We start from the raw sequence: 55,578 nt of genomic DNA on the forward strand, positions 1-55,578 counted from the left end.
CGACCCGCTGAATTTCGCCCCCCGTCCGCGCTGGCCGCTGGACCCCACCGCCGCGCCGGTGATCGGGCGCGCAGGCGTGGGTGCGGGGGTGAAGGCGTGAGACGCATCCTTATGTCCCCTCTCCCGCCCGCGAGATCCCCTCTCCCCCCCGGGGAGAGGGTTAGGGTGAGGGGGACGCGCGGCGAGGATCTGCTCGACGTGCGACGCCTATCATCGTTCCATAAATCCACCTTGTGCATCCCCCTCACCCCGACCCTCTCCCCGGGGGGGAGAGGGGGAGTGGGGCGTGATCGCTTTCGTGATCGTTTCGTAAGCGTGAGAGACCTGCCATGAGTGCCGTGCCCCCCTCCCCCCTCAACCGCATCGGGGTCGTCGGCGGCGGCGCCTGGGGAACGGCGCTGGCTTTGGCGGCGTTGCGGGCCGGGCGCGAGACGCTGCTGTGGGCGCGCGAGCCGGCGGTGGTGGAGGCGATGAGCCTCCGTCGCGAGAACCGCGATTACCTGCCCGGCGTGCCGTTGCCCGACGCGCTGCGGGTCACCGGCGATCTGGCCGATCTCGGCGATTGCGACGCGGTGCTGCTGGTTTCGCCGGCCCAGCATGCGCGCAGCGTCACGGCGCGGATGGCGCCGCTGCTGAAGCCGGGGGCGCCGGTCGTCGTCTGCGCCAAGGGGATCGAGCTGGACAGCCACGCGCTGATGAGCGAGGCGGTCGGCGCCGCGCTGCCGGCCGGCAACCCGGTGGCGATCCTGTCCGGCCCGACCTTCGCGGCGGAGGTGGCGCGCGGGCTGCCGACGGCGGTGACGCTGGCCTGTGCGGACGAGGCGCTGGGCAGGGCGCTGGTCACGGCGCTGGGCAGCCACACCTTCCGGCCCTACCGCTCGGACGACGTCATCGGTTCGCAGATCGGCGGGGCGGTCAAGAATGTGCTGGCCATCGCCTGCGGCGTGGTCGAGGGGCGGCGGCTGGGCGACAACGCGCGGGCGGCCCTGATCACCCGCGGTCTGGCCGAGATCACCCGGCTGGCGCTGGCGCTCGGCGGCCGGGTGGAGACGCTGATGGGACTGTCCGGGCTGGGCGACCTGACGCTGACCTGCTCCAGCCTGCAGTCGCGCAACATGTCGCTGGGGGCGGCACTGGGCGCCGGCAAGGCGCTGTCCGAGATCCTGGCCGCGCGGCGGTCGGTGGCGGAGGGCGTCTATACCACCGCCGCGGTGGTCGGGCTGGCGGCGAAGCTGGGCGTCGACATGCCGATCTGCACGGCGGTCGATGCCATCCTGAACCGCGGCGCTGGGCTGGACGAAACCATCGAGGGGCTGCTGTCCCGTCCCTTCCGCGGTGAGGGCGTTTAAGAGCGTTTAGGAGACGGCTTTCTCGGTCCAGCCGGCGGCGCGGACCGAGGGCGCGTGGGTCCGGCTGACCGGAACCAGCAGGCCATTGGTCAGGCGCAGCGACAGCTTGCCGTCCGGCTTGCGCTCCACCGCCGCGACTGCCGATGCTGCGACCCAATAGGAGCGGTGGACCTGCCGGCCGTCGATGCCTGCCAGCTCCGCCACCGCGTCGCGCATCCGCATCAGGATCAGGTCGCTGCCAAGGGCGGTGTGGACGCGGACGTAATGATCCTCCATCTCAAGCGCCAGCAGGTCGCGCCCCAGTCTCGCCGGAATGCGGTCTAGGAAAGGGACGGGACGGTTGGGGGTCGGTTCGCCGCCGGGGATGGAAGCTTGCGGCGGGGCGGGGGGCTGGTGGCCGACGACGCCATGGTCGCGCAGTTCCAGCCACACCGGCAGGGCCGACACCAGCGTGGTGATGACCAGCACATAGCCGTACATCTCGGCCAGCCCGGCGGGGGTGAGGAAATCCTGGGCGCGCAGCCGGCTTTCCAGCAGGGCGACCACCAGCGTCTGCAGGATGCTGACGGTCAGATAGGCCGCAGCCAGCATCAGCGGCCATGTGCGTTCCAGGTTCGGCAGCACGCGGCGGGCGACCAGAATGACCAGTTCGAACATCGACCAGCCGCTGACGATCTGCCCGCCCCAGTAGGCAAGCCGGACGGCGAAACCCATTTCACGGAAGGTGCCGAACGGTCCCAGCAGAGCCAATGCTAGGATGGAGGCCGCGAGCAACGGCAGGCGGCGGCGCAGCACGCGCCGGCCATAGGGAACGGGCGGCGACTGCCAGGGGAGGGCGGGGGATGAGGTTTCGGCGTTGGGTTGCGCGTTGGTCTGCAAGGATGGTCGCCCCAGGAACGGTGACAGTGACGCTGCTGGCGCTGGTCGCCGCTGGTCCGGCCGCCGCGGGGGAGCTTCGCGCAACCGTCCGCAACGTCAAGCCCAATCAGGGCAAGGTGATGGTCGCGCTGTTCGACAGCGCCGAGGCGCAGGCGGCGAAGAGGCCGCGCGCCGGCTATTTCGTCGCGGCGCTGGGGCCGGAGCTGCAGGTGGTCTTCCCCGACCTGCCGGCCGGCCGCTATGGGTTGATCGCCTTCCAGGATTTGGACAACAACGGCGAGCTTGCCACCGGCCTGTTCGGCATCCCCGCCGAACCGCACGGCTTCAGCCGCTCCGCCCGCGGCAGCTTCGGCCCGCCGGGCTTCGACGATTACGCGGTGGCGGTCGGGGCGTCGGGCGTGGCGACGACGGAGATCAGGCTGGTGGAGTGATGTCCGGCCTCACCCGCGCGGGCAACCCTCCTGGCGCCAGCGGGCGAGATAGTCATCCAGGCCGCGGCCGGGGATCTCGTCGAACCGGCGGTCGAGCGCCAGCAGGGTTTCCATACGGTCGATGCGGAAGCTGCGGAACTCCTCGCGCAGCTCGCACCATGCGCCCAGCGTCCAGACGCGGCCCCAGAAGAACAGGCCCAGCGGCTGGACCGCGCGGGCGGAATGGGTGCCGTCCTGCCGCCGGTAGTCGAACAGCACGACCCGCTTGGCGTTGATGGCGCAGCGCAGAACGTCCATCCGCTCGCGCAAGGGGGCGGGGAAGGAGAAGTCGGGGACGAAGACGCGGCTGTCGGCCAGCTCGCGCCGCCGCGCCTCCGGCACCACCGCCTCGACCTTGTCGAGCGCGCGGGCGGCGGCATCGGCCAGACCGCCGCCGACCCAGGCGCGGGCGAGGCGGGCGCCGACCACCAGCGCCTCCACCTCGTCCTGGGTGAACATCAGCGGCGGCAGGTCGTAGCCGTCGCGCAGCAGGTAGCCGACGCCGGCCTCGCCCTCCACCGGCACGCCGGAGGAGGCGAGGTCGCGCATGTCGCGGTAGACGGTGCGCTCCGACACCTCCAGGCAGCGCGCCAACTCGGCAGCCGTCACCAGCCGCCCCTTGCGGAGATGCTGGACGATCTGGAACAGGCGGTCGGCGCGGCGCATGGCGGCGGCTCCGGTCAGACGTGTCAGTGCATCGAATAGAGGCCGACGCGGTTGCCCTCGCTGTCGATGAACTGGGCGAAATAGCCGATCTCGGGGGTGATCAGCGTCTTCGGCACGACGATGGTGGCGCCGGCCTGCTCGGCACGGGCCAGCGGGGCGGACAGGTCTTCGCCGCCGTTCAGGTAGACGGTGGTGCCGTCGGCGCTGGGCTTGCAGGCCTCGTGCTTGATCAGGCAGCCCTTGACGGCGGTGCCCTCGGCCGGGAAGACGGCCATGGTCATGCCGCTGGGGCAGGGTTCCTGGACCATCTTGGCGGCGAAGACGGTCTCGTAGAAGCCGACGGCGCGGGCGAGGTCGGTGACGGGAATCTCGAACCAGGTGACGACGTGCGGGATGTTCATCGGATTGGCTCCTGACAGAAGGGAGTGGGATGTTCGTGGTTCGTGCCGGCACGTCCCCTTGATAGCACACCCCCTCCTGACAGCGTGATGTCAGGAGCAATCAGCTCCTTCAATGAAAATTGCGGCCCTTGGGAAATGGTCTTTCGGTATGGCGGTCCTCGCCGGTCAGTTCGGCCAGCCGGTGGGTCAGGTCGATCAGCGATTCCACCCGCAGATGGACGACGCCCTCCTGGTTCTGCACCCGGCCGGTGGCGGCCATCAGCCGGGCGGTCATGATCGGGCGGCGGAAGGTTTCGAAGGCATCCGGCATGACGACGAGGTTGGCGACCCCGGTCTCGTCCTCCAGCGTGATGAAGACGACGCCCTCGGCGCTGCCCGGCCGCTGGCGCACCAGGACGAGGCCGGCGGTGGTCAGGCGCCGGCCGTCGCGGGCCTGGGCAAGCCGCTCCGCCGGGGTGATGCCGGGCAGGCCGTCGCGCAGCAGCGACAGAGGGTGGGCCTTCAGCGACAGGGACAGGCTGGTGTAATCCATCACCACATGTTCGCCGAGCGCCATGGCGGGCAGGGGGGCTTCGGGTTCCTCCGCCATCGGGCCGTCGAGGCGGGCGAAGAGCGGCAGCGGCTGGTCGCCCAGCGCCCGCACCGCCCACAGCGCCGCCCGGCGGTCGAGCCCGACGGAGCGGAAGGCGTCTGCCTTGGCGAGCTTTTCCAACGCCGCGACCGGCAGACGCGCACGGCGCCACAGGTCGTAGGGGTCGCGGTAGCCGCCGGCGCGGGAGAGGACGATGGCGTCGGCGTGCGACTCGGTGAAGCCCTTGATGAGGCGGAGGCCGAGGCGGAGGTGGGAAGTGCCCTCTCCGAGATTCCCCCTCTCCCCCCTGGGGAGAGGGTCGGGGTGAGGGGGATGCGTGGTGTGGATCTCTTCGGCTGCGCCGAACCCCCTCATCCTAACCTTCTCCCCGGGGGGGAGAAGGGACTGGTGTAGGGCGGGAGAGGGCGCATATTCCACCGCACAATCCCAGCCCGACAGGTTCACATCCGGCGGCAGCACCGTCACGCCGTGCTCCTTTGCATCGCGGACGATCTGCGCCGGGGCGTAGAAGCCCATGGGCTGGCTGTTCAGCAGGGCGGCGGCGAAGATGGCGGGGTGGTGGCGCTTGATCCAGGCGGAGACATAGACCAGCAGGGCGAAGCTGGCGGCGTGGCTTTCCGGGAAGCCGTACTCGCCGAACCCCTCGATCTGCTGGAAACAGCGCTCGGCGAAGGTGGGGTCACAGCCGTTGGCGATCATGCCGGCGATGAACTTGTCGTGGAACAGCTGGACCTTTCCGGTCTTGCGGAAGGCGGCCATGGCGCGGCGCAGCTGGTCGGCCTCCTCGGCGGTGAAGCCGGCGCCGACCATGGCGACCTTCATCGCCTGCTCCTGGAACAGCGGCACGCCCAACGTCTTGTAGAGGACCGGCTCCAGCTTCGGCATCGGGTAAGTGATGTCCTCTGCCCCGCTGCGGCGGCGCAGGTAGGGATGGACCATGCCGCCCTGGATCGGGCCGGGGCGGACGATGGCGACCTCGATCACCAGATCGTAAAATTTCTTGGGCTTCAGCCGGGGCAGCATGCTCATCTGCGCCCGGCTTTCGACCTGGAAGACACCCAAGCTGTCGGCCCGCCCCAGCATCTCGTAGACCGCCGGATCCTCCTTGGGCAGGCTGTCCAGCGTCCAGCGTTGCCCGTGCACCTGCTCGATCAGGTCGAAGGCGCGATGGATGCAGGTCAGCATGCCCAGCGCCAGCACGTCGACCTTCAGGATGCCCAGCGCGTCGATGTCGTCCTTGTCCCATTCGATGGTGCTGCGATCCTCCATCGCCGCATTGGCGACGGGGCAGAGATCCGACAGCGGGCCACGGGTGATGACGAAGCCGCCGACATGCTGCGACAGATGGCGGGGAAAGCCGATCAGCTCCTGAGCCAGTTCCAGCGTGCGCTTGAGCCTTGGATCATCGGGATCGACGCCGAGCGAGCGGGCGCGCTCCTCGTCGACGCCGTCGCGGCTCCAGCCCCAGATGGAGCCGGTCAGCCGCGCCACCAGATCGGCCGACAACCCCATCGCCTTGCCGACCTCGCGCAGGGCGCTGCGGGCGCGGTAGCGGATGACGGTGGCGGTCAGGCCGGCGCGGGCGCGGCCGTACTTCCTGTAGATGTACTGGATCACCTCCTCGCGCCGCTCATGTTCGAAATCGACGTCGATGTCGGGGGGCTCGCCGCGGGCGGTGGAGATGAAGCGCTCGAACAGCAGATCGACCTCGGTCGGATCGACCGACGTGATGCCCAGGCAGTAGCAGACGGCGGAGTTGGCCGCACTGCCGCGCCCCTGGCAGAGGATGCCCTGGCTCCGCGCGAATCGGACGATGTCGTGGACGGTCAGGAAATAGGGGGCGTAGCGCAGCTCCCCGATCAAGGCCAACTCATGCTTGACGGCGGCGCGGACCTTGTCGGGGATGCCGCCGGGATACAGTCTTGCGCCCCCCTCCCAGGTCAGCGTCACCAGCGTGTCCTGCGGATCGCGGCCCTCCGCCACTTCGTCGGGATATTCATAGCGCAACTCGTCCAGCGAGAAGCGGCAGGCCTCGGCGATCTCCAGAGTGCGGGCGACGGCGTCGGGGTGGTCGCGGAACAGGCGCACCATCTCGACGGCCGGTTTCAGGTGGCGCTCGGCATTGGCGGACAGCCGCCAGCCGGCCTCGTCGATGGTGGTGTGGTGGCGGATGCAGGTCATCACGTCGGCCAGCGCCCGCCGGCCGGCGCCATGATAGAGCACGTCGTTGGTGGCGACCAGCGGCACTCCCTCCGCCTCCGCCAGCCCGGTCAGCCAGCGCAGCCGCCGGGAATCGTCGCCCTGGTAGCGGTGGCTCGCCGCCAGATAGAGCTGCCCGCGCGCCAGCCCGCCGCGCCAGGCGCGCAGTTCGCGCAGGAACGACTCGGCAGACTGGCCGGCGCGCTGGTGGGGGCCGAGCAGCAGGAACAGCATGCCCTCGGCATGGGCCAGCACGTCGGCGCGGGCGATGAAGCACTCGCCCTTCGGCGCCCGCATCTTGCCCAGGGTCAGCAGCCGCGACAGCCGGGCATAGGCGGCGCGGTCGGTCGGGTAGGCCAGCAGGCTGTCGGCGTCGGTCAGGTCCAGCCGGCAGCCGATCAGCGCCCGGATGCCCGCCTTCTTCGCCGCCGCATGCATCTGCACCACGCCGGCCAGCGAATTGCGGTCCGTCACCCCCACCGCCGCCAGCCCGAGCGCCGCCGCGGTCATCGCCAGCTCGTCAGCGTGCGAAGCCCCCTCCAGAAAGCTGAAGTTGGTGGCGACCTGCAACTCGGCGTAACGGATCATGGCAAGGCTCCCCGGCGCGCGTGGATGGGTGCGCGCGGGGATGATAGTCCGAAAATGGGATTGGTGTCATTATTGTGGCGGAGAAGTGTTGGCTTCGATTGCCCCCACCTAACCTCCCCCGCTGGGCGGGGGAGGGACTGCCGCTGCCTTTTCAAACAAGCGCTTAATCCCCTCCCCCGCCCAGCTCTCGCACAAAGCTTCGCTTTGTGCTGACGCGACAGGCGGACCGTAGGTCCGCTGAGAGCGGGGGAGGGTCAGGGTGGGGGCGATCGAAGCCGAAACTCACCCCAAGTAGGACTCCACGCCCATGACCGCGAAGCCCTTGTTCTCCGGGAAGCGGGCGTTGACCTTTTCGCGGGCCTTCTTCTCGTCCAGTGCCCAGACCAGAAAGCGCCGGCCGCGCTTCCAGCTGTCCAGCGCGGTGGGGGTGAGGCTGGCGTTGACGCGGGAGGCGTATTCGATGTTGACCACCCGCAGAAGCCAGCCCTGGTCCTTCTGGGTGCGGCGGTCGTCCAGCACATAGATGCGGCGGTCGGCGGCGCCGGCGGCCTTCAGGCGCTGTTCGAGATCCTCGCAGCCCAGCTCGGCCATCGCCTTGCGGCGGCGGGCGTCGCGCAGGTCGCGGGCCTGCTGCAGCGTGACTCGGGCGATCTTCTTGATCCGCTCCACCTGCGCCTGCTTGCGCGAGACGGCGGTGGCGATCCGCTCCTCCGACGTCTTCAGGCGGCGCAGAGCCAACAGCAGCGACACCGCCAGCGAGGCGAGGCCGACCAGGCCGGCGAAGATGTAGGGGATGCTGTCCATGGCGCGTCCTCTGTCTCAGCTCGCTTTGGCGACCGGCGTGTCGGCGGACAGGAACTCCTGCATCCGCGTCACCGCATAGCCGAAGGCGGGCGGATAGCGCCGCTCGATCTCGGTCCGCGCTTCCGCCATCGAGCGCGCCCACACCTCGATCATCTGCGGCTGCGCCCAGCTCGGGTCGACCAATGCGTGCTGGCTCTGCTGGACGGCGCCGGTGCCGACATATTTGTTCACGACCATGGCGACGTAGCAGGGACTGCCCTGGACCTCCTCGCCGACCAGGCGGACCAGCCGTTCGCCGGATTGGCGCGCATCCTCGATCTGGCGTTCCATCACCTTGCGGCGGCGCAGCACATCCTCGACTGCGCCGTCCAGTTCCTTCAACTCGCGGATGCGGTCACCGCGGCGGGCTTCGAACTTCGTCTCCATCTTGGCGCGGCGGGCGATGACGTCGCGCACCCCCTCCGACCCGTGGCGGCGTTCGATCGCGCGTTCGCCGAGCACGATGACGAGCTTGCCGATGCCGAACCCCAGCCCCGACAACCCGAAGGCGGTGATCAGCGCGTTGGTATAGTCCTGCCACATGTGCGAGTCCCCGATCGGGAATGCAATCCGGGTGGATGCTTCCGACCCTAAGGAGTACCCCCTCGCTTGCCGTGGTTCAATCGCGGCGCTGTAACGATATTTCACATGAAACATGCCGGTAGGGGACGCATGCCTTATCCCTCCGCCCGTTCCACCCGGTTGCGACCAGCCTGTTTGGCGGCGTGCAGCGCATGTTCGGCGCGGTGCAGGGTCTGTTCGACGCCGGGTTCACTGGGCAGCCAGTCGGCCACGCCGATGCTGGCGGTGACGGGGATCGCCCGCTCCTCCAGCAGGATGGGGCTGTCGGCCAGGGCTGCGCGCACCCGTTCCGCCACCACGGCGGTGCCGGCCCCGTCGGTTTCCGGCAGAAGCACCACGAACTCCGCCCCGCCGGAGCGGGCGATGTGGTCGGAGATGCGCAGCGCCGCCCGCACCCGCTTCACCACCGCGCGCAGGACCGCATCGCCGGCGGCGTCGCCATGGGTGTCGTTGACCGCCTTGAAGCCGTCGAGGTCGAGCAGGAAGACGCCGAGATGCCGGCCATAGCGGCGCGCCCGCGCCAGCTCCGCCGCCGCCAGCTCCAGGAAGCGGCGGCGGTTCCACACGCCGGTCAGCGGGTCCAGCGTCGCCATGCGGTTCAGGCGGACGGTCGCCTCCTCCAGCGCGCGGCTGCGCTCGGCGAGGCGGCGTTCGAGATCCGCCAGCTCGGCATAGGCGCGGAGTGCCGTGACCACGCTGGTGAACAGGCGGCGCGCCGTCAGTTCCGTCTTCGCGGTATAGCCGTCGATCTCATAGGCGAGGACCAGATCCTCCTCCGGCACGCGGGCCGGCTGGCCGGTGCGCAGGACGATGCGGACGGCACGGTTGCCCAGATCCTGGCGGATGCGGCGGACCAGCTGCAGGCCGGCATCCTCGGTCTCCATCACCACGTCGAGCAGGATGACGGCGATGTCCGGGGTGTCGCGCAGGATGCGCTCCGCCTCCGCCGCGCTGGCGCAGTCGAGCAGGCGGACGGGACGGTCGCGGAAGCGCAGCCGGGCGAGCGCCAGCCGGGTGACGGCATGCACCTCCGGCTCGTCGTCGGCGACCAGCACCAGCCAGGGAGGAGCGCCGGGATCGGCGGCATCCGCTGCGGCGGAGGAATTCCGCGGGTCGGGAGACTCGTCCGAGGCGAACAGGAGATCATTGGACATGGCTGCCGGCTCGGAACTGTCCACGGTACACGTAAGGATAGAACCACGCCGCCGCCGTCGATGCAACGGTGCCGAGTGCCGCGCCCGGCCTACATCGTTTCGAATCATGTGCGGCATATTTGGCCCTAGATCCGGCGGCGCATTTGTTGGCGGATCGGTCGGGCCGGTGGCGCGTTTCGCCATTCAGGGCTTGCGTGGCGACGCCAAGCCACCTTAGGCATGGCCGTGTGTACGAAACGATCGGAGCGGACCGGGTATGGAAGCAAGCATGGACGGGCGGGAGCATGCGGCGAAGCTGCGCGCGCTCGCGCTGGGGGCGCTGGGTGTCGTCTATGGCGACATCGGCACCAGCCCGCTCTACACGCTGCGCGAATGCCTGACCGAGGGCGGCGGCTTCCCACTGACGCCCGAGGTCATCCTGGGTGTGCTGTCTCTGATCTTCTGGGCGCTGATCATCACGGTGACGGTGAAATACGTCGTCTTCATCATGCGCGCCGACAACCAGGGCGAGGGCGGCATCCTGGCGCTGACCGCGCTGGCTCTGCGCGGCATGCGGCCGGGCCACCGGCGGACCGGGATGGTCATGGCGATCGGCGTGATGGGCGCCTCGCTGTTCTACGGCGACAGCCTCATCACCCCCGCCATCTCGGTGCTGAGCGCGGTGGAGGGGCTGCATGTCGTCGCCCCCGCCCTGGACAGCTACGTCATTCCGATCACGCTGACCATCCTGGTCGGTCTGTTCGTCCTGCAGCGGTTCGGGACGGAGAAGGTCGGCAAGCTGTTCGGCCCGGTGATGATGGTCTGGTTCCTGACGCTGGCGGCGCTGGGCATCGGGCAGATCATCCGCTATCCGGGTGTGCTGGGAGCGGTGTGGCCCGGCCATGCGGTGGAGATGCTGTTCAACCACGGCTGGCACGGCTTCCTGCTGCTGGGTGCGGTGGTGCTGGCGGTGACCGGGGCGGAGGCGCTCTATGCCGACATGGGCCATTTCGGCCGCAAGCCGATCCGCGGCGCCTGGTACGTCATCGTGCTGCCGTCGCTGCTGCTGTGCTATTTCGGCCAGGGCGCCCTGCTGCTGCACGAACCGGAGGCGATCGAGAACCCCTTCTTCCATCTGGCGCCGGACTGGGCGCAGGTGCCGCTTCTGCTGCTGGCGACCGCCGCCACCATCATCGCCGGGCAGGCGGTGATCTCCGGCGCCTATTCGGTGACGCTGCAGGCGATGCATCTGCGCTACCTGCCGCGGATGGAGGTGATGCATACCTCGGAGCATGAGAAGGGGCAGATCTACATGCCGCAGCTGACATGGCTGCTGCTGGCCGGGGTCATCGTGCTGGTGCTGAGCTTCCAGACCTCCAGCAACCTCGCCGCCGCCTATGGCATCGCGGTGACCGGCACGATGGTGGCGACCACGCTGCTGGCCTACAAGGTGGCGCGCTCGCTCGGCCGCTGGAAGCTGTGGCAGGCGGTGCTGGCGCTGGTGGTGTTCCTGTCGGTCGATCTCGCCTTCTTCCTGTCCAATCTGATCAAGGTGGAGGAGGGCGGCTGGTTCCCGCTTGTGGTCGGCGCGATGGTCTTCCTGCTGATGGCCACGTGGCGGCGCGGGCGCGAGGTTGTGCGCAAGCGGCTGGCCGAGGACGCGCTGCCCTTCGACATGCTGCTGGAGCGGCTGAAGGGCGGGTCGGTGCAGCGGGTGCCGGGCACCGCCGTCTTCCTGACCGGCAACCCGCGCGGCCTGCCGCCGGGGCTGCTGCACAGCCTGAAGCACTACAAGGTGCTGCACCAACGGGTCGTGCTGTTGACCGTCGACATCGAGGACGTGCCCCATGTGCCGGACGACCAGCGTTTCGAGTTGAAGGCGCTGTCCGCCGGCTTCTTCCGGCTGATCGTCCATTTCGGCTTCAAGGACGAGCCCGACATTCCGCAGGCGCTGGAGATCCGGCGCATCCCGGGACTGCCGTTCGAGCCGATGGAAACCACCTATTTCGTCAGCCGCGAGACGCTGATCCGCACCCACGGCAAATCCGGCCTGCCGCGCTGGCAGGAACCGCTGTTCATTTTCCTGTCGAAGCTGTCGTCCAGCGCGTCGGAATATTTCTGCATCCCGCCCAACCGGGTGGTCGAGCTGGGCATGCAGCTGGAGATTTAGGGCGAATCAGGACGGGCAGAGTTTGCCGGCCGGAAATTTCCTGCGGGCGGCGGGCGGGGGCAGTTTGTGCCGCCCCCGCCCGAAAGCCGACCGCCTCATGCCGCTATCGGCCGGTCTTCACCACACGATGGAAACCGGCGGCTTGTAGGCGGAGGCGGCGAACATCTGCCGCACCGCCAGTTCCAGCTTGATCTGCGCCTCCGACTTCTTGACGAAGGACAGATCGATGTCGCCCAAGGACTTCACCACGCAGCCGGAGCGGCTGAGGTTGCGGAGCGCCGCCTGGGACGCCCGCTGTTTTTCCTCGGGGATGGCGGTGATTGTGGCCGATCCCTCCGGCGGCCTGACGACGTAGAGGTCGAATTTCGGCATGGGCACTCTCCGTTCTGACGAAAGGTCGAGTGCCCATCGCAAGGGCCGGGCCAACTGCCGCAATGGGCTCAGCGCCGGACCATCGGCGCCAGATCCTTGCGGATGCCGGCGTCGAGGCGGGCGTTCAGGTCCTCCATCATCCGGCGGGTGATGTCGAGGAAAGTCGCCTCGCGATCGGCCAGCGAGATGTTCTCCGCCACGGTGGTGGAGTGGGTGACGGTGGAGCGGGTCACGCCGCGGAAGCCGCCGCTGCCGGTGTCCGGCACCTCGCCGGCGATCTCCACCTCGATCCGGCCGTCATAGCGCTGGGCCTGGTCGTTGGTGAAATAGCCGGTGAGACCCTTCTTGGTGGGCAGGGGCACCTCGACGATGCTGGCGTCGCGGATGGTGACGCGCACGCGCCCCGGCCCGCCGGCCGCCTGCAGCCGCTCCGCCGCCCAGCGCCGCACCGCCTCGACCGGCGGAACGGCGGAGCGGTTCTCCACATGCTTGCCGCCAACCGGGCGGTAGGCGTCGACCACGTCGATGGTGCCGGCATTCAGCACGATCGGCCCGAAATTGGAGAAATCGACCGGCCGCGGCGCCGGCCGCGGCGGCGCGCTCTGGCAGGCGGCAAGCAGGAGGGTGGCCATTCCGGCGGCGAGGGCAAAGCGGCGCGACAGCATGGGGGCTCCGGTTCTTGGGCTGCGTTCGGCAACCTGGGTTACTGGAAAAGGAAAGGGGCGCGGCGCGGCCGCCGCGCCCCCATGAACGCGCTGGTGTCTGACCCTATTCCCCGTCAGGAGGCGGGTCCATACACGCGGTCGAGGTCCGCGTCGGTGAAGTGGTAGTCGGTCGAGCAGAACTGGCAGGTCACCTCGACCCGGCCGTCGTCGATCTTCAACTCCTGCACCTCTTCGCGGGGCAGGCTGCGCAGCATGGTCTCCACCCGCTCGCGCGAGCAGCGGCAGCCGAAGCGCAGCGCATGGCCCTCATAGATCCGCACGCCGTCCTCGTGGAACAGGCGGTAGAGCAGGTCGGACGCGGCGAGATCGGTCGACAGCAGCTCGTCGCCGGTGACGCTGGCCATCAGCACCATGGCGCGGCGCCAGTCGTCTTCCTTGTCGGACGCGACCAGACCCTGTTCCTGCGGTAGGCGCTGGATCATGATGCCGCCGGTGCGCCACTGGCCGGGCGTGCCGTCCGGCTTCACCTCGCGGTCGACCGAGACGGTCAGGCCGGTGTCGATCTGCTCGGACTGGCGGAAGTAGTGCTGGACGCAGTCGGTCAGCGTCTTGCCGTACAGCTCGACGATGCCCTGGTAGCGGTCGGTGTCCTGACCCTGGTCCACCGTGAAGGCGATGTAGCCCTTGCCGAGCAGCGCCGCGGCCGGAGCGATGTCGACGTCCCGCTCGGCCTTGGCCAGGGCTTCCGGATCGAACTGGGCATAGGCGCGCACGTCGCCGACCGAGGTGACGTCGGCCACCATCAGGCGGATCGGCCCGTCGCCCTTGGTCTGCAGCGTGAAGATGCCCTCGTACTTCAGCATGCTGGCGAGCAGCACGGCCAGCGTCGCCGTCTCCGCCAGGAAGCGGGCGACGGTGGGCGGATAGTCGTGGCGGGTCAGGATCTCGTCGATCGCCGGCCCCAGCTTGACGACGCGGCCGCGCAGGCGCGACGCCTCGATCTGGAACGGCAGGACGAAATCATCGGTGAGCGGGCGGACGGACGGATCGTCCATAGGGCGGATTCCTTAAGACAGAGACCGGTTATGCAGGCGTAGGGCCGAAGATCGGGGCGGCGAGCGGCCGAATCAAGATCGGCAGGGCACCCATGCATGGGGGTGGCCTGTGGGTGTGGGGAGGTTAGGCCCCCACCCTGACCCTCCCCCGCCCAGCGGGGGAGGTTAGGTGGGGGTCTAACCTACGCTCAATCCAGAACGCCCATGCACCAGCCGAGGATGGCCTTCTGGGCGTGCAGGCGGTTTTCCGCCTCGTCCCAGACCACCGAATGGCGGCCGTCGATCACGCCGTCGGTCACTTCCTCGTTCCGGTGGGCCGGCAGGCAATGCATGAACAGCGCATCCGGATGGGCGTGCGCCATCAGCGCCTCGTTCACCTGATAGGGAGTGAGGATCGCCGCGCGCTCGTCCACGTCGGTGTTGTGCATCGAGGCCCAGGCGTCGGTGATGACGCACTCCACCCCGCGCACCGCCTCTTCCGGCGACTCGGTGACGACCAGACGGCCGGTGCCCTCGCGCTCCGCCCAGGCCAGCAGCTCCGGCGACGGGCCGTAGACGGTCGGGCAGGCCAGACGCAGTTCGAAGCCGAAGCGGACGGCGGCGTGCGCCCAGCTGACCGCGACGTTGTTGCAGTCGCCGATCCAGGCGACCGTCCGGCCGTTGATCGGACCGCGATGCTCCTCGAAGGTCATCAGGTCGGCCATGATCTGGCAGGGGTGGGTCTGGTCGGTCAGGCCGTTGATGATCGGGATGCTGGCATGGGCCGCCAACTCATGCACCCGCTCCTCGCCGGTGGTGCGGACCATCACGGCGTCGACGAATCGGGACAGCACGCGGGCGGTGTCGCCGATGGTCTCGCCGCGGCCCAACTGCATGTCGTCGGGCTTCAGCACCACGACGCTGCCGCCGAACTGCTGCATGCCGACCTCGAACGACACGCGGGTGCGGGTCGAGGGCTTCTCGAAGATCAGGGCCAGCGAACGGCCGGCCAGCAGGGTGGAATGGGCCAGCCGGTCCTTCTTCAGGTCGGCCTTGATGCGGACGGCATGGTCGAGCAGACGGCGCAGGGTGGCGCCGTCCAGCCGGTCGATGTCGAGAAAATGCCGGACCGTGTTGTTGTTATTGTCGCCGCTCATCCCACGCACTCCTGCGCCGTCCGGTCGAGAATCGCGACGGCTTCGTTCACTTCGGCTTCGCCGATGTTCAGGGGCGGCAGCAGCCGCACCACATTGTCGCCGGCCGGGACCGACAGCAGGCCGTTGGCGCGCAGCTTCGTCACCACCTCGCCGACCGGCTGGCCCAGCTTCAGGCCCAGCATCAGGCCCTGGCCACGCATTTCCAGGAACAGCGACGGATACTTGGCGACCAGCTCTTCCAGACGGCCGCGCAGAGAGGCCGAGGTCTGCTGGACGGTGTCCAGGAAGCCCGGCGCCAGCATGACGTCCAGCACGGCGTTGCCGACGGCGGTCGCCAGCGGGTTGCCGCCATAGGTCGAGCCGTGGGTGCCGGCGGTCATGCCCGACGCCGCACGCTCCGTCGCAAGGCAGGCGCCGAGCGGGAAGCCGCCGCCGATGCCCTTGGCGACGCACATGACGTCCGGGGTGATGCCGGCCCATTCATGCGCGAACAGCTTGCCGGTGCGGCCCATGCCGCACTGGATCTCGTCCAGGAACAGCAGCAGGCCATGCTCGTCGCACAGCGCACGCAGGCCGCGCAGGAACTCCACGGAGCCGGCGCGGATGCCGCCCTCGCCCTGGATCGGCTCGACGCAGATTCCGCCGGTCTGCGGCGTGATCGCGGCGCGCACGGCGTCGAGGTCTCCGAACGGCACCTGATCGAAGCCGTCCAGCAGCGGGTCGAAGCCGTGCACCAGCTTCTCCTGCTTGGCGGCCGAGATGGCGCCCAGCGTGCGGCCGTGGAAGGCCTGCTCGAAGGTGATGATGCGGTTCTTCTGCGGGTTGCCGGAGTCATAGTGGTACTTGCGGACGGCCTTGGCACCGCATTCCCACGCTTCCGCACCGGAGTTCGTGAAGAACACGGTGTCGGCGAAGGTCACCTCGGTCAGGCGCTTGCCCAGGCTCTCCTGTCCGGCGACCCGGAACAGGTTGGAGGTGTGCCACAGCTTCTTCGCCTGCTCGGTCAGCTTTTCGACCAGATAGGGGTGCGCGTGACCCAGCGCGTTCACCGCGACGCCGGCGGCGAAGTCGAGGAATCGTCGCCCGTCGGTCGCGTAGAGATACGGACCTTCACCGCGCTCGAACACGACGTCGGCGCGGGCGTATGTGGGCATAACGACGGGGATCACGGCTTTGGACTCCAAAAATGGAAAATCCGGCGGCCATGCCTGACCGCCGGGAACGGCAAATATCCGGGGATTGATGGGTTCTGTCAACGGATAGGGGTGGGAAAGCGCGGCGATTGCCGCGTCTTTACGCCTTGAGCTTGTATCCGGTCTTGAACATGCGCCAGGCGAGCCACCAAAGGCCGGCATTCACGCCCAGCATCACCGCGACGCCAAGCCAGCGCGCCCCGTCGGACACCCCGATGAAGCCGTAGCGGAAGCCGTCGATCATGTAGAAGAACGGGTCGAAATGGGCGACCCACCAGAAGACAGGCGGCAGCGTGTCGACCGAATAGAAGGTGCCGGACAGGAAGGACAGCGGCGTCACCACGAAGTTGGTGACCGCGGCGATGTTGTCGAACTTCTCCGACCAGACACCGCCGACCAGACCCAGCAGCGACAGCAGCATCGACGCCATCACCGCGTGGAACAGCACGAAGCCGGGATGCGGCATGTGCATCGGGATCACCGCCCAGATGGCGAGCCCCGTCACCAGACCGACCACGACGCCGCGGGTGATGCCGCCGAAGACGAAGCCGCTGACCAGTTCCATCGGCGACAGCGGCGGCATCAGGATGTCGACGATGTTGCCCTGGACCTTGGCGATGACGACGGAGGAGGAGGTGTTGGCGAAGGCGTTCTGCACCATCGCCATCATGATCAGGCCGGGCGCCAGGAATTGCAGATAGGGCGTCTCGCCCACCATCCGCACCGCCGACCCGAGCGACAGGGCGAACACCGCGTAATAGAGCAGCGTCGTCACCACCGGCGCCCAGACGGTCTGCTGGTGCACCTTGATGAAGCGCCGTACCTCGCGTGCGTAGAGCGTCCACAGGCCGATCCAGTTGACGGTACCGACATTGCGCGGCATGGGAGGAAGGGGAAGGGTCATCGCGTCACGATCTGCCTTTTGGGAACCGGCCGGTGTAAGGCCACGGACTGTACGTGCCCCCCGTCCATCCGGCAACCGCCGCCTCCGAAGGGACTGCCATGAACACCGACGACAAGCGTTCCGCTTCCCCGGCCAGAAAGCCGCCGAAGCGCGTCACGCCGCAATATCTGGAGAATGCGGCGCTGCACTACCTGGAGCGCTTCGCCAGTTCGACGGCCAACCTGCGCCGGGTGCTGATGCGCAAGGTCGACCTGTCGGCCAAGGCGCACGGCACCGACCGCGAGGAGGGTGCCCGCTGGATCGACGAACTGCTGGCCCGCTATGTCCGCAGCGGCCTGCTGAACGACGAGACCTATGCTCGCATGCGGACGGAGAGCCTCCATCGCCGCGGCGCCTCCACCCGGCTGATCGCCCAGAAGCTGGCCGGCAAGGGCATCGGCCGCGACGAGGCCGACAAGGCGCTGGACAGCCTGCGCGAGGATGTCGGGCCCGATCTGGACCTGACGGCGGCGCTGGCTTTGGCGAAGCGGCGGCGGCTGGGGCCGTACCGCCGGCCGGAGCAGCGCGAGGCGCTCCGCGACAAGGACATGGCGGCGCTGGGGCGGGCAGGCTTCGGGTACGAGATCGCCCGGCGGGTGGTGGATGCGGAGGATCCGGACGAGGTGTTGGGGGAGTGAAAGTTAGACCCCCACCCTAACCCTCCCCCGCTCTCAGCGGACCTCCGGTCCGCCTGCCGCGTCAGCACAAAGCAAAGCTTTGTGCGAGAGCTGGGCGGGGGAAGGGATTGGTGCTGATGCGGGAGAGCGGCGGCAGTCCCTCCCCCGCCCAGCGGGGGAGGTTAGGTGGGGGTCTAACGCCGCGAAGCCGAAGCACCCCCCCCAGAAACGACGAAACGCGCGGCACCCTTTCGGATGTCGCGCGCCGCTCTCTTACCGGGAGTCGGAATCGTCCTGTACGCGTCCTAATTCTTGTCGGCGGAGCGGCAAGCGCCCCGCCTCAGCACACCAAACGCGCCCCAGATGCCGGGGAAGCTATCAGGCCGCGACCTGCTGCTTCTCCTGGGCCTTGGCGATCCGGCGCTTGATGCGACGGGCGTCGAGGCTCAGGACGGCGTCCTTCGCATCGAGCAGGAAGGCGTCGAGGCCGCCCTTGTGCTCGATCGAGCGGATCGCGTTCACCGAGAGGCGCAGACGCACCAGCTGCCCCAGGCTGTCGCTGAGCAGCGACGTTTCCTGGAGGTTCGGCTGGAAGCGGCGGCGATTCTTGTTGTTGGCGTGGCTGACGTTGTTGCCAAACTGCGTGCCCTTGCCGGTCACGGAGCACCGACGTGCCATCGGACTGATCCTTTACTTTAGCAAATGAAACCCGGTAACGGACGGCCTGCCGCCCGAAGGAGGCCGCTATATAGTCGAACAAAAGCGCCGTCGTCAAGCCGGGATCCGCGATGAAACCGTCAAAAGCCGAGTCGTCGCGGAAAGGTGGAGAGTCGAAGCGCGGCGGCCTCTTCGATCAGGCGAAGAGACGCGCCGCGCCAATCTTGCCGTGACCGGTGTCAGTTCACGGTGGGGGAGGTCTTCGACGCCGGCTTGGCGGCAACCGGCTTGGCCTGGCGGCGCGGCGCCGGCTTGGCCGCCGCCTTCACCTCCTCGGCGAAGGCGGCGGCCGGAGCGGCCTGCTCGGCCTTCACCGTCTCGACCAGTTCCTGCACCGGAACCTCGACCGGCTTGGCGGCGGCGACCGGAGCGGTCTCGGCAGCCTTGACCGGAACCGGGGCCGGCGCCGGAGCGGCTTTCGGTGCCTCGACGGCCGGGGCCGGCGCGGGGGCTTCGACCTTTGCCTCGATCTTCGGCGCCTCGGCCTTCGGGGCGGCGACCGTCACCAGCGTCGGCTTCGGCGCCTCGGCCTTCGGGGATGCGACCGGAGCGGGCGCGGCAACCGGAGCGGCATCGGCGGCCGGAGTCGGCAGGGTGGTGATCTCGGCGGCGATCTTGGTGGAGACGTCCAAGAAGCCCTGCACGCTCTCGGTCATGCGGGCCTGGGCGGTGGACAGCCAGTCGCGCTGCAGCGCCGCCAGATCGGCGGGGGTGCGGGCCTTGCCCAGCCCGGCGGCCAGACGGCTGGCGTCGTTCACCGAGGCGGTCACGCCGTCGAACCAGCGGCGGTAGCCGTCCTGGACCAGGGTGGCGACGCGGGCGGACTTGGCCGCGGTGGTTTGGGCGTTGGTCTTGAACAGGTTCAGGACGTTGGCGGGGGTCGGCTGAGCGGTCATGGCGTTGTCTCCCGTGGAAAAGGCACATTGGCGGAAACGGAAAGGCCGCTCCGGCGTAACCCCAGGAGACCGCGGGCACCCCGGCCCAAGCGATGTTCATCGAATCGACAAAGGCCGAATCGACACACGTCGCCCCTTTCCCGCCCGGCGCAGAATAGCCCTACGGTTGGTGCGGTGCAACGGATTTGTTGCGGTGCAGCATAAGCTGAACGGATTATGCCGGGCCCACTTATGATTCGCTCGGTTGGTCGAGGAAGCGCCCCAGCAGGATATGGGCGGCGGCGGCCGGAATGGTGGTTCCGGCGGTCACCTCCGCCTCGAGTCGCGCCAGATCGGCCCGCACGGCGGGGTGGGCGCGGAAGCGGTCGATCAGCGTCTCGCGGATCTCGCTCCACAGCCAGGCGCGGGCCTGTTCGGCCCTGCGGGTGGCGCGGGCGCCGTTGGCTTCCGTCAGCGCCTTGTGCTCGCCGATGGTCTGCCACACCGTGTCGATGCCGATCTTCTGGAAGGCGGAGCAGCTGAGCACCGGCACCCGCCAGTCGCCGTGGCGCAGCAGGGCCAGCGCGTGGCGATAGTCGGCGACGGTGTGGCGGGCGGTGGCGGCGAGGTCGCCGTCGGCCTTGTTGACGACCACGAGATCGGCCAGCTCGACGATGCCCTTCTTGATGCCCTGCAGCTCGTCGCCGCCGGCCGGGAGCAGCAGCAGCATGAACAGGTCGACCATGTCGGCGACCGCGGTTTCCGACTGGCCGACGCCGACCGTCTCCACCACGATCACGTCGAAGCCGGCGGCCTCGCAGATCAGCATCGCCTCGCGCGTGCGTCGGGCCACGCCGCCCAGCGTCGCCCCGGCCGGGGAGGGGCGGATGAAGGCGTTGGCCTCGCGCGACAGATCGACCATGCGGGTCTTGTCGCCCAGGATAGAGCCGCCGGTGCGCTGCGACGACGGATCGACCGCCAGCACCGCGACCTTGTGTCCCAGCCCGATGACATGCAGCCCGAACGCCTCGATGAAGGTCGACTTGCCCACCCCCGGCACGCCGGAGATGCCGAGTCGCACCGAGGTGCCGGTGTGGGGCAGCAACGCCGCCAGCAGCGCGTCGGCGGTTTCGCGATGGTCGGCGCGCGTCGATTCGATCAGCGTGATCGCCCGCGCCAGCGCCCGCCGGTCCCCCGACCGGACGGCTTCGGCGAGGCGGGCGGCGTCTTGCAGGGCGGTGTCGGTCATGGCGTCGGCGTCAGTCAGTGCGAGGGGAGCGGTACCCTACCCGCGGAGTGGTCCGGGATAAAGCCTTTGCCGGAGTGGCGGGTTGTCCCACGGCGGAAGGTTGCGGCCGTGGGAAACAAGATTGACACGGATGTCACGGATGTAAGCACGGATGTCACGGACGCCGTTTGGAATGCCGTCAGCCTGCTTGGGCGAGCATCATCATGACCATCTGAATATTGAGCTTGGTCGAGCGCTCTCTTCGTTCATTGGGCGTCCAACTCGGCAAGCTCAAGAACATCCGTGACATCCGTGTCTTCATTCGTGACATCCGTGTCTTCATTCGTGACATCCGTGTCAATCTTGCCCGCACTTCCTGCGCCTAGGGGATCGCTCGCACCCTACGTCCGCACCGCCGGCGACTCCACCGCCTCCAGGTTCAGGGCGGCGGCGAGCAGGGCGCGGGTGTACTCCTCGCGCGGGTCCTCGAAGATGCGCTGGGTCGGACCCTGTTCGACCACCTTGCCGTCCTTCATCACCATGACGTGGCTGGACAGTGCCCGCACCACCCGCAGGTCGTGGCTGATGAACAGGTAGGCGAGGTTGTGGCGGGCCTGGATGTCGCGCAGCAGATCGACGATCTGCGCCTGGACCGACATGTCGAGCGCCGAGGTCGGCTCGTCCAGCACGACGAATTTCGGCTTCAGCACCAGGGCGCGGGCGATGGCGATTCGCTGGCGCTGGCCGCCGGAGAACTCGTGCGGGTAGCGGTTGCGGGCTTCGGGCGGCAGGCCGACCTCCTCCAGGGCGCGGGCTACCATCGCCTCGCGTTCCTTGGCATCGCCGATGCCGTGGATGCCCAGCCCCTCGCCGATGATCTGGCCGACCGACAGGCGGGGCGACAGGCTGCCGTAGGGGTCTTGGAAGACGATCTGCATCTCCCGCCGCAGGCCGCGCAGGCGCTTCGGCTGCCAGCCCTGGATGTCGGTGCCGTCGAAGCGGATGGCGCCCTCGCTGGCGTGCAGACGCAGCAGGGCGAGGCCCAGCGTCGTCTTGCCCGATCCCGATTCGCCGACGACTCCAACGGTATGGCCCCGGCGCACCGCGACGTCGACGCCGTCCACCGCCTTGATATGGCCGACGGTGCGGCGCAGCAGCCCCTTCTTGATCGGGAAATAGACCTTCAGCCGGTCGGCGGCCATCACCTCGGCCGCGTCGTCGGGCGGGTTCAGCGGGTTGCCGCGCGGCTCGGCCGACAGCAGCTTCTGGGTGTAGGCATGGCGCGGGCGGATGAACAGGTCGTCGACCTTGGCCTGCTCGACGATCTCGCCCTGGTTCATCACGCAGACGCGGTCGGCCATCTTGCGCACCACGCCGAGATCGTGGGTGATCAGCAGCAGCGCCATGCCGAAGCGGCTCTGCAGATCCTTCAGCAGCGCCAGGATCTGAGCCTGGATGGTGACGTCGAGCGCCGTGGTCGGTTCGTCGGCGATCAGCAGGTCGGGCTCGTTGGCCAGCGCCATGGCGATCATCACACGCTGACGCTGGCCGCCCGACAACTCGTGCGGGTAGGCGGTCAGCCGCTTTTCCGGGTCGGGCAGGCCGACGAGGCGCAGCAGTTCCAGGGTGCGGGCGCGGGCGGCGCTGGTCGACAGGCGCTTGTGCAGGAACAGGGTCTCGTTGATCTGCCGCTCGATGCTGTGCAGCGGGTTCAGCGAGGTCATCGGCTCCTGAAAGATCATGGCGATGCGGTTGCCGCGCACCTGCCGCAGGGTGCGCTCGTCGGCGCCCAGCAGTTCGGTGTCGCGGAAGCGGATCGAGCCGGCGGGGTGGTGCGCCATCGGGTAGGGCAGCAGCTGCAGGATCGACAGCGCCGTGACCGACTTGCCGGAGCCCGATTCGCCGACGAGCGCCAGCGTCTCGCCCTTCTGGATGTCGAAGGACACGCCCTTCACAGCCTGCGTCGCGCCGGCACCCGAGCGGAAATCGACACGCAGGCCCCGCACGGACAGCAGGTCGGGGTTGGGGGGCATGATGGTCATGTCGGCGAACGTCCGCAAAATCCCCCTCTCCCCCCCGGGGAGAGGGTCGGGGTGAGGGGGGAGCACCGCGTGGAGTCATGGGGTGATGAGAGACTTTGCGCTTCTTGCGAAGTCACGCAGTGCGTCCCCCTCACCCTAACCCTCTCCCCGCTTTCGGCGGACCGGAGGTCCGCCTGTCGCGTCAGCGCAAACAAAGTTTGCGCGTGAGCGGGGGGGAGAGGGGACTGGCGGTCGTGGTCGGTACACCCCATCACTCCGCCGCCTCCTTGCGGGCAGCCGTCGCCGCGCTGGCCTCGCCGGGCAGCGCGGTGGACATCTGGGCGATGGTCTTGCGCGGGTCGAAGGCGTCGCGCACCGCCTCGCCGATGAAGATCAGCAGGCTCAGCATGATCGCCAGCACGAAGAAGGCGGTCAGGCCGAGCCACGGTGCCTGCAGGTTGGCCTTGCCCTGGGCCAGCAGCTCGCCCAGCGACGGCGAGCCGGGCGGCAGGCCGAAGCCGAGAAAGTCCAGCGCGGTCAGGGTGGTGATCGAGCCGTTCAGGATGAAGGGCATGAAGGTCAGCGTCGCCACCATCGCGTTGGGCAGCACATGGCGCACCATGATGGTGACGTCCCCCGCCCCCAGCGCCTTGGCCGCGCGCACGTAATCCAGGTTGCGCGCCCGCAGGAACTCCGCCCGCACCACATGGACCAGCGCGGTCCACGAGAACAGCAGCAGCAGGCCCAACAGCCACCAGAAGGTGGGCGTCACCACACTGGCCAGGATGATGAGGAGGAACAGGGTGGGCAGACCCTGCCAGATCTCGATGAAGCGCTGGAACAGCAGGTCGGTCAGCCCGCCGAAGTACCCCTGCACCGCACCGGCCGCCACGCCGATGACCGACGAAAAGGCGGTCAGCACCAGACCGAACAGCACCGAGATGCGGAAGCCGTAGATCAGCCGCGCCACCACGTCGCGCCCCTGGTCGTCGGTGCCCAGCCAGTTGTCGGCGGACGGCGGTGCCGGGGCGGGAACCGGCAGGTTGTAGTTGATGGTGCGGTAGCTGTAGGGGATCAGCGGCCAGACCATCCAGCCCTTGGAATTGATCAGGTCGCGGACATAGGGGTCGCGGTAGTCGGTCTCCGTCTCGAACTCGCCGCCGAAGGTGGTCTCGGGGTAGGCGTTGAAGACGGGCCAGTAGTAGTGATTCTCGTACTCGATCACCAACGGCTTGTCGTTGGCGATGAACTCCGCCCCCAGCGAGACGAAGAACAGCACCAGGAAGATCCAGAAGGACCAGAAACCGCGGCGGTTCGCCTTGAAATTGGCCAGCCGGCGCCGGGTCAGCGGAGTCATCACACCCTCCGCGATTCGAAGTCGATGCGGGGATCGACCATGACATAGGTGATGTCGCCGACCAGATTCATGATCAGCCCCAGCAGCGTGAAGAAGTACAGCGTGCCGAACATCACCGGATAGTCGCGGTTGATCGCCGCCTCGAAGCCCAGCAGCCCCAGCCCGTCGAGCGAGAAGATCACCTCGATCAGCAACGCGCCGGTGAACAGGATGCCGATGAAGGCGCCGGGGAAGCCGGCGATGACGATCAGCATGGCGTTGCGGAAGACATGGCCGTACAGCACGCGGTTTTCCGTCAGGCCCTTGGCGCGGGCGGTGATGACGTACTGCTTGCCGATCTCCTCCATGAAGGAGTTCTTCGTCAGCATCGTCAGGCCGGCGAAGCCGCCAATCACCATCGACAGCACCGGCAGCGCCATGTGCCAGAAGTAATCCAGAACCTGCTTGTACCAGGGCAGATCGCCCCAATTGTCCGACACCAGCCCGCGCAAGGGGAACCAGTCGAAATAACGCCCGCCGGCGAACAGCACGATCAGCAGCACGGCGAACAGGAAGCTGGGAATCGCATAGCCGACGATGACGACGCCGGAGGTCCAGACGTCGAAGGGCTGGCCGTCGCGCACCGCCTTGGCGATGCCGAGCGGGATGGAGACCAGATAGACGATCAGCGTCGTCCAGATGCCGAGCGAGATCGACACCGGCATCTTTTCGATCACCAGATCGACCACCCGGCGGTCGCGGAAGTAGCTGGTGCCGAAATCGAAGCGGATGTAGTTCGACATCATGTGGATGAAGCGTTCGTGCAGCGGCTTGTCGAAGCCGAACTCCTTCTCCAGCTGCTTGATGAAGGCGGGATCCAGCCCCTGGGCGCCGCGGTACTTGCTGCCGCTGTCGCCGCCGGCCTGGGTCTGGCGCTGGGCGGTGTTGGCGTCGCCGCCGGCCGAACCGCCGATGCGCGAGGTCGCCTCGACCGCCGTGCCCTGGACGCGGGCGATCATCTGCTCGATCGGGCCGCCGGGGGCGATCTGCACGATCAGGAAATTGATCACCATAATCCCGAACAGAGTGGGGATGATCAGCAACAGGCGGCGGATGATGTATGCCAGCATCGCGGGTGTCCCGACCCTCCCCAATCCTCAAAGGAAACGACAGCTTAGACCAGACCGTTCTACGTGTCAGAGCATTGTACGTCTCAGGCGGCTCAGGGTTCCGTGCGGCGTGCGCTGTTGGCCAGCTTGGCGTTCTTTTCCGGATCGACCCACCACGTGTCCTGGAAGCCCAGGCCGTATTTGGGGGCAACCGTCGGATGGGAGAAACGGTTCCAGTAGGCGACGCGGTACACCGTGTCGTGCCAGTGCGGGATGACGTACCAGTTCCACAGCAGCACGCGGTCCAGCGCCCGGGTGGCGGCGATCAGCGACTCGCGGTCGGGGGCGGCGATCAGCGTCTCCACCAGCTTGTCGACCACCGGGTTCTTGATGCCGATGGCGTTGCGGCTGCCCGGCTGGTCGGCGCGCGAGGATTCCCAGTAGTCGCGCTGTTCGTTGCCGGGCGACAACGACTGTGCGAACCGCTCGATGATCATATCGTAATCGAAATTATCGGTGCGGTTCTGGTACTGCGCGCTGTCGACCACGCGGATTTGCGCCTCGATGCCGGCGCGCTCCAGATTGCGGACGAAGGGCTGGACGATGCGCTCCATGTCGGCCTGGACCAGCAGGATCTCGAAGCGGAAGGGCTGGCCCTGGGCGTTGACCAGCTTGCCGTTCTTCAGCTCCCAGCCGGCTTCCTTCAGCAGGCCCAGCGCCGTGCGCAGGTTGCCGCGGATGTTGCCGCTGGCGTCGGTCTTCGGCGGCTCATAGGGCTTTGTGAACACCTCGTCCGGGATCTGGCCGCGGAAGGGTTCCAGCAGCTTCAGCTCGGCGGGGGAGGGCAGGCCGGTGGATGCCAGCTCGGTATTGGCGAAATAGCTCTTGGTGCGCTGGTAGAGGCCGTAGGACAGGTTGGCCCGCGTCCATTCATAGTCGAACAGGTAATTCAGCGCCTCGCGCACCCGGCGGTCCTCGAAGATCGGCCGGCGGATGTTGAACACGAAGGCCTGCATGCCCTGCGGGTCCTGATGCTTGATCTCCTCCTTGACGATCTGGCCGTTCTGCACCGCCGGGACATTGTAGCCGGTGGTCCAGTTCTTGGACGAGTTCTCCAGCCGGAAATCATAGGCGCCGGCCTTGAACGCCTCGAACGCCACGTCGAGGTCGCGGTAATAGTCATAGCGGATGCGGTCGAAATTGTAGCGGCCGCGGTTGATCGGCAGATCCTTCGCCCACCAGTCCTTCACCCGCTCGTAGGTGATGGAACGGCCGGGCTGCACGTCCACCACCTTGTAGGGACCGCTGCCAACCAGCGGCTCCAGCGTCGTGGTGGCGAAGTCGCGGTTGGCGAAGGCGTGCTTGGGCAGCACCGGCAGCTGGCCCATGATGACCGGCAGCTCAGGGTTGTTGCCATCCCGGAACGAGAATTTGACCGTGCGCTCGCCGGTCTTCTCCGCCTTCGTCACGTCGGCATAGTAGGTCCGGTAGAGCGGATGGCCCTTCTCCCGCAGCGTGTCGAAGCTCCAGATCACGTCGTTCGCCGTGACCGGCTTGCCGTCCTGGAAGCGGGCCTCCGGCCGCAGGGTGAAGGCGACCCAGGTGTGGTCCGGCGCGACCTCGATGCTTTCGGCCAGCAGGCCGTATTCGGTGATCGCCTCGTCGCCGTTGCTGGTGGTCAAGGTCTGGAACGCCAGCCCGGAGCCGGCGGCGGCCTGTCCGCGCAGGATGAAGGGGTTGAGGTTGTCGAAGCCGCCGAAGGCCATCAGCTTGACCTCGCCGCCCTTCGGCGCGTCGGGATTGACGTAGTCGAGATGCTGGAAATCCGGTCCGTATTTCGGCTTGCCGTGCAGCGCCAGGGCGTGGCTGCCCCGGCTTTGGTCCTGGCCCTGCGCGAGGACCGGGGTCGCCAGCAGCAGAAGCCCTGCCATCGCCGCTGTCATACCGGTGCCCAGCCACCGCATCCGACCCGTCATGCCCGATCCCCTCCCTCGCTTGTTTTCTCGAAAAGCGTTCAGCCTGATGGAGTTAGCCCGGCAATAGGGCGTCATCAAGGCTGCGCCGCCTTGCTAGCCGGATCGACCCACCAAGTCGCCGGGAAATTGGTGCTGCGATAGTCCTGGTCGTATTTCGGCCAGACCGCGGGATGGGCCAGCCACACCTTGTGGGCGATCCAGCTTTCCGGGTTGTACCATTGCGGCACCATGTAGAAGCCCCACAGCAGAACGCGGTCGAGCGCACGGGTCGCCGCCTGGACGCTGTCCAGATCCTTGGCGGCCAGCGCCTTTTCGATCAGCGCGTCGGCCACCGGGTCGTGGATGCCGGAATAATTGGCCGAGCCCTTGGTGCCGGCGGCGGCGGACCCGAAATAGCCGCGCAGTTCGGTGCCCGGCGGGGTGAAGAAGCTGAGATTGACGATGATCGCGTCGAAATCGAATTCGTCCAGCCGCGCCTGATACTGGGCGGTGTCGACGAGGCGCAAGGACGCGTCGATGCCGACGCGGCGCAGCGTCTCGACATAGGGCTGGATGACGCGGGTCAGCGCTCCGGTACCGTCGAGAAACTCGATCGCCATCACCTCGCCGGTCTTCGCATTGGTCAGCTTGCCGTTGCGGACCTCCCAGCCGGCCGCCTTGAACAGGCGCGTCGCCTCGCGCACCTGGGCGCGGTTGTTGCCGCTGCCGTCCGTGGTGGGCAGGGTGAAGGGCTGGGTCAGCACCCGCTCCGACAGCTGCGCCTTGTAGGGGTCCAGCAGCGCCAGTTCCGCCGGGCCGGGCGGTCCCTTCGCCCCGAAGTCGGAGTTGGAGAAGTTGCTGAGCGTGCGCTTGTACTGGCCGTACAGAATGTTCTTCTGGATCCAGTCGAAGTCGAACAGCAGGGTCAGCGCCTCGCGCACCTGCGGATCGGCGAACTTGGCGCGCCGGGTGTTCAGGCGGAAACCCTGGGCGCCGAGCGGCAGTTCGCTCGGGACTTCAAGCGTCTTCACCCGGCCGTCCTTGACGGCGGGGAAGTCGTAGCCGGTGGTCCAGCGCTGCGCCCGGTATTCGCCGCGGAAGTCGTAGGCGCCGGCCTTGAACGCCTCGAACATCACGTCGTCGTCGCGGTAGAAGTCGTCCTTCACCGTGTCGAAATTGTAGAAGCCGCGGGCGGTCGGCAGATCCTTCGCCCACCAGTCGGCGACCCGCTCGTAGGTGATCGAGCGGCCGGGATCGACGGTCTTGATCCGGTAGGGGCCGCTGCCCAGCACCGGCTCCAGCGTCGTCTTGGAGATGTCGCGGCCATTGGCGGTCCACCAATGCTTGGGCTGCGGCGCGAAGGTGACGGCGAAGTCGATGATCGGCTTGATCTCCCCCGTGCCGGTCAGGGTGATCTTGAAGCGGCGGTCGTCCAGCGCCTCCACCTTGGCGATGTGGTCGAGGAAGGACTTGATGAAGGGCGCACCGTGGGCCTGGATCGCATCCCAGGTGAAGACCGCGTCGGCGCTGGTGATCGGCGTGCCGTCGTGCCAATGGGCACCCTGGCGCAGCGAGAAGATCGCCCAGCCGTAATCGTCCGGCACCTCGACGCTTTCCGCCAGATGGGCGTAGGCGGCGTCCAGTTCCCAGCCGGACCCGACCATCAGCGTGTCGGAGATCAGCCCCAGCGTCCGCGGCCGCACCCCGCGCAGGATCAGCGTGTTCAGGCTGTCGTAGGTGCCCGGCTGCGATTCGGCCAGCCCGATCGACCCGCCCTTGGGCGCGTCGGGATTGACGTGGGGGAAATGGGTGAAGCCGGGCTTGAATTGCGGCTCGCCGAACTGCTTCAGCGCGGTGACGGTCACGGTTCCCGCCCAGGCAGGCGTGAGGGCGGCCGGCGCGGCAAGGGTCAGGATCGTGGCGGCAACGGCGAGAAGGCGGCGCATCGGCGGTCCTGTTTGGGGGAGCGGACGTTCTGGTTAGATTGCCACGCCCGCGCCCCGGTCAAGCGCAATTCCGGTTCAGGTTCAGCGGCTTTGCGAGCGTCGCCAGTGGTCGGCCATGCGGTCCATCAACTGGCGATAGCGGCGGTCGTCCCGCATCAGTTTGCGCACCGACTTCCCGTTGCGCGGGTCGGCCAGCATCCAGGCTTCCGCCGCCGCCTGATGCTCCGGATGGATGGACAGCAGGTAGATGGTCGCCTGTTCCGGAGACGCAACGGCCGTTTCCTTAAGTCCTTCCAGGATGGCGCCGACATAGAGCGGCAGCACCTTGCGGAAATCCTCCGGCCCGCCCTCCGCGTCGGTGGGAGTACCGGAGGAGGTGTCATCGGCCATCAGTGCGTTGCGTTCGGCCGCCGGCAGGGCGAAGAAGGCGTCCAGCCCCAGCAGCAGGTCGCAGACGGTCTTCTTGCGCACCATCCAGTTCGACCCGCCCGATACCCGCGCCGCCAGGCTTTCCAGAAAGGGCCTCAGCTTTTCAGGGGACGTTTCGAAGACGGAACGCGCGGGCGGCTCGATGGTGGTCATCGTCGGGGCGGTCATCTCCGTGTCCTCAGCCGGCCAGCGCCTTCATGGCGTCCTGGTGGGTCTGCGGGTCGCCGGCGGCGATCACCCGGCCGCTGGAGTTGGCGTCGAGCGGCTTGCCCTCCCAATCCGTCATCAGACCGCCGGCCCCGGTCACCACCGGCACCAGCGCCGCGAAATCGTAGAGCTTCAGCCCCGACTCGACGACGAGGTCGTAATAGCCGGACGCCAGCAGGCCGTAGGTGTAGCAGTCGCCGCCATAGGCCGCGGTCTTCACCTTGGCGGCGACACGGCGGTAGGCCTCGTAATCGCTGCCGGGGAACAGGTCGGGCGAGGTGGTGCCGAACATCGCGGCAGGCAGCCCGCCGGGGCAGGGGCGGACGCGCACCGTCTGGCCGTTGTGGGTGGTCGGCCGGCCCTCCACGCCGATCCAGCGGTCGCCGACGATCGGCTGGTCGATGATGCCCAGAACCGGGCGGCCATGGTGCAGCAGGGCGATCAGCGTGCCGAAGATCGGCCGGCCGGTGATGAAGGACTTGGTGCCGTCGATGGGGTCGATCACCCACACCCATTCGGCATCCAGGTTCTTTGTGCCGTGCTCCTCGCCATAGATTCCGTCGTCTGGGCGCTGGCTTTCGATGATGGTGCGGATGACATGCTCCGCCTCGCGGTCGGCGATGGTGACCGGCGAGGCGTCGGCCTTGTCGTCGATGGTGACGGGGGTGCGGAAATAGCGGCGGACGACGCTGCCGCTGGAGTCGGCCAACCGCTGGGCGAGCGCCACCATCGGGGCGGGGCAGGGTTCGGTCATGGTCGCTCCTTGAATCTGTCAGACTGGTTGCCGCATCCTACCGGTGCCCGCCCGCCCCGGAAACCCGAAAGCGCCCTGTCCAGGCTTCAGGCTTCGGTGGGGGTCGGTTCGTGCCGTCGCAGGACAGCTACGCCACCGCGAGGGCTTTTCGCCCGGCACGGCTTGTGGCAGCCTCGACCGGCCATGATGAACCGACCCAACATCTACGCCGCCGCGCCGGTCGACCGCGCCTCCCTCCGCCGCAAGGACGAGGAGTGGCTGACGGAGGCCTGGCTCGCCCCCGCGTCCCGTGTCCTGCCGATCTGGCAGACCAAGAGCTTCGTCGCCGGACCCCAGGATGCGCCGCGCGCCGTCCTGCTGCCGGCGGAAGGGCTGGATGCGGTGCCGATCTTCCTCGGGCTGATGGAGGATGGCACCCCGCTCTTCACCGTCGACCTGTCGATGGTCGAGGAGCCGGACGGGCTGCCGGCCTTGCGGGGCCACGGTCGGTTCGAGGATCTGCGCGCCACCGGGCCGCTGATGCCGGAAGGGGAGGCGGCGCTGTGCGCCTATGCCCGCGGCATGGTGTGGTGGAACGCCCGCCACCGCTTCTGCGGAGTCTGCGGCTCCCCGGCCGCGTCGGCGGAGGGCGGGCATGTGCGCCTCTGCACCAACCCCGACTGCGCCACCCACCATTTCCCGCGCACCGACCCGGCCGTCATCATGCTGGTCCATGACGGCGGCGACCGGATCGTGCTGGGCCGCCAGAGCCGTTTCCCGCCGGGCATGCATTCGGTGCTGGCCGGCTTCCTGGAGCCGGGCGAAAGCCTGGAGGACACCGTCGCCCGCGAGGTGTTCGAGGAGGTCGGGCTGACGGTGACCGACATCCAATACCGGTCGTCGCAGCCCTGGCCCTTCCCGTCCTCGCTGATGCTGGGCTTCATGGCGCGGGCCACCAGCTTCGACATCGACACCGGCAACGACGAACTGGAAAGCGCCCGCTGGTTCGACCGCGACTTCCTGCGCACACACACCCCGGACGAGACCTTCCGCCTCGCCCGCCCCGACTCGATCGCCCACCGCCTGATCCGCGAATGGATGGCGGAAGGGTGAAGAGGGTCAGTGGATGAACAGCTTGACGAAGATGCCGATCTGAAAGGCAAGGACGAAGCCGAGCATCCACTTCATCAGGTTCATGTCGGACTTCAGCGTCCCGACATCGTCATCCCGTTTGCTGAGGGCTGCGGCTGCTTTCACGGCTTTGTCCTCCGGCACGTCGATGGACCGGAACGCCTCATAGACTTCGCTCTGCATCGCGGTCATGAGGCGCCGCTCCGGTCCCTTTCCATGAGAACAGACTATAAGATGATCGGTGCCGTCCGTCCGCTCAACGGCCGAATGGTCGCGGTTCCATCATTCGTCTCAAGGCCGGTGTCCCCCTCAATGCCGCCGCTGCGGCCCCACCGCGCGCACCGGGGAATGGCGGCGGTCGAAGGGGTTGGGGTGGCGGGTGCAGGTGTCGTTGTAGAGCGTCATCAGCGAGGCCGCTTCGGCCGGATGGCGGCGGTGGGTGCTGCACAGGTTGTCCCACACCATCTGGCGGACGGCGGCGTCGCCCCAGGGTTCAACCAGAAGCGAGGCACCCTTTTCCAGGGCGGTCATGAAGGGGAGATGTTCGTGGGCGGCGATCTGAGCCACCTCCTCCGCCTCCAGATTCGCCAACCCGAGGCAATCGTCCATCGTGAGCATGGCAACCTCCATCCGTGGCGCCATGGCCGTCGGCGGGGTTTCACCCGTCAGCCGCCGTGGTGTCTTGTTGTATTCGTAGGCTTATGAGTCCGGTCCTTGCCGGTCTTTATTGTATAACAACTTTCGCTAATCATGCCCAGCACCTGCCGAACGCGGCCGCGGCTAAGTCGCATCACTGCGGCGGAATGACGCGCGACTTGCGGCAACAGCGAAAAGACTTGCGGCGTTGCGGGAGAGACTCAGTCCTCGCCGACGCGCTGGCTCTCCTGATAGCGGAAGGGGTTGGCCGGATAGACGCCGAGGATCTTCACCTCGCGGGCGAAGAAATCCAGCTCCTCCAGGGCGAGGCGCAGCAGGCGCTCGTCCGGATGGCCCTCCACGTCGGCGTAGAACTGCGTCTGGGTGAAGTGGCCGCCGACCATGTAGCTTTCCAGCTTGGTCATGTTGACGCCGTTGGTGGCGAAGCCGCCCAGCGCCTTGTACAGAGCGGCCGGCACGCTGCGGACGCGGAAGACGAAGGTGGTGATCGTCTTGCAGGAGCCCAGCGCCGGCAGCTTGGGTTCGCGCGCCAGGATCAGGAAGCGGGTGGTGTTGTGGGCGGCATCCTCGATCCCGCTCTTCAGGATGTCGAGGCCGTAGATCTCCGCCGCCAGCGAGGAGGCGATGGCGGCATGGCGCGGGTCGTTCATCGCCGCGATCTCTTTCGCCGCCCCCGCCGTGTCGGCATGGTTGATCGCCTGCAGGCCCAGCTCGCGGATGGCGGTCTGGCACTGGGACAGCGCCTGGATGTGGCTGCGCACGGTCTGGATGCTGTCCAGCGTGGCGCCCTTCGGCGCCAGCAGCTGGTGGTTCACCCGCTGGAAATGCTCGCCGATGATGTGCAGGCCGCCTTCGGGCAGCAGGTAATGGTTGTCGGCGACGCGGCCGGCGATGGAGTTCTCCACCGGAATCATCGCCAGAGAGGCGCGGCCCTCGCGCACCGCCGAAAAGGCGTCCTCGAAGGTGGCGCAGGGCATCGTCGTCATGGTCGGCCGCGCGTTGCGGCAGGCCAGATCGGAATAGGCGCCGGGGAAGCCCTGGAAGGCGATGATGTTGGAGTTGGGCATGGACAAAATTCCCCCGGCGGATCTTGGAAAGGCGGGTCGGTAAGGTTTCAGCCGGCCTTGCGGCCGGACAGCATCAGATTTCAGCCGCCCTTGCGGGCGGACAGGAGGGCGCAGGCGCGCTCCAGGTCGGCGGGAGTATCGACACCCAACGGAACCGCGTCAACGACCGCCGCGTCGATGCGCATGCCGTTGGACAGGGCGCGCAACTGCTCCAGCCGCTCGCGCTGCTCCAGCACCGAGGGCGGCAGCGACACGAAACGCTCCAGTGCCGCCCGGCGATAGGCGTAGAGGCCGATGTGGTGATAGAGCGGACCGTCGCCGGTCGGCGCGATGGCGCGGGTGAAATAGAGCGCGCGGCCCTGACGGGCACCGGGGGGCAGCTCCAGCACCGCCTTGACCACGTTGGGGTCGCCGATTTCCTCCTCCCGCGTGATCTCGACGACCAGCGTGGCGATGTCGACCTCCGGGTCGGCCAGCGGAGCGAAGGCGGCGCGGACGCTCTCCGGCTCGATGGTCGGCAGGTCGCCCTGCACATTGACCACCGCGTCGTGCCGCCCCTCCGGGTCGATCAGCTGCAGCGCCTCGAAGATGCGGTCGGAGCCCGAGGGATGGTCGGGGCGCGTCAGCACGGCGGTGCCGCCGGCGGCCTCGACGGCGCGGGCGATCTCCGGCTCGGCGCAGGCGACCACCACCGGGCCGATGGCGGCCTCCATGGCGCGGCGCAGCACATGGACGATCATCGGCGCGCCCAGGATGTCGGCGAGCGGCTTGCCGGGCAGCCGGGTGGAGGCCATGCGCGCCGGGATCACCACGATCGGGTTGACGGGACGGGTGGGGCTGGAGGCGGTCGGCATGGCGCGGAAGCTCCGGTGCAAAGGGGATGAGGTCCGCCAGAGCGGGCCAGACGGCATTGGCGCGGGTGAAACATGGACGCCGGTGCGGCGTCAAGTGCCGGTACGACCCGAATGGAGGACGTTTTGCAGTGCAGCGTAATGCGCAAGGAAATTAAGTGGTTGGTGACTGCGACAAATTTGTATGCGACCTTTTTTCGCGGTCCGCTGGGCTATGACAAGCTTCGGACCGCGGGCTATGGTAACCGCGGCGCGTTCGGCCGCGGGCGGGAGAAACGCCGAGTGTACTGAAATAGGGAAAAAAGGGGCTCTCAATGAGCATGGAGTGGAACAAGGTTTTCGGCGCCGTGCTGCTGGCCGGGCTGATCGCGATGCTGGCCGGATTCGCGTCCAAGGTGCTGGTTCATTCGAAGCCGCTCGAACAGAGCGTCTATGTCATCGCGACGCCCGAGGGGGCAAGCGCGCCCGCCGACAAGGGTGCCGCTCCCACCGGTCCGGCGCCGATCGCGCCGCTGCTCGCCGCCGCCAGCCCGGAGGCCGGCCAGAAGGTCGCCAAGGCCTGTGCCGCCTGCCACAGCTTCGATAAGGGCGGTTCGGCCAAGGTCGGCCCGAACCTGTACGGCATCGTCGGCGGTCCGAAGGGCCACATGCAGGGCTTCGGTTACTCCGATGCCCTGGTCAAGACCGGCGGCACCTGGACCTATGACGAGCTGAACAAGTTCCTCTACGACCCGAAGGCTTATGCCCCGGGCACCAAGATGACCTTCGCCGGTCTGAAGAAGGACGACGACCGCGCCGCCGTCATCGCCTACCTGCGCTCGCTGGCCGACAGCCCGCAGCCGCTGCCGCAGTAAGGCCCAGGGCGAGCAACGCTCAGGGTAAGGGCACCGGGCGCGCCCGCGGCCGGAAACAAAAAAGGCCCCGCTCTCGCAAGAGGGCGGGGCCTTTTTGTTTGGAAATCCCCCTCTCCCCCCCCGGGGAGAGGGTCGGGGTGAGGGGGATGCACAGGGTGGATTCGGTAAGAAGCTACGGAGTTGCGCGTCGAACGAAGCCACGCAGCGCGACCCCCTCACCCTAACCCTCTCCCCGGGGGGGAGAGGGGATCTACCGGCGCAGGCCGCAGGCGATCTCCAGATAGTCGGGGTCGTTTTCCGGGGTCAGCCAGCCGTGGCGGACCAGGAAATCGGTCACCACGAGGTTGACGTTGAACTTCCAGTCGCCGGTGCCTCGCACCGAGTCGGCCACCCTGTCCAGCGGCCAGAGTTCGAAGGTCTCCACCTCGCCGTCGGTGTTGACCGGGGTGACGCCGGGCGGAAGCTCCAGGTCGTAGACGAACAGGCGGTCGCGCTTCAGCCCGGCCGGCGTCTCCATGGTGTAACTGATGGCGCCGACCGGCACGGCGCGGCGCGCGGTCTCGGCGTCGAGCCCGGCCTCCTCCGCCGCCTCCTTTTCAAGATTCTCGGCCAGCGTCAGGCCGATGGGCTGGCCGCCGGCGATCAGGTTGTCGAACTGGCCCGGCGCCACCTCGCGGTCGCGGGCGCGGCGGCCGACCCACAGCAGAAGGCCGCCAGCCTCATCGCGGACGTAGCCGTTGATGTGCAGGCCATAGGCCTCGATGCCAAAGGCGCCGACCGCGGCGCGGTCCAGCCGGGCCAGCGGCTCCGCCCCCCAGCGCGGCAGGATGGGGTAATATTCCCCGCGCAACGCCTTGACCGTGCCCTGCTCCACCAGATAGGCGGCGGCATGGTCGAGCAGGGTGGAGCGCGCTTCGAAGTCCCGGATCTCGGGCGCGATGGTCAGCCGGTCGGCGGTGGCGACGAAGCCGGGATCGACGCCGGGCAGCGCGTCGGCCAGGGCATGGCGCACCCAGCCCACGGTGTGGCCGTCCAGCTCGAAGGGGCGGAAGCCGGACAGGTCGTGCGCGTTGCACGCGCGGATGTGATCGAGGAAGCTCATGCGTCCCATCTAAGCGGGGCCGGAGGACCGGCGCAACCGCTCATCCAGGGCACTCCGCACCCTCATATTTTTGGACATCTTGCACGACCCTGGTTGCCATCGTACACAGGTTCAGACACGAAATGATCCCCGGCGCCAGTCCGCCGGGGGTGGCTCAAGCGAAAGGGCGGGCGTGGTGGCTGACCGGTCGGTTGAAGACACTGAGGCAGGCCAGACGGAGACGCCGTTCGGCGCCCTATCGGTCCTGGTTGTCGAGGACGAGTCCTTCACCCGCATGGTGTTGGCGAAGATGCTGGGCACGCTGGGCGTCAAGGCGGTCCATCAGGCCGCCGACGGCGAGTCGGGCCTCGCCGCGGTCGCCGCCCATTCTCCCGATCTGGTGCTGTGCGACGTGGAAATGCAGCCGATGGACGGCTTCGGCTTCGTCCGCGCGCTCCGCGCCGGCAGCGAGCCTTACCGGCATGCCCTGCCGGTGGTGTTGATGAGCGGGCGCGTCGACAGCGACCGCGAGGCCCAGGCGCGTGACGGCGGCGCCGACGCGGTGCTGGCCAAGCCGGTCACCCCCGCCAGCCTGCGCGAGGTGCTGGCCATGGGGCTGGGGACCAGCCTTCCGGCCTGAGCGGGCCTTGGCCGAAAGTCTCGTCCACCGCCTGTGATTGTCGCCCCCACGGCGGCGGCCGGCCAAGCACGGACCCCTCCTTTAAAATTTCCCACCCCGTGGCAAGCTTGCCAAGTTGTTGAAACAATTCGGTAATCCAGCGGTAGTCCCCCAACGTGCCGCATGGGCGCCGCATCCTCACCCAATTTCCGCCTTGTTGATGGGGACGATTGGGACGCAACATGATCTCAAAGAGGTATTGGGGCGAAGTGCTGCGGAGCACCGGCCATACGATACGGCCAGCCGCAATGTCGCTTGCGAGATTTTGTTAAGGTTTGGAGTTCAGCATCGACGGTAAATCCCTGCGCCGTGCTTGGTCGAGGCGGCGCGCTTGCTTGAGGAGGCCGATGGCGTGATCAAGAGGGCCCGATCGAACCGCAATGGATCGACCAGCACTGGGCAACTCTCCCCGACCGGACGGGCAACGACGACTGCCGCCGGATACACGCCGTCTCTCTGCAAAGCCGTCACACTCCAATCGCCGAACCTTCCGCACACGCGGCAAACACGCGCGCTGGTTGAACAGGTGCGCTCGCCGCACCCACACTGGCCGTGGGACCTAGGTCCTATGGCTGAGGCCGGCTCCACAGCGGGCTTTCCGGCTATGGAGCCTGAGTGCCTGGAAAGCTCTAGGTGGAGCATTACATTCAAAAATGACTCGTTCGGGGGTTGCCGCGTCGCAGGACGGACGGCTCCCGGCCTCCACAGGACCGTTCCTTACACCAGACCGCTGGCTTCTACCGCTGAGCGGGGAGGCTGTGGACCCCTTGAGGTCCGCGTCTTCCCTGGAGTGCCCCATGGATCGCGGCATGCGCCGCGGCCTGCCGCCGCAGCCACCGGCGGCGCCCCGGCGCATCGGACCAGATAAGACGGAGCGACGAATGTTCCCGGCCGACGAACTGTTCACGCGCTACACGCAGAATTACGAGACCCGCCGCGAGACCGAGATGTCCCTGATGGACTATCTCCAGCTGTGCCGCGACGACCCCATGTCCTACGCCTCGGCCTCCGAACGCATCCTGGCCGCCATCGGCGAACCGGAGGTGGTCGACACGGCCCGCGACCCGCGGCTTGGCCGCATCTTCATGAACCGGACCATCAAGGTCTATCCCGCCTTCTCCGAGTTCTACGGCATGGAAGAGACGATCGAACGGATCGTCGGCTTCTTCCGGCACGCCGCGCAGGGCTTGGAAGAGCGCAAGCAGATCCTCTACCTGCTGGGCCCGGTCGGCGGCGGCAAGTCGTCGCTGGCGGAGCGGCTGAAATCGCTGGTCGAGAAATGCCCGATCTACGTCCTGAAGGCCGGCAAGGAGATCAGCCCGATCTTCGAAAGCCCGCTCGGCCTGTTCAACCCGGACGAGATCGGCGACGAGCTTGAGGAACGCTTCGGCATTCCGAAGCGTCGCCTGACCGGGTTGATGAGCCCGTGGGCGGTCAAGCGCCTCGATGAGTTCGGCGGCGACATCAACCGCTTCAAGGTGGTGAAGCTGCATCCCAGCAAGCTGCGCCAGATCGGCGTAACCAAGACCGAGCCGGGCGACGAGAACAACCAGGACATCTCGTCGCTGGTCGGCAAGGTCGACATCCGCAAGCTGGAGATCTACAGCCAGAACGATCCCGACGCCTACAGCTTCTCCGGCGGCCTGAACCGGGCGACCCAGGGCATGCTGGAATTCGTCGAGATGTTCAAGGCCCCGATTAAGATGCTGCACCCCCTGCTGACCGCGACGCAGGAGGGCAACTATGTCGGGTCCGAGAACATCGGCGCCATCCCCTTCCAGGGCGTGATCCTGGCCCACTCCAACGAGGCGGAGTGGCAGACCTTCAAGAACAACAAGAACAACGAAGCCTTCATCGACCGCATCTGCGTCATCAAGGTCCCCTACTGCCTGCGGGTGGCGGAAGAGCAGAAGATCTACGAGAAGCTGGTCCGCAGTTCCGATCTGGCGACCGCGCCCTGCGCCCCGGCGACGCTGGAGATGCTGGCCCGCTTCTCGGTGCTGTCGCGCCTGCGCGAGCATCCGAACAGCAGCTTCTACAGCAAGATGCGGGTCTATGACGGCGAAAGCGTCAAGGAAACCGATCCCAAAGCCAAGTCGATGCAGGAGTACAAGGATCAGGCCGGCGTCGACGAGGGCATGGGCGGCATCTCCACCCGCTTCGCCTTCAAGGTCCTGGCCTCCACCTTCAACTACGACTCGACGGAGATCTCGGCCGATCCGGTGCATCTGATGTATGTGCTGGAACAGGCGATCAAGCGCGAACAGTTCCCGGAGGAGACGGAGAAGAAGTACGTCGAGTTCATCAAGGCCGAACTCGCTCCGCGTTATGCCGAGTTCATCGGCAACGAGATCCAGAAGGCCTATCTGGAATCCTACTCCGACTACGGCCAGAACCTGTTCGACCGCTACGTGGACTATGCCGACGCCTGGATCGAGGACCAGGACTTCAAGGATCCCGACACCGGCCAGCTGATGAACCGCGAGCTGCTGAACCAGGAGCTGACCAAGATCGAGAAGCCGGCGGGCATCGCCAACCCGAAGGACTTCCGCAACGAGGTGGTGAAGTTCGCCCTGCGTGCCCGCGCGGCGAATGCCGGCCGCAACCCGTCCTGGACCTCCTACGAGAAGATCCGCGAGGTGATCGAGAAGCGGATGTTCAGCCAGGTCGAGGATCTGCTGCCGGTCATCAGCTTCGGCTCGAAGAAGGACGGCGAGACCGAGAAGAAGCACACCGAGTTCGTCTCGCGCATGATGTCGCGCGGCTACACCGAGCGGCAGGTCCGCCGGCTGGTCGAGTGGTACATGCGGGTGAAGCAGGCGGGCTGAGGCCGAAGGGCTGAGGCAGGCACGCTGACGGGGTGCATAATTGCCGCGGGGCGGGGTGTTGCAACGCCCCGCGGCGACCCCACTGTCATAGAATGCTGTCAGAGTTCGAAGGCCGCGTGACGAAACGGGTGGGAGGGCCAGCCCCTTGATGAACATCATCGACCGTCGCCTGAACCCGCAAGGCAAGAGCCTGGCCAACCGCCAGCGCTTCCTGCGCCGTGCCAAGGAACAGGTGGTCAAGGCGGTCCGCGACGCCTCCGGCAAGCGGGGCATCCAGGATATCGAGAACGGCGAGAAGGTGACGATCGCCGCCGGCGGGGTGCGCGAACCGTCCTTCCACCGCGCCAGCCAGGGTGGGGTGCGCGACTATGTCGTGCCCGGCAATAAGGAATATGTGGAAGGCGACACCATCCAGCGCCCGGACGGCGGCGGTGGTGGCCGCGGCAGCGAAGGCAGCGCCGATGGCGAGGGCGAGGACGAGTTCCGCTTCGTCCTGTCGCGCGACGAGTTCCTCGACATCTTCCTGGAGGATCTGGAGCTTCCCGATCTGGTGAAGCAGAAGGTCAAGCAGTCCGAATCGCACACGCTGACGCGGGCCGGCTATTCGGTGTCGGGTTCGCCCGCCAACCTCAATCTTGTCCGCACCATGCGGAACAGCCTGTCGCGCCGCATCGCGCTGAAGCGCCCCAAGCGCGACGAGATCCGCGAGCTGGAGGAGTTGCTGCGCGAGGCCGAGGAGGCCGGTGAGGATGCCGACCAGATCCAGGCGCTGCGCGAACAGTTGGAACACATCGTCCTGCGCTCCAAGCGCATTCCCTTCATCGACCCGATCGACGTCCGCTACAACCGGTTCGAATCGGTGCCGAAGCCGATCGCCCAGGCGGTGATGTTCTGCCTGATGGACGTGTCCGGTTCGATGACCGAGCACATGAAGGATCTGGCCAAGCGCTTCTTCATGCTGCTGTACCTGTTCCTGCGGCGGCGCTACCGGTCGGTCGACATCGTCTTCATCCGCCACACCCACGAGGCCAAGGAGGTCGACGAGGAAACCTTCTTCTACTCCACCGAGACCGGCGGCACCGTGGTGTCCACCGCGCTGGAGGAGATGCAGAAGGTCGTGCAGGAGCGCTACCCGCACAATGAATGGAACATCTACGCCGCCCAGGCGTCGGACGGCGACAACATGTCGTCGGACAACGCCAAATCGGCGACCCTGCTGCGCGACGTGATCCTGCCGATGTGCCAGTATTTCGCCTACATCGAGGTGGCGGCGGAGCACAACATGGGCCTGTCGGCGCTGGGCCGCGAGACGGAACTGTGGCGCACCTACAAGCAGGTGCAGAGCCCGGAACGCCCGCTGGCGATGCGCCGCGTCCGCTCCCGCCGGGAGATCTTCCCGGTCTTCCGCGAGCTGTTCGCCCGCGAGAAGGCGGGAGCGTAATCTCCCTCTCCCGGGGCAGGAGAGGGGAGTTTCGAATCCTTTCCAAGAATGGAAGGTAGGGGGAGATCGAGAATGACCGCTGTGATCACCAGACCCGACGCGCTGCTGTATGACGGCGTCGAGTGGGATTACGACAAGATCAAGCGCGTCTACGACGCTGTCGAGCACATCGCGCTGAAGGAGATGGGCCTCGACGTCTATCCCAACCAGATCGAGGTCATCACCGCCGAGCAGATGCTCGACGCCTATTCGTCCATCGGCATGCCGCTGATGTACAAGCACTGGTCCTTCGGCAAGCATTTCGCCCGCGACGAGATGATGTACCGCAAGGGCTATCGCGGCTTGGCCTACGAGATCGTCATCAACTCCAGCCCCTGCATCAGCTACATCATGGAAGAGAACACCATGACGATGCAGACGCTGGTGATCGCCCACGCCGCCTTCGGCCACAATCATTTCTTCAAGAACAACCAGCTGTTCCAGCAATGGACCGACGCCCAGGGCATCCTGGACTATCTGGAATTCGCCAAGACCTACATCACCCATTGCGAGGAACGCTACGGCCATGCCGCGGTGGAGCGGGTGCTGGACGCCGCCCATGCGCTGATGAGCCAGGGTGTCCACAAGTATCCGAAGAAGCGCTCCGACCTGCGGACCGAGCAGCGGCGCGAGCGCGAGCGGCAGGAATATCAGGACCAGACCTTCAACGATCTGTGGCGCACGGTGCCGAAGCCGACCGCCGGCCAGCGCCCGGCCAAGTCGGTGTCGGAACGCAAGAAGCTGCTGGGACTGCCTGAGGAGAACATCCTCTATTTCCTGGAGAAGAAGGCGCCGCGGCTGGAGCATTGGCAGCGCGAGATCCTGCGCATCGTCCGCCACATCTCCCAGTATTTCTATCCGCAGAAACAGACCAAGGTGATGAACGAGGGCTGCGCCACCTACGTCCATTACCAGATCATGAGCCGCCTGCACGAGACCGGCCAGATCAGCGAAGGCGCCTTCCTGGAGTTCCTGCACTCGCACACGTCCGTGGTGTTCCAGCCGGAGTTCGACGACAAGCGCTTCTCCGGCCTGAACCCCTACGCGATCGGCTTCGCGATGATGCAGGACATCGCCCGCATCGCCGAGAAGCCGACCGACGAGGACCGCCAGTGGTTCCCCGACCTCGCCGGCCAGGGCGACGGCATGGCGGCGGTGCGCGAGGCCTGGGCCAATTTCCGCGACGAGAGCTTCATCCTGCAATATCTCAGCCCGCATCTGATGCGGAAGCTGAAGCTGTTCAGCGTGCGCGACGACGCGGAGGACCCCTATCTGCTGGTCGATCACATCCACAACGAGCGCGGTTACCGCGACATCCGCAAGAAGCTGGCCCGCCAGTACGACCTTGGCTATTTGGAACCGGACATCCAGATCGTCGACGTCGACCTTGCCGGCGACCGCAAGTTGATCCTGCAGCACCGCGTCACCAACGGCGTGCTGCTGGACGAAAGCGACGCCAAGGCGGTGCTGCGCCACATCGCCAACCTGTGGGGCTACGAGGTTCAGCTGATCGAAGTGTCGGCCATCTCCGAAGCGATCCTGAAGGAACACGCCGTGACGGCGCCCAGCGGGATCGGCGTGATGTGACGTATAGGACCGGCTCCGCTACACTTCCGCCGGCAATGCAGCCATTGGGCAATGCAGGGGGGAGCGATGGCGGAGGATCTGTTGGGCGGAGCGGGGCCGGTCGGACTGGTCAGGGCGAGGCACGGCCTGATGATGTACCGGCGCACCGACAGCGTCGTCGGCCGGTCGCTGGACTATTACGGCGAGTATTTCGAGCAGGAGGTCGCGCTGTTCCGCCAGTGCGTCCGGGCCGGCGACCGGGTGATCGACGTCGGCGCCAACATCGGCGCCCACACGGTGGCGCTGGCCCGGCTGGTCGGCCCCACCGGCCGGGTTCTGGCGCTGGAACCGATCGACGCCAACCATCGGCTGCTGTGCGGCAATCTGGCGCTGAACGGGCTGGACTGGGCGGACGGCATGCTGGCCGTCGCCGGGGCCGCCGATGGGGTGTTGCATCTTGCCGGCGTGGCGATGGAGGCGGAGGGCAATTACGGCGCGCTGTCGCTTGACGCCTTGGCCGGCGACCGGCCGGTGCCGGTTCATCGGTTGGATGGGCTGGCTCCTGACGGAGCGGGCCGTATCCGTCTGATCAAGATCGATGTCGAGGGCATGGAGGCCGAGGTTCTGGAGGGCGCGCGCGGCCTGATCGCCCGCGACCGTCCGGTCCTCTATGTGGAGAATGACCGGCCGGACAAGTCGGCGGCCCTGATCCGCCTGCTGGGGGAGCTGGGCTATGCCTGCTATTGGTATCTGCCCGCCTTCCACAATCCCGCCAACTTCGCCGGCCGGTCCGAGCCGATCTTCGGCCATGGGCTGGTCGACAACGGCACGGAGATCCAGGTGCTTGGCATGGGGATCAACCTGTTCTGCCTGCCGGCAGAGGCGGGCGCGCGCATCAATGGACTGCTGCCCGTCGCCGGTCCGGACGAACATCCGCTGCGTCGCGGCCATAACGGGCGTTTCATTGGCGGTTGAGGGCGGCGGTTGAGGGCGGTGGTTGAGGGCGCGGTCAGCGCTCCGGTTCGGGTTTGATGCCGGTCTCCTTCATGGCGTGTATCAGGTCCAGCATCACGGTGCTGATGTCGGGGAAGGACAGGGCTACCGCGCGGCGGTCGGGGTCGAGGCGCACCACATGGGCGATCTGCCGGCCGCCGACGCGATGGCTGGTCTTATCGGGACCGATGGTCTCCGGAATTTCCGGGCAATACAGCTCCAGCCGCAGCTTGCCGCCGACGGCGTGGGCGAACTCCTCCGGCGGCAGGTCGACCAGCAGGCCGCGGGTCGACCAGTTGATCGTCGTGCAGCGCCGCCCCTCCGCCTCCACGGCCAGGACCGGGTCCATGTAGCGGATGGCGCGGCGGCGCTCGATGCCGTTGGGCGGCTTGGCGCCGACATCGTGCTGGTCCAGCTTGTGCTTGGCCGCCTGCTTGGTGCGGTCGTCCACCCCGTCCTTGCTGGTCATCAGCGTCGCCTGCACGCGCCGCTCGACACCGTGGCGGAACTCGTCGTCGGCGCCGAAGCGCAGGGCCTTGGCGAAATGGTCCTTGGCCCGGGTCAGCAGCGCGTTGCGTCCCTTTTCGTCGCCGCGATGGCCGCAGCGTTCGGCCTGGATCAGCAGCGAATCGACGCTACGCTGATAGGCGCCGCGCTGGACGGCGCGGGTCAGCTCGCGGAACTCGGCGGCGCGCAGGCTGGGGAATTCTCGGGTCTTCAGCAGCCCGGCCATTGCTTCCGCCAGCGAATCGACGCGGGCGGGGTCGCCGGTCTCCGCCTCCCGGCGCAGGGTCCGTATCGCTTCCTCCGCCTTGCGAAGCAGCTGATCTTCCAGTTTCCGGCGCTGGTCGGCGTCCATCACGGGCATGGCGCGGCCCTCCACGGAGGCGGTTTCATAAGGATACAGCAGGTCGGCGGCGGGTGACAGCCGACAGTTGTGGTTAACGGTCCACCTGCGGGGCGCCCCAGTAGGAGCGGACCCGATTTTCCTTTGCCTTGTGAGTGCCTTCTTATCTGTGGTGACAAACGGGACGGGTAGCGGGAGTGGGCGAGTGATGGACAAGAACAAGAATAATATGGCGGGTGCGGATACCGAACCGGACTTGCTGGCCGCTGCCCTGACCGATCTGCTGGGGGAGGAGAGCGCGAGCCCTGCCCCGGCTGGGACCGCCATCGTCGCCTTCGTCCGTGGCCGCGGGGCCGATGCGGAGCCGGTCCGCACGCTGGTGCTGCGGCGGAAGCCCGCGCGCGGCGGGGTGGCGGCTGATCCGGCCGACCGGCGCGCCCTGGTCTACAGCCTGACCAAGACCATCCTCGCCGCCGCCGTGCTGCGGCTGGCCGCGCATGGCATGGTCGATCTCGACGGGCCGGCGGAGCGCTGGCTGCCGGAACTGGGCGGGCGGCCGGTGTCGGTCAGCGTGGCGCAGATCCTGACCCACCGCGCCGGGCTGCCCGACTATGGCGGCCGGGCCGATTACCATGCCGCCGTCGCCGCCGGCGCGGAGCCCTGGAGCGGCGACGAGTTCCTGGCGCGTTGCGGGGTGGAGGGGGTGCCGGTCGGCAGCTTCGCCTATTCCAACATCGGCTATCTGCTGATCGGCCGGCTGCTGGAGCGGGCGGGCGGCGCCCCGCTGGCGGAGCTGCTGGCGCGCGAGGTCTTTGACCCGCTCGGGCTGTCCAGCGCCTCGCTTCTGCGCGACCGCTCCGACCTCGCGGGGCTGTTCTTCGGCCCGAGCCCGACCTTCGGCGGGGCTTCGGTGATTGATGCCTATCATCCCGGCTGGGTGTCGCATGGGGTGGTGGCGATGACGGCCGCCGATGCGTGCCGCCTCATTCACGGCCTGACCGGGGACTATCTGCCGGACGCGCTGCTGCGGCGGATGCGGGACGGGCTGCCGGTCGGCGGGCCGATGGGCGGGCGGCCCTGGGTCGAGCCGGCCTATGGGCTCGGCATGATGGTGGAGCTGGATCCGGTGGCCGGCCCCTATTGGGGCCACACCGGCGGCGGTCCGGGGGTCACGCCGGCCGCCTTCCATGCGCCGGGGCCGGTCCCCGTCTCAGTCGCCGTCTTTTTGGATGGCGAGGACGGAAACCTCGCCGAATGGATGGCGGTGGACGTGCTGCACCGGCTGCGCGGCGTGCGATAGGGCGGCAGGCAACACAGCTCCTGCTTGTTCAGGATGGCGGCGATCCCATCTCCTCTCCAGGGGACAATCCCCCGCTTCCCGGCGTAGACTCGGGAAGGCGGCGGTGCCGGACGAAACCGGCCACCGGAACCAGGAACTCAGGGGAGGAACCGCGCGATGGGAGATGCCGCCCGCAAGCTGCCCGATTATCCATGGCTGGCCTCGTACCCGCCGACGGTGGATTGGGCGATGCCCATCCCGGCCCGGCCGCTGACCGAGCTGTTGGAGGGCGCCGTCGCCCGTCACGGCGACAAGCCCTGCCTGAACTTCCTGGGCAAGCGCACCAGCTACCGCGAGCTGGGCCGGCTGGTCGACAGCGCCGCCCGCGGGTTCCAGGCCGTCGGGGTGGGGAAGGGCACGCGGGTCGGGCTGTTCCTGCCCAACACCCCCTATTACGTCATCGCCTTCTTCGCCATCCTGAAGGCCGGCGGCACGGTGGTGAACTTCAACCCGCTCTATGCCGAGCGCGAACTGATCCACCAGATCGGCGACAGCGACATCGACCTGATGGTCACGCTGGACCTCAAGCTGCTCTACGGCAAGATGGCGCGGATGCTGGAGGAGACCGGGCTGAAGCGGCTGGTGATCTGCCGCATGGCCGAAATCCTGCCCTTTCCGAAGAATTGGCTGTTCCCCATCGCCAAGCGGGCGGAGATCGCGGCGATCCCGCGCGACGACCGCCACATTCCCTTCGCCAGCCTGATCGCCAACGACGGCCGGCCGACCCCGGTCGCCATCGATGCGCAGGAGGATGTCGCGGTGCTGCAATACACCGGCGGTACCACCGGCGTGCCGAAGGGCGCGATGCTGACCCACGCCAACCTCTACGCCAACACCATCCAGTGCGCGACGTGGTACGCGGCGAAGGAGCGCAAACCCGGTGAGGGCGGCACCGAAGACGGGCAGGAGCGTATGTTGGGCGTGCTGCCGCTGTTCCATGTCTTCGCCATGACCGCGGTGATGAATTTCGGTCTGCATCTGGGGGCGGAGATCGTCCTGCTGCCGCGTTTCGAGCTGGAGCAGGTGATGCGCACCCTGCAGACGGAGCGAATCACCCTGTTCCCCGCCGTGCCGACCATCTACACCGCGATCAACCACCATAAGCATCTGGAGAAGTTCGATCTGTCGTCGATCCGCTTCTGCATGTCGGGCGGGGCGCCGCTGCCGCTGGAGGTGAAGGAGGCGTTCGAGCGCACGACCGGCTGCACCCTGGTCGAGGGCTATGGCCTGTCGGAATGCTCGCCCGTCGCCACCGTCAATCCGGCGGTGCTGCATTCGGACAAGAAGGGTTCCATCGGCCTGCCGCTGCCCGGCACCATCGTCGAGATCGTCAGCCTGGAGGAACCGCGCCGTGTCCTGCCGCCGGGCGAGAAGGGCGAGGTCTGCATCCGCGGGCCGCAGGTGATGAAGGGCTACTGGCGCCGCCCGGCCGAGACGGCGCAGACGCTGGTCGACGGCCGGCTGCACACCGGCGACGTCGGGGTGATGGACGAGGACGGCTACACCACCATCGTCGACCGCATCAAGGACATGATCCTGTGCAGCGGCTTCAACGTCTATCCCCGCAATGTGGAGGAGGCGATTTACCTGCACCCGGCGGTCGCCGAATGCGTGGTGGCCGGTTTGCCGGACGAGTATCGCGGCCAGACGGTGAAGGCCTATGTCCGGCTGGATGACGGGAAGAGCCTGACCGCCGAGGAGCTGCACGCCTTCCTGAAGGACAAGCTGTCGCCCATCGAGATGCCGAAAGTCGTGGAATTCCGCCAGGAGCTGCCCAAGACCATGATCGGAAAACTGTCCCGCAAGGCCCTGCTGGACGAGGAACAGGGCAAACGGAGCACCGCCGCGAAGGGTGGCGCGGCATGACCGCTGTCGGCCGGAAGGCGGTGCGCGTCCGCATCCAGGGCAAGGTGCAGGGGGTGTGGTATCGCGGCTGGACCGTCGATCAGGCGGACAGGCTCGGCCTGACCGGCTGGGTGCGCAACCGCAGCGACGGCACGGTGGAGGCTCTGTTCGCCGGCCCCGCCGACGCCGTCGACCGCATGCTGGTCGCCTGCCGCCGCGGCCCGCCGTCGGCCATCGTCCGCGACGTGGTGTCCGAACCGGAGCAGGACCCCGGCATGGCCGGTTTCGAGCAGCGGGCGACGGTGTAATTCGGCATTAGCGTTCCGCTAACCATGACGGCGGCATGCTGGCTGCTGTGTTTGGTTTGGGGAACGGTAGCCGGATGACCGCCAGGAAACCGGATGTGGCCGGCATGACGGCCATGCTCACCGGCGTCTTCGCCAAGGCGGCGGAGGCGAAGGGCAGGGCCGTCCGCGCGCCTGTGGCCGCGCCGGCGCCGAAGGCCCCCGCCGCGCCGGGACGCGGCGACCCGGCCGTTCGCCTCAGCCTGGGGCCGGAGGCGGTGCAGGATGCGCCGGCGCGGTCGTCCGAAGCTCCATCAGCCGACCTTGCCGACCGGCTGGGGCCGGCGATCCAGGCGCTGGCGCGCGATCTGGGGCGGCTGCTGGCCGCCTTCGGCATGGACGGGAGCGATGCCGCCGCTGCCGAAGCCGCGTTCGTCGCCCGCTTCGGTCAGGCGGAGCGCCGGGCCGCCGTCTTGACGCTGGACGGACCGGCCGGCGAATTGCGGCCTCTGGGCGAAGATGCCCGGCAGGATGTGGCGGTGGACCTGCGGGGGATCGGCCTCGCCTTGGCCCATGGGCATGTGGATGTCAGGCTGGCCGACGCGGCCCTGGTGCTGGCGCGGGTGCCGGCCGAGGAGAAGGGCGAGGGGCTGGCCGCCATGCTCGGCGTCCTCCGCTCCGCCATCCGTCCGGGCCGGGGGCTGACGGTCGAGACCGACCGGGTCGCCATCGACGATCTCGGCCGCGTCATGGCGGCGCTGAGCGGGGCGATGGCCGCGCCGCCGCAGGGGCTGGAAGGCACGGTGACGCTGTCGCCGCAGGGTGCGCCGGGTGAAGGCGGTGGCCTGGACTTGTCGCTGTCGCTCTCCGGACGGCTGGGGGAGGGGACGACCGCCGCGCCTTCCAACAACAAATTGGCCAACCACATGCCGGCAAAGGAAAAGCCGGTCGGCGAGGTCAAGGAGCGTGGGTTCGATGTCCGGATTTGATGCGCCGATCAAGGCAGCCCTCTGGCTGTGCGGGCTGACGCTGCTGGGGGTTGCCCCGGCGCTGGCCGGTGCGCTGGAGCGGACGGAGCCCGGCCATCAGGCGCCGCCGCAGCCGGGGTCCAGCCTGCCCATCGCACCGCCGATCGTGCAATACGCGCTGCCGTCGCAGTGGATGACGATCCGCTCCAAGGAGGACTGGCGCAAGGCCGGCAAGTTCGAGAAGGAACTGAGCAGGGACTGTGCGGCCCTGCGCTTCAACGAGATCGAGCCGATGCGCTTCCGCGCCTATTACAAGGGCGAGGTGCTGGGCGTCGCCTTCGGCCATGGGCTGAACCTGCACGATCCCGGCAAGAAGGCCGACCGCAAGAAGATCTACCTGTTCCGCAACGGCGATTCCACCGGCTGCACCGTGCAGTCGATGGACAACCAGGACCCCCGCGTGAACCCCGCCGGCAATCAGGCCGCCACCCCGGCCGCCGGCGGGTTCAAGAAGTACTAGGCGTCCCCGTCGCCGTCCTCCTCGCCCCGCATCGGGCCGCCGAACACCTCCGGCCACGCCGCGATCAGGGCGGAATCGACATCCTCCATCGTCACCAGCTGCCCGAGGGCCACGATGGAGGTGACGCCATGCTCGGCGATGCCGCAGGGGACGATGCCGCCGAAATGGGACAGGTCCGGCTCCACGTTCAGGGCGATGCCGTGGAAGCTGACCCAGCGCCGCACCCGCACGCCGATGGCGGCGATCTTGTCCTCCTGGCCCTTCAGCCCGCCATAGGGCTGCTTGTCGACCCAGATGCCGACGCGGCCCTCGCGCCGCTCGCCCCTGATGTTGAAGGCGGCGAGCGTGCGGATGATCCATTCCTCCAGATCGCGGACGAAGCCGCGGATGTCGGCGCCGCGCTTCTTCAGGTCCAGCATGACGTAGGCCACGCGCTGTCCCGGCCCATGATAGGTGTACTGGCCGCCGCGCCCGCTGCGGTAGACCGGGAAGCGGTCGGCCTCAAGCAGATCCTCGTCGCGCGCGCTGGTGCCGGCGGTGTAGAGCGGCGGATGCTCCAGCAGCCAGACCAGCTCCGGCGCGGTGCCGGCGCGGATCGCCTCGACGCGCGCCTCCATCTCGGCGATGGCGTCGGGGTAGGGCACCGGCTGGTCGGAGATGCGCCACTCGATCTGCTGCGGGGCCGGCTGCGGGGCGGGCATGTCGGGCTGACTGGCGGACAGGCTGGTCGGGGAGGTCATTCGATCCGGTCTCTGATGGCGTCGGCGGGCGGTGTGGGCGGTGAGGGCGGAGCGGCCGGAGGGCCGTCCCGAATTTTTCTTCGCAGACGATGATTGTAACGCTTGATCGGCCATCGGGAAGCTGATATCTACCCGCTCCACCCGATGAGGCGCGCGAGCGAGCGTCGGGGACTACCAGCCTGATGCGGTCGTGGCGGAATTGGTAGACGCGCAGCGTTGAGGTCGCTGTGGGGCAACCCGTGGAAGTTCGAGTCTTCTCGACCGCACCACTCTCCCATGCAGATGGGACCATCCCGGGGATACGGGAACACCGAAAAGCCCGCAGGTCGCAAGACCGAGCGGGCTTTTTCGTATCCGGGCCTCACCCCGCCAGCACGTGCAGCAGCTTGGACGCGCCCCCGGCGGCGCGGCGGATATCCTCGAACAGCACCATCATCTCGTAGATCACCAGGAAGGCGGCGCCGTAGAACCAGGGGCGCCAGCGTTCCTCCACCCAGGCGACCAGCCGGTGGACGCCGCCCATCGGCAGCAGCCGGGCGACGGCAAAGGCGCTGAGCATGCCGATCAGGGCGCCGCCGGTGACGTCGCCCGGATAATGCAGGCCCAGATAGACCCGCGGCAGCGCGATCACCAGCGCCGCCCACAGGCAGGCCAGCAACCCCCACAGGCGCGAAGCGCGGAGGAAGGTGGCGGCCAGCGCGAAGCCCAGCGCGGCGTTGTCGCTGGGGAAGGAACTCCAGTTCTTCAGGGCGTCGCGGCTCTGGCCGATCGGCGGGACGAAGGAGAGGCCGGCATCGTGCAGCGGGCGCGGCCGGGCCGGCATCACCACCTGGATCAGGATGGACGCCGCCACCGCCAGCACCACCGCGGTGATGGCGTCCACCACCAGCCGGCGCCCGGCCTCCGTCTCCTCCCGGCGGAACCACAGCCACCACAGGGCGGCGCTGAACAGCCCCAGCTTGATCAGATAGATGTTGGCGATCCCGCGCACCGCCATGTCCAACGCCGCGCTGTGCTCTGCGAACTGGTTCAGCCACAGCAGCAGCGACTGGTCGAGACGATGCAGGTACTCCACAGGCGCTCCAAAGGTGGGGGGTACGGGAGCGGCCAGTGTTGCGTTTTTATGACAGGGTGGGTCAACGGCGCATCGGAAGGCGCCGTCCGGGACCGGGACGAGCGGTTCGGGGTGCCACCCTCCCCGATTTCGGGCCGTGCGGGGGGCGTGGCCGGGTCAGCGGAACTCGATGTAGCGGTCCAGCGTGGCGCGGCGCAGCGCGCGGACGATGTGCGGAGCGGCGCCGCTGGCGACGATGTGGCCGCCGGCCTCGCGGCAGCGGTTCGCCAGGATGAACATCATCCCGATGGCGGCGGAATCGATGAAGGTGACGAAGCGCAGATCGATCGGGACCACCGGGCTGGCCGCGAAGTCCCAGTCGCGCAACATGTCGTGAAAGCGGGTGCCGTCCTCGTACGTGCAGCGGCCGGATAGCAGGATGCCGTCGCGACCGCCGACGGTGGTGAAGGCATACTCCATCGGTGCTTTCGGTCCCCCTCCCCATCCCGCGCCGCCACGGACGCGGCGCGAGACGCATGGGAACATGAAGGGTCGCGGCGGTGCAAGGATATGGTGGCAAATGCGGCCAATGCCGCCGTGCCTGCCGGTTTCCGCCGAACCGGGCTGGACAAACCGGGGTGGCGCCTCTATGTCGGGGGCGCTTCCGCCGTCACCGGTCCCGTCCCTTGACGGATGGCTCCCGGCACCGGCCGGAAGGCTTCCACAACCCGCAAACCCCGAACGCCGGCCCCAAGCGCCATCGGCCCCGTCCGATGTCGCGGAGCCGTCCCGTCGTTACCATGCCGCCGGCCACCCGGCTCAGGCATGCGGGGGATGCATCGTCGAAGGGAGGGTGCCGGCATGCACACCGATCCCCACACGCCGGGTCTGCGGCCGGACGGCGCTGCCCACGCCCAAGCCCAAGCCCGCCCGCATGCGGGTCACGAGGCGGACGACGAACGCCCCTACGGCGTCGAGCCGGAGTTCGTGGAAGAGATCGTCGGCCTGCTGCGCGCCCGTGAACGCGAGGCCGTGCTGGCGCGGCTGGACGGGCTGCATGCCGCCGACATCGCCGACCTGATCGAACAGGCGGAGCCGGCCGAACGCGCCGACCTGATCGACCTGCTTCCCGCCGCGCTGGACGGCGAGGTGCTGTCCTACCTGAACCCCGATCTCCGCGAAGCGCTGATCGAACGGTTCGAGCCGCAGGAGCTGGCCGCCGCCGTCGCCGACCTCGACACCGACGACGCGGTGGAACTGATCGAGGATCTGGACGCCGAGACGCGCGCGCAGATCCTGGCGAACCTGCCCGACGCCGAACGCGCCCTGGTGCAGGAGAACCTGACCTACGACGAGGACAGCGCCGGCCGCATGATGCAGCGAGAGCTGGTCGCGGTGCCGGAATTCTGGACGGTCGGCAAGACCATCGACTTCGTGCGTGCGGCGACCGACACGCTGCCGGAGGATTTCTACGACATCTTCATCGTCGACCCGATGCACCGGGTGGTGGGGGCGGTGCCGCTGTCGCGCCTGCTGCGCCAGCGCCGTGCCGTGCGCATCGCCGATCTGGTGACCGGCGAGGTCGACTCCATCCCCGCCACCATGGAACGGGCGGAGGTGGCGAACCTGTTCCGCCAATATGCGCTGGTCTCCGCGCCGGTGGTCGATGCCGCCGGCCGGCTGATCGGCGTCATCACCGTCGATGACGTCGTCCGCATCATCGACGAGGAGGCGGAGGACGATCTGCGCAAGCTGAGCGGGTCGGGCGACACCGGCGTGTTCAGCGGCATCGCCGACATCGCCCGCAGCCGTGTCGGCTGGCTGACCATCAACCTCGCCACCGCCTTCCTGGCATCCGGCGTCATCTCGCTGTTCGAGGGCACCATCGAGCAGATCGTGGCGCTGGCGGTGCTGATGCCGATCGTCGCCTCGATGGGCGGCAATGCCGGCACCCAGACGCTGACCGTCGTTGTCCGCGCGCTGGCGACGCACGACCTGTCGTCGGCCAACGCGCTGCGCGTGGTGGGCAAGGAACTGCTGGTCGGGTTGATCAACGGCGGCATCTTCGCGGTGATGGTCGGTGCGATCGCGCTGGTCTGGTACGGCCCGCTGATCGGCATCGTCATCGGGCTCGCCATGATCATCAATCTGGTCGTGGCGGGGCTGAGCGGCGCGCTGATCCCGCTGGGGCTGGAAAAGCTCGGCGTCGATCCGGCGGTATCGAGTGCCGTGTTCCTGACGACGGTGACGGACGTCGTCGGCTTCCTGGCCTTCCTGGGGCTGGCGTCGGTGTTTTTGTTGTAGGGGGCTCTTGATATGGGCGCGGCGGCCTCGCCGGCGGGAAGAACCGATTCCGCTTGTGGGGCCAGCGAAACATTGGCATAAGGCAAGCCATAGGCCTGGGGTGCCGTGCGGTGGTCGCGCGGCTGAGAACACACCCATCGAACCTGTCTGGGTAATTCCAGCGAAGGGAGCCGCCGCATGATCCATGCGCCAGAACCGCATCCATATTCCGTTTCCGACTCCGGAAACCGGCCATCCGCTACCGGTCCGTCCGTCGCCATCATCGGTGCCGGCTGCATCGGCCTTGCCATCGCCTGGAGGCTGGCCTCGGCCGGCTGCCGCGTCGACCTGTTCGAGCGGGGAGAGGCCGGGCGTGGTGCCACCCATGCCGCCGGCGGCATGCTGGCCGCCTGTGTCGAGACCGAACCGGGCGAGGAGGGGCTGCTGCCGCTGACCCGCGCCTCGCAGGCGCTGTGGCCGGACTTCGCCCGCGATCTTGAAGCCGCGAGCGGCATGGCGGTCGATCTGCGCAGCGAAGGCACCATGGTCATCGCGCTCAACGCTGACGATGCCGCCAAGGTCCGCTTCCTGCATGGCTTTCAGCGCGACCTGGGCTTGCCGGTGGAATGGCTGAGCGGGGCCGAGGTGCGGCGGCGCGAGCCTTTCCTGCAGCCCGGCGTCGCCGGTGCGCTGTTCTGTGCCGGCGACCATCAGGTCGACAACCGCAAGGTCGCGGCCGCCCTGCGCCGCGCCGCTCTGGCCGCCGGTGCCCGCCTGCACGAACAGTGCGGCGAGGTGGCGCTGGCGGTGGAGGGCGGTCGCGCCGTGGGTGTGCGGGTTGCCGAAACTCTGCACCGGGCCGACCGGGTGGTTCTGGCTGCCGGGGCATGGTCGGCCGGAGTGCCGGGACTGCCGCCCGCCGCCAAGCCGCCGGTGCGGCCGGTGAAGGGGCAGATGGTCTGCCTGCGGATGGACCAGCGGCTGCCGCTGCTGCGCCATGTGGTGTGGACGCCCGGCACCTACCTGATCCCGCGGCTGGACGGCCGGCTGCTGATCGGCGCGACGACGGAGGAGCGCGGCTTCGATGACCGTCTGACCGCCGGCGGGCAGTTCGCCCTGCTGGAGGGGGCATGGCGGGCGCTGCCCGGCATCGCCGAACTGCCGATCGAGGAGGCCTGGGTTGGGTTCCGCCCCGGCAGCCGCGACGATGCGCCGATCCTGGGCGACAGCGGCATTCCCGGCCTGATCCACGCCACCGGTCACCACCGCAACGGCATCCTGCTGACTCCGGTGACCGCCGACGGCATCGCCCGGCTGGTGCTGACCGGCGAGACCGACCCGCTGCTGCGCCCCTTCGCCGCCGACCGCTTCGTTGCGGCGGGAGCGGCGGCATGAGCGCCATCCGCATCAATGGCCGCGAAGAGCCGCTTTCCGCCGCGTCGCTGGCCGAGCTTCTGGCTGGTCGCGGCATCGCCGAGGGTGCGCAGGGGGTCGCCGTCGCGCTGAACGGCGCCGTCGTCCCCCGCCGCCGCTGGCCCGAAACCCCGCTCCAGCCCGGCGACAGCCTGGAAATCGTCCGCCCGATCCAAGGCGGCTGACCTTCCTACACCTCCCTCTCCCGCGACCAGCCCGGGAAGAATCCCCTCTCCCCCCCGGGGAGAGGGTTAGGGTGAGGGGGTGGCACCGCAGGATTTTCACGAAGGTCCCGCTGCGCATCCCCCTCACCCCGACCCTCTCCCCGGGGGGGGGGAGAGGGAGAATTCCCCGGTCGGGTCGCGGGAGAGGGTCTTTCAAAAGGCACTCCCCATGTCCCAATCCGACATCCTCACCATTGCCGGGCGCAGCCTCGGGTCGCGCCTCTTCCTCGGCACCGCCGGCTACCCCAACCAGCAGGTGATGCTCGACGCGCTGGCGGCCAGCGGCAGCGAGCTGGTCACGCTGGCGATCCGGCGCATCAGCCTGGACGGCTATTCGGAAAGCCTCGTCGACGTGCTGGCCCGTGCCACTGCCGGGCGGCCGACCGGCCCGGTCGGGCTGCTGCCCAATACCGCCGGCTGCATGACCGCCAAGGAAGCCGTTCTGACCGCCCAGCTGTCGCGCGA

At 67.9% G+C, this 55,578-nt stretch carries 53 protein-coding genes, 1 tRNA gene and 1 riboswitch (2 of these 55 running past the window's edge); of the genes, 22 read left to right on the top strand and 32 right to left on the bottom strand.

The annotated features are described in order from the left end of the window. Both tsaD and ACCD06_RS18600 read left to right on the top strand, forming a co-directional pair. On the top strand, positions 1-100 hold the 3' end of the coding sequence (tsaD, locus tag ACCD06_RS18595) for a tRNA (adenosine(37)-N6)-threonylcarbamoyltransferase complex transferase subunit TsaD (RefSeq protein WP_413342373.1). Its footprint begins 974 nt before the window's first position; the window shows 100 of its 1,074 coding nt (coding positions 975-1,074); its start codon lies beyond the left edge, outside the window; its stop codon occupies positions 98-100. A 229-nt stretch (positions 101-329) separates the two neighbouring features. Further along, complete coding sequence (locus ACCD06_RS18600; protein WP_413342375.1) at positions 330-1,349, top strand: NAD(P)H-dependent glycerol-3-phosphate dehydrogenase; 1,020 nt, start codon at positions 330-332, stop codon at positions 1,347-1,349. Positions 1,350-1,355: 6 nt separating this feature from the next. Here ACCD06_RS18600 and ACCD06_RS18605 read toward each other — a convergent pair whose 3' ends face one another. Continuing rightward, complete coding sequence (locus tag ACCD06_RS18605) at positions 1,356-2,228, bottom strand: LytTR family DNA-binding domain-containing protein (RefSeq protein ID WP_413342377.1); 873 nt, start codon at positions 2,226-2,228, stop codon at positions 1,356-1,358. 26 nt (positions 2,229-2,254) lie between these two features. Here ACCD06_RS18605 and ACCD06_RS18610 point away from each other — a divergent pair, with 26 nt between their 5' ends. Next, positions 2,255-2,659 carry a DUF2141 domain-containing protein gene (locus ACCD06_RS18610; RefSeq protein ID WP_413342379.1) on the top strand — a complete coding sequence of 135 codons (405 nt, stop codon included), beginning with the start codon at positions 2,255-2,257 and terminating at the stop codon, positions 2,657-2,659. Positions 2,660-2,668: 9 nt separating this feature from the next. On the opposite strand, the gene ACCD06_RS18615 is transcribed toward ACCD06_RS18610, so the two are convergent. The 6 genes from ACCD06_RS18615 to ACCD06_RS18640 form a co-directional block, all read right to left on the bottom strand. Beyond that, positions 2,669-3,364: a helix-turn-helix transcriptional regulator gene (locus ACCD06_RS18615; protein ID WP_109073716.1), complete on the bottom strand. Its 696-nt coding sequence runs from the start codon at positions 3,362-3,364 to the stop codon at positions 2,669-2,671. A gap of 23 nt (positions 3,365-3,387) precedes the next feature. Then, positions 3,388-3,765, bottom strand: coding sequence for a VOC family protein (locus ACCD06_RS18620; protein WP_413342382.1), 378 nt, complete (start codon positions 3,763-3,765; stop codon positions 3,388-3,390). A 109-nt stretch (positions 3,766-3,874) separates the two neighbouring features. Continuing rightward, positions 3,875-7,144, bottom strand: a complete 3,270-nt coding sequence (locus ACCD06_RS18625; RefSeq protein ID WP_413342384.1) for an error-prone DNA polymerase — start codon at positions 7,142-7,144, stop codon at positions 3,875-3,877. A 282-nt stretch (positions 7,145-7,426) separates the two neighbouring features. After that, complete coding sequence (locus ACCD06_RS18630) at positions 7,427-7,948, bottom strand: hypothetical protein (protein ID WP_413342386.1); 522 nt, start codon at positions 7,946-7,948, stop codon at positions 7,427-7,429. Positions 7,949-7,963: 15 nt separating this feature from the next. Beyond that, a complete protein-coding gene (locus ACCD06_RS18635) occupies positions 7,964-8,530 on the bottom strand; it encodes a hypothetical protein (protein WP_109073712.1) in 567 nt (188 codons plus the stop codon). A gap of 134 nt (positions 8,531-8,664) precedes the next feature. Next, entirely contained in the window at positions 8,665-9,723 is a 1,059-nt protein-coding gene (locus tag ACCD06_RS18640; RefSeq protein WP_413342388.1) for a diguanylate cyclase, read from the bottom strand. Between the two features lie 256 nt (positions 9,724-9,979). On the opposite strand from ACCD06_RS18640, the gene ACCD06_RS18645 reads away from it, so the two are divergent. Further along, positions 9,980-11,872 carry a potassium transporter Kup gene (locus ACCD06_RS18645; protein ID WP_109073710.1) on the top strand — a complete coding sequence of 631 codons (1,893 nt, stop codon included), beginning with the start codon at positions 9,980-9,982 and terminating at the stop codon, positions 11,870-11,872. Between the two features lie 117 nt (positions 11,873-11,989). On the opposite strand, the gene ACCD06_RS18650 is transcribed toward ACCD06_RS18645, so the two are convergent. From ACCD06_RS18650 to ACCD06_RS18675, 6 genes are all read right to left on the bottom strand, one after another. Beyond that, on the bottom strand, positions 11,990-12,244 hold the full coding sequence (locus tag ACCD06_RS18650; protein ID WP_413342391.1) for a hypothetical protein: 255 nt from the start codon (positions 12,242-12,244) through the stop codon (positions 11,990-11,992). Between the two features lie 68 nt (positions 12,245-12,312). Further along, positions 12,313-12,909 (bottom strand): hypothetical protein, encoded by a 597-nt coding sequence (locus tag ACCD06_RS18655; RefSeq protein WP_109073708.1) that lies wholly within the window; start codon positions 12,907-12,909, stop codon positions 12,313-12,315. Between the two features lie 113 nt (positions 12,910-13,022). After that, positions 13,023-13,964: an Hsp33 family molecular chaperone gene (locus ACCD06_RS18660; RefSeq protein WP_413342393.1), complete on the bottom strand. Its 942-nt coding sequence runs from the start codon at positions 13,962-13,964 to the stop codon at positions 13,023-13,025. A gap of 188 nt (positions 13,965-14,152) precedes the next feature. Beyond that, on the bottom strand, positions 14,153-15,100 hold the full coding sequence (gene argF / locus ACCD06_RS18665; RefSeq protein WP_413342395.1) for an ornithine carbamoyltransferase: 948 nt from the start codon (positions 15,098-15,100) through the stop codon (positions 14,153-14,155). After that, complete coding sequence (locus ACCD06_RS18670; RefSeq protein ID WP_413342397.1) at positions 15,097-16,269, bottom strand: aspartate aminotransferase family protein; 1,173 nt, start codon at positions 16,267-16,269, stop codon at positions 15,097-15,099. Before ACCD06_RS18670 ends, argF begins: the two co-directional genes overlap by 4 nt. A gap of 124 nt (positions 16,270-16,393) precedes the next feature. Continuing rightward, positions 16,394-17,197: an ABC transporter permease gene (locus tag ACCD06_RS18675; protein ID WP_109073704.1), complete on the bottom strand. Its 804-nt coding sequence runs from the start codon at positions 17,195-17,197 to the stop codon at positions 16,394-16,396. A gap of 98 nt (positions 17,198-17,295) precedes the next feature. Between ACCD06_RS18675 and ACCD06_RS18680 the strand changes: the two genes are divergently transcribed. After that, positions 17,296-17,874: a regulatory protein RecX gene (locus tag ACCD06_RS18680; RefSeq protein WP_413342399.1), complete on the top strand. Its 579-nt coding sequence runs from the start codon at positions 17,296-17,298 to the stop codon at positions 17,872-17,874. A 357-nt stretch (positions 17,875-18,231) separates the two neighbouring features. On the opposite strand, the gene rpmB is transcribed toward ACCD06_RS18680, so the two are convergent. The 10 genes from rpmB to hisN form a co-directional block, all read right to left on the bottom strand. Then, entirely contained in the window at positions 18,232-18,531 is a 300-nt protein-coding gene (gene rpmB / locus ACCD06_RS18685) for a 50S ribosomal protein L28 (protein WP_042696295.1), read from the bottom strand. Between the two features lie 218 nt (positions 18,532-18,749). Next, complete coding sequence (locus ACCD06_RS18690; RefSeq protein ID WP_413342402.1) at positions 18,750-19,466, bottom strand: phasin family protein; 717 nt, start codon at positions 19,464-19,466, stop codon at positions 18,750-18,752. A gap of 229 nt (positions 19,467-19,695) precedes the next feature. Next, the gene (gene meaB, locus ACCD06_RS18695; RefSeq protein WP_413342404.1) at positions 19,696-20,694 is read right to left on the bottom strand and encodes a methylmalonyl Co-A mutase-associated GTPase MeaB; all 999 of its coding nucleotides are present in this window, start codon (positions 20,692-20,694) and stop codon (positions 19,696-19,698) included. A 380-nt stretch (positions 20,695-21,074) separates the two neighbouring features. Then, on the bottom strand, positions 21,075-22,715 hold the full coding sequence (locus ACCD06_RS18700) for an ABC transporter ATP-binding protein (RefSeq protein ID WP_413342406.1): 1,641 nt from the start codon (positions 22,713-22,715) through the stop codon (positions 21,075-21,077). 250 nt (positions 22,716-22,965) lie between these two features. Further along, the gene (locus ACCD06_RS18705; RefSeq protein WP_413342408.1) at positions 22,966-24,051 is read right to left on the bottom strand and encodes an ABC transporter permease; all 1,086 of its coding nucleotides are present in this window, start codon (positions 24,049-24,051) and stop codon (positions 22,966-22,968) included. Continuing rightward, positions 24,051-25,160 (bottom strand): microcin C ABC transporter permease YejB, encoded by a 1,110-nt coding sequence (locus tag ACCD06_RS18710; protein WP_413342410.1) that lies wholly within the window; start codon positions 25,158-25,160, stop codon positions 24,051-24,053. Before ACCD06_RS18710 ends, ACCD06_RS18705 begins: the two co-directional genes overlap by 1 nt. A 92-nt stretch (positions 25,161-25,252) precedes the next feature. Then, positions 25,253-27,115, bottom strand: coding sequence for an extracellular solute-binding protein (locus ACCD06_RS18715; protein WP_413342412.1), 1,863 nt, complete (start codon positions 27,113-27,115; stop codon positions 25,253-25,255). 74 nt (positions 27,116-27,189) lie between these two features. Then, a complete protein-coding gene (locus tag ACCD06_RS18720) occupies positions 27,190-29,040 on the bottom strand; it encodes an extracellular solute-binding protein (RefSeq protein WP_413342414.1) in 1,851 nt (616 codons plus the stop codon). An 81-nt stretch (positions 29,041-29,121) separates the two neighbouring features. Next, positions 29,122-29,637 carry a hypothetical protein gene (locus ACCD06_RS18725; protein WP_413342416.1) on the bottom strand — a complete coding sequence of 172 codons (516 nt, stop codon included), beginning with the start codon at positions 29,635-29,637 and terminating at the stop codon, positions 29,122-29,124. A 10-nt stretch (positions 29,638-29,647) separates the two neighbouring features. Next, positions 29,648-30,430: a histidinol-phosphatase gene (hisN, locus tag ACCD06_RS18730; RefSeq protein ID WP_413342418.1), complete on the bottom strand. Its 783-nt coding sequence runs from the start codon at positions 30,428-30,430 to the stop codon at positions 29,648-29,650. A 183-nt stretch (positions 30,431-30,613) separates the two neighbouring features. Here hisN and nudC point away from each other — a divergent pair, with 183 nt between their 5' ends. Then, positions 30,614-31,522, top strand: a complete 909-nt coding sequence (gene nudC, locus ACCD06_RS18735) for an NAD(+) diphosphatase (protein WP_109156944.1) — start codon at positions 30,614-30,616, stop codon at positions 31,520-31,522. Between the two features lie 6 nt (positions 31,523-31,528). Here nudC and ACCD06_RS18740 read toward each other — a convergent pair whose 3' ends face one another. The 4 genes from ACCD06_RS18740 to ACCD06_RS18755 form a co-directional block, all read right to left on the bottom strand. After that, on the bottom strand, positions 31,529-31,732 hold the full coding sequence (locus tag ACCD06_RS18740) for a hypothetical protein (RefSeq protein ID WP_413342420.1): 204 nt from the start codon (positions 31,730-31,732) through the stop codon (positions 31,529-31,531). A gap of 117 nt (positions 31,733-31,849) precedes the next feature. Further along, positions 31,850-32,158 carry a hypothetical protein gene (locus tag ACCD06_RS18745; protein ID WP_413342422.1) on the bottom strand — a complete coding sequence of 103 codons (309 nt, stop codon included), beginning with the start codon at positions 32,156-32,158 and terminating at the stop codon, positions 31,850-31,852. 239 nt (positions 32,159-32,397) lie between these two features. Further along, positions 32,398-33,264, bottom strand: coding sequence for a prephenate dehydratase (locus ACCD06_RS18750; protein ID WP_136705089.1), 867 nt, complete (start codon positions 33,262-33,264; stop codon positions 32,398-32,400). An 80-nt stretch (positions 33,265-33,344) separates the two neighbouring features. After that, on the bottom strand, positions 33,345-34,118 hold the full coding sequence (locus tag ACCD06_RS18755) for a 3-deoxy-manno-octulosonate cytidylyltransferase (RefSeq protein WP_413342424.1): 774 nt from the start codon (positions 34,116-34,118) through the stop codon (positions 33,345-33,347). A 311-nt stretch (positions 34,119-34,429) separates the two neighbouring features. Here ACCD06_RS18755 and ACCD06_RS18760 point away from each other — a divergent pair, with 311 nt between their 5' ends. Further along, complete coding sequence (locus ACCD06_RS18760; protein WP_109156940.1) at positions 34,430-34,969, top strand: c-type cytochrome; 540 nt, start codon at positions 34,430-34,432, stop codon at positions 34,967-34,969. A gap of 250 nt (positions 34,970-35,219) precedes the next feature. Here the strand turns inward: ACCD06_RS18760 and ACCD06_RS18765 are convergent, their stop codons facing one another. Next, entirely contained in the window at positions 35,220-36,071 is an 852-nt protein-coding gene (locus ACCD06_RS18765; protein ID WP_413342427.1) for a DUF4743 domain-containing protein, read from the bottom strand. Positions 36,072-36,246: 175 nt separating this feature from the next. Here ACCD06_RS18765 and ACCD06_RS18770 point away from each other — a divergent pair, with 175 nt between their 5' ends. From ACCD06_RS18770 to ACCD06_RS18790, 5 genes are all read left to right on the top strand, one after another. Continuing rightward, the gene (locus ACCD06_RS18770; protein WP_413342429.1) at positions 36,247-36,690 is read left to right on the top strand and encodes a response regulator; all 444 of its coding nucleotides are present in this window, start codon (positions 36,247-36,249) and stop codon (positions 36,688-36,690) included. Between the two features lie 920 nt (positions 36,691-37,610). Continuing rightward, a complete protein-coding gene (locus ACCD06_RS18775; RefSeq protein WP_085087846.1) occupies positions 37,611-39,557 on the top strand; it encodes a PrkA family serine protein kinase in 1,947 nt (648 codons plus the stop codon). A 148-nt stretch (positions 39,558-39,705) separates the two neighbouring features. Beyond that, the gene (locus tag ACCD06_RS18780) at positions 39,706-40,998 is read left to right on the top strand and encodes a YeaH/YhbH family protein (protein WP_109151665.1); all 1,293 of its coding nucleotides are present in this window, start codon (positions 39,706-39,708) and stop codon (positions 40,996-40,998) included. Between the two features lie 72 nt (positions 40,999-41,070). Beyond that, a complete protein-coding gene (locus ACCD06_RS18785) occupies positions 41,071-42,624 on the top strand; it encodes a SpoVR family protein (RefSeq protein WP_109156938.1) in 1,554 nt (517 codons plus the stop codon). Between the two features lie 66 nt (positions 42,625-42,690). Then, a complete protein-coding gene (locus tag ACCD06_RS18790) occupies positions 42,691-43,578 on the top strand; it encodes an FkbM family methyltransferase (RefSeq protein ID WP_413342432.1) in 888 nt (295 codons plus the stop codon). A gap of 34 nt (positions 43,579-43,612) precedes the next feature. On the opposite strand, the gene ACCD06_RS18795 is transcribed toward ACCD06_RS18790, so the two are convergent. Next, positions 43,613-44,464 carry a hypothetical protein gene (locus ACCD06_RS18795; protein ID WP_109156936.1) on the bottom strand — a complete coding sequence of 284 codons (852 nt, stop codon included), beginning with the start codon at positions 44,462-44,464 and terminating at the stop codon, positions 43,613-43,615. Positions 44,465-44,651: 187 nt separating this feature from the next. On the opposite strand from ACCD06_RS18795, the gene ACCD06_RS18800 reads away from it, so the two are divergent. From ACCD06_RS18800 to ACCD06_RS18820, 5 genes are all read left to right on the top strand, one after another. After that, positions 44,652-45,743 (top strand): serine hydrolase domain-containing protein, encoded by a 1,092-nt coding sequence (locus tag ACCD06_RS18800; protein WP_413342434.1) that lies wholly within the window; start codon positions 44,652-44,654, stop codon positions 45,741-45,743. A 156-nt stretch (positions 45,744-45,899) separates the two neighbouring features. Then, positions 45,900-47,648, top strand: a complete 1,749-nt coding sequence (locus tag ACCD06_RS18805) for a long-chain-fatty-acid--CoA ligase (RefSeq protein WP_413342436.1) — start codon at positions 45,900-45,902, stop codon at positions 47,646-47,648. Then, positions 47,645-47,935 (top strand): acylphosphatase, encoded by a 291-nt coding sequence (locus ACCD06_RS18810; RefSeq protein ID WP_413342438.1) that lies wholly within the window; start codon positions 47,645-47,647, stop codon positions 47,933-47,935. Before ACCD06_RS18805 ends, ACCD06_RS18810 begins: the two co-directional genes overlap by 4 nt. A gap of 104 nt (positions 47,936-48,039) precedes the next feature. Further along, positions 48,040-48,900 carry a hypothetical protein gene (locus ACCD06_RS18815; RefSeq protein WP_413342440.1) on the top strand — a complete coding sequence of 287 codons (861 nt, stop codon included), beginning with the start codon at positions 48,040-48,042 and terminating at the stop codon, positions 48,898-48,900. After that, entirely contained in the window at positions 48,887-49,399 is a 513-nt protein-coding gene (locus ACCD06_RS18820) for a hypothetical protein (RefSeq protein WP_413342442.1), read from the top strand. Before ACCD06_RS18815 ends, ACCD06_RS18820 begins: the two co-directional genes overlap by 14 nt. Here the strand turns inward: ACCD06_RS18820 and lipB are convergent. Next, entirely contained in the window at positions 49,396-50,100 is a 705-nt protein-coding gene (lipB, locus tag ACCD06_RS18825; protein WP_169055084.1) for a lipoyl(octanoyl) transferase LipB, read from the bottom strand. The two genes, ACCD06_RS18820 and lipB, sit on opposite strands and share 4 nt — an antisense overlap. Positions 50,101-50,323: 223 nt before the next feature. Here lipB and ACCD06_RS18830 point away from each other — a divergent pair. Then, a tRNA-Leu gene (locus ACCD06_RS18830) sits at positions 50,324-50,408 on the top strand. Between the two features lie 92 nt (positions 50,409-50,500). On the opposite strand, the gene ACCD06_RS18835 is transcribed toward ACCD06_RS18830, so the two are convergent. Together ACCD06_RS18835 and ACCD06_RS18840 are read right to left on the bottom strand one after the other, a co-directional pair. Then, positions 50,501-51,214 carry a phosphatase PAP2 family protein gene (locus tag ACCD06_RS18835; RefSeq protein ID WP_413342444.1) on the bottom strand — a complete coding sequence of 238 codons (714 nt, stop codon included), beginning with the start codon at positions 51,212-51,214 and terminating at the stop codon, positions 50,501-50,503. Positions 51,215-51,370: 156 nt separating this feature from the next. Beyond that, a complete protein-coding gene (locus ACCD06_RS18840) occupies positions 51,371-51,673 on the bottom strand; it encodes an STAS domain-containing protein (protein WP_085087879.1) in 303 nt (100 codons plus the stop codon). Positions 51,674-52,054: 381 nt separating this feature from the next. On the opposite strand from ACCD06_RS18840, the gene mgtE reads away from it, so the two are divergent. The 4 genes from mgtE to ACCD06_RS18860 form a co-directional block, all read left to right on the top strand. Beyond that, positions 52,055-53,497 carry a magnesium transporter gene (gene mgtE, locus ACCD06_RS18845; RefSeq protein WP_413342446.1) on the top strand — a complete coding sequence of 481 codons (1,443 nt, stop codon included), beginning with the start codon at positions 52,055-52,057 and terminating at the stop codon, positions 53,495-53,497. 86 nt (positions 53,498-53,583) lie between these two features. Further along, positions 53,584-53,683, top strand: a riboswitch (TPP riboswitch). Continuing rightward, positions 53,675-54,871: a glycine oxidase ThiO gene (gene thiO / locus ACCD06_RS18850; protein ID WP_413342448.1), complete on the top strand. Its 1,197-nt coding sequence runs from the start codon at positions 53,675-53,677 to the stop codon at positions 54,869-54,871. It overlaps the preceding riboswitch by 9 nt. Then, a complete protein-coding gene (gene thiS / locus ACCD06_RS18855; RefSeq protein ID WP_136705103.1) occupies positions 54,868-55,074 on the top strand; it encodes a sulfur carrier protein ThiS in 207 nt (68 codons plus the stop codon). The genes thiO and thiS overlap by 4 nt, the downstream gene beginning before the upstream one ends. A 208-nt stretch (positions 55,075-55,282) precedes the next feature. Further along, positions 55,283-55,578, top strand: partial view of a thiazole synthase gene (locus ACCD06_RS18860; RefSeq protein WP_413342450.1) — the 5' portion only. 505 nt of this gene lie beyond the right edge of the window; 296 of the gene's 801 nt are visible here — the first part of the coding sequence; it begins with the start codon at positions 55,283-55,285; its stop codon lies beyond the right edge, outside the window.

The sequence above is a fragment of the Azospirillum sp. CT11-132 genome, assembly GCF_047302835.1.
Classification (GTDB): domain Bacteria; phylum Pseudomonadota; class Alphaproteobacteria; order Azospirillales; family Azospirillaceae; genus Azospirillum.

Bases quoted from the DNA above. Each gene is read 5' to 3' on its own strand.
- thiS (WP_136705103.1), top strand. From the start codon at position 54,868: ATGAGCGCCATCCGCATCAATGGCCGCGAAGAGCCGCTTTCCGCCGCG.
- nudC (WP_109156944.1), top strand. From the start codon at position 30,614: ATGATGAACCGACCCAACATCTACGCCGCCGCGCCGGTCGACCGCGCC.
- ACCD06_RS18655 (WP_109073708.1), bottom strand. From the start codon at position 12,909: ATGCTGTCGCGCCGCTTTGCCCTCGCCGCCGGAATGGCCACCCTCCTG.
- ACCD06_RS18600 (WP_413342375.1), top strand. From the start codon at position 330: ATGAGTGCCGTGCCCCCCTCCCCCCTCAACCGCATCGGGGTCGTCGGC.
- ACCD06_RS18815 (WP_413342440.1), top strand. From the start codon at position 48,040: ATGACGGCCATGCTCACCGGCGTCTTCGCCAAGGCGGCGGAGGCGAAG.
- ACCD06_RS18755 (WP_413342424.1), bottom strand. From the start codon at position 34,118: ATGCCGACCGCCTCCAGCCCCACCCGTCCCGTCAACCCGATCGTGGTG.
- ACCD06_RS18745 (WP_413342422.1), bottom strand. From the start codon at position 32,158: ATGCTCACGATGGACGATTGCCTCGGGTTGGCGAATCTGGAGGCGGAG.
- ACCD06_RS18640 (WP_413342388.1), bottom strand. From the start codon at position 9,723: ATGTCCAATGATCTCCTGTTCGCCTCGGACGAGTCTCCCGACCCGCGG.
- hisN (WP_413342418.1), bottom strand. From the start codon at position 30,430: ATGACCGAACCCTGCCCCGCCCCGATGGTGGCGCTCGCCCAGCGGTTG.
- rpmB (WP_042696295.1), bottom strand. From the start codon at position 18,531: ATGGCACGTCGGTGCTCCGTGACCGGCAAGGGCACGCAGTTTGGCAAC.
- ACCD06_RS18760 (WP_109156940.1), top strand. From the start codon at position 34,430: ATGAGCATGGAGTGGAACAAGGTTTTCGGCGCCGTGCTGCTGGCCGGG.
- ACCD06_RS18630 (WP_413342386.1), bottom strand. From the start codon at position 7,948: ATGGACAGCATCCCCTACATCTTCGCCGGCCTGGTCGGCCTCGCCTCG.
- ACCD06_RS18660 (WP_413342393.1), bottom strand. From the start codon at position 13,964: ATGGACGATCCGTCCGTCCGCCCGCTCACCGATGATTTCGTCCTGCCG.
- ACCD06_RS18810 (WP_413342438.1), top strand. From the start codon at position 47,645: ATGACCGCTGTCGGCCGGAAGGCGGTGCGCGTCCGCATCCAGGGCAAG.
- meaB (WP_413342404.1), bottom strand. From the start codon at position 20,694: ATGACCGACACCGCCCTGCAAGACGCCGCCCGCCTCGCCGAAGCCGTC.
- ACCD06_RS18705 (WP_413342408.1), bottom strand. From the start codon at position 24,051: ATGACTCCGCTGACCCGGCGCCGGCTGGCCAATTTCAAGGCGAACCGC.
- ACCD06_RS18625 (WP_413342384.1), bottom strand. From the start codon at position 7,144: ATGATCCGTTACGCCGAGTTGCAGGTCGCCACCAACTTCAGCTTTCTG.
- ACCD06_RS18635 (WP_109073712.1), bottom strand. From the start codon at position 8,530: ATGTGGCAGGACTATACCAACGCGCTGATCACCGCCTTCGGGTTGTCG.
- thiO (WP_413342448.1), top strand. From the start codon at position 53,675: ATGATCCATGCGCCAGAACCGCATCCATATTCCGTTTCCGACTCCGGA.
- ACCD06_RS18820 (WP_413342442.1), top strand. From the start codon at position 48,887: ATGTCCGGATTTGATGCGCCGATCAAGGCAGCCCTCTGGCTGTGCGGG.
- ACCD06_RS18750 (WP_136705089.1), bottom strand. From the start codon at position 33,264: ATGCCCAACTCCAACATCATCGCCTTCCAGGGCTTCCCCGGCGCCTAT.
- ACCD06_RS18840 (WP_085087879.1), bottom strand. From the start codon at position 51,673: ATGGAGTATGCCTTCACCACCGTCGGCGGTCGCGACGGCATCCTGCTA.
- ACCD06_RS18690 (WP_413342402.1), bottom strand. From the start codon at position 19,466: ATGACCGCTCAGCCGACCCCCGCCAACGTCCTGAACCTGTTCAAGACC.
- lipB (WP_169055084.1), bottom strand. From the start codon at position 50,100: ATGCCCGCCCCGCAGCCGGCCCCGCAGCAGATCGAGTGGCGCATCTCC.
- ACCD06_RS18650 (WP_413342391.1), bottom strand. From the start codon at position 12,244: ATGCCGAAATTCGACCTCTACGTCGTCAGGCCGCCGGAGGGATCGGCC.
- ACCD06_RS18720 (WP_413342414.1), bottom strand. From the start codon at position 29,040: ATGCGCCGCCTTCTCGCCGTTGCCGCCACGATCCTGACCCTTGCCGCG.
- ACCD06_RS18780 (WP_109151665.1), top strand. From the start codon at position 39,706: ATGAACATCATCGACCGTCGCCTGAACCCGCAAGGCAAGAGCCTGGCC.
- ACCD06_RS18785 (WP_109156938.1), top strand. From the start codon at position 41,071: ATGACCGCTGTGATCACCAGACCCGACGCGCTGCTGTATGACGGCGTC.
- ACCD06_RS18710 (WP_413342410.1), bottom strand. From the start codon at position 25,160: ATGCTGGCATACATCATCCGCCGCCTGTTGCTGATCATCCCCACTCTG.
- ACCD06_RS18765 (WP_413342427.1), bottom strand. From the start codon at position 36,071: ATGAGCTTCCTCGATCACATCCGCGCGTGCAACGCGCACGACCTGTCC.
- ACCD06_RS18775 (WP_085087846.1), top strand. From the start codon at position 37,611: ATGTTCCCGGCCGACGAACTGTTCACGCGCTACACGCAGAATTACGAG.
- ACCD06_RS18700 (WP_413342406.1), bottom strand. From the start codon at position 22,715: ATGACCATCATGCCCCCCAACCCCGACCTGCTGTCCGTGCGGGGCCTG.
- ACCD06_RS18615 (WP_109073716.1), bottom strand. From the start codon at position 3,364: ATGCGCCGCGCCGACCGCCTGTTCCAGATCGTCCAGCATCTCCGCAAG.
- ACCD06_RS18795 (WP_109156936.1), bottom strand. From the start codon at position 44,464: ATGCCCGTGATGGACGCCGACCAGCGCCGGAAACTGGAAGATCAGCTG.
- ACCD06_RS18675 (WP_109073704.1), bottom strand. From the start codon at position 17,197: ATGACCCTTCCCCTTCCTCCCATGCCGCGCAATGTCGGTACCGTCAAC.
- ACCD06_RS18620 (WP_413342382.1), bottom strand. From the start codon at position 3,765: ATGAACATCCCGCACGTCGTCACCTGGTTCGAGATTCCCGTCACCGAC.
- ACCD06_RS18805 (WP_413342436.1), top strand. From the start codon at position 45,900: ATGGGAGATGCCGCCCGCAAGCTGCCCGATTATCCATGGCTGGCCTCG.
- ACCD06_RS18680 (WP_413342399.1), top strand. From the start codon at position 17,296: ATGAACACCGACGACAAGCGTTCCGCTTCCCCGGCCAGAAAGCCGCCG.
- argF (WP_413342395.1), bottom strand. From the start codon at position 15,100: ATGAGCGGCGACAATAACAACAACACGGTCCGGCATTTTCTCGACATC.
- ACCD06_RS18740 (WP_413342420.1), bottom strand. From the start codon at position 31,732: ATGACCGCGATGCAGAGCGAAGTCTATGAGGCGTTCCGGTCCATCGAC.
- ACCD06_RS18725 (WP_413342416.1), bottom strand. From the start codon at position 29,637: ATGACCGCCCCGACGATGACCACCATCGAGCCGCCCGCGCGTTCCGTC.
- ACCD06_RS18800 (WP_413342434.1), top strand. From the start codon at position 44,652: ATGGACAAGAACAAGAATAATATGGCGGGTGCGGATACCGAACCGGAC.
- ACCD06_RS18645 (WP_109073710.1), top strand. From the start codon at position 9,980: ATGGAAGCAAGCATGGACGGGCGGGAGCATGCGGCGAAGCTGCGCGCG.
- ACCD06_RS18790 (WP_413342432.1), top strand. From the start codon at position 42,691: ATGGCGGAGGATCTGTTGGGCGGAGCGGGGCCGGTCGGACTGGTCAGG.
- mgtE (WP_413342446.1), top strand. From the start codon at position 52,055: ATGCACACCGATCCCCACACGCCGGGTCTGCGGCCGGACGGCGCTGCC.
- ACCD06_RS18715 (WP_413342412.1), bottom strand. From the start codon at position 27,115: ATGACGGGTCGGATGCGGTGGCTGGGCACCGGTATGACAGCGGCGATG.